This is a genomic window from Xanthocytophaga flava, assembly GCF_030068545.1.
In the GTDB taxonomy this organism is placed as follows: Bacteria; Bacteroidota; Bacteroidia; order Cytophagales; family 172606-1; genus Xanthocytophaga; species Xanthocytophaga flava.
In genome coordinates this window covers 57,672-115,342 of sequence record NZ_JASJOR010000014.1, presented here as the reverse complement: position 1 = coordinate 115,342, position 57,671 = coordinate 57,672, and the positions used below count along the sequence as shown (strand labels likewise).

Annotated in this window: 59 protein-coding genes (1 of these 59 only partly in view); 37 read left to right on the top strand and 22 right to left on the bottom strand. The window is 35.4% G+C overall.

Translation table 11 applies throughout. The annotated features are described in order from the left end of the window. The 3 genes from QNI15_RS20640 to QNI15_RS20630 all read left to right on the top strand — a co-directional run. Positions 1-555 carry the 3' portion of a DNA topoisomerase gene (locus tag QNI15_RS20640; protein ID WP_314033288.1) on the top strand. 1,518 nt of this gene lie to the left of the window's left edge, so 555 of the gene's 2,073 nt are visible here — the last part of the coding sequence; its start codon lies off the left edge, out of view; the stop codon is at positions 553-555. 199 nt (positions 556-754) lie between these two features. Beyond that, the gene (locus QNI15_RS20635; RefSeq protein ID WP_314033287.1) at positions 755-1,273 is read left to right on the top strand and encodes a hypothetical protein; all 519 of its coding nucleotides are present in this window, start codon (positions 755-757) and stop codon (positions 1,271-1,273) included. Between the two features lie 4 nt (positions 1,274-1,277). Next, positions 1,278-1,691: a hypothetical protein gene (locus QNI15_RS20630; RefSeq protein ID WP_314033286.1), complete on the top strand. Its 414-nt coding sequence runs from the start codon at positions 1,278-1,280 to the stop codon at positions 1,689-1,691. A gap of 385 nt (positions 1,692-2,076) precedes the next feature. Here the strand turns inward: QNI15_RS20630 and QNI15_RS20625 are convergent, their stop codons facing one another. Beyond that, a complete protein-coding gene (locus QNI15_RS20625) occupies positions 2,077-2,784 on the bottom strand; it encodes a M23 family metallopeptidase (RefSeq protein WP_314033285.1) in 708 nt (235 codons plus the stop codon). Positions 2,785-2,919: 135 nt separating this feature from the next. Between QNI15_RS20625 and QNI15_RS20620 the strand changes: the two genes are divergently transcribed. The 3 genes from QNI15_RS20620 to QNI15_RS20610 all read left to right on the top strand — a co-directional run bounded on the left by QNI15_RS20620 (position 2,920) and on the right by QNI15_RS20610 (position 7,104). Continuing rightward, positions 2,920-3,780: a hypothetical protein gene (locus QNI15_RS20620; RefSeq protein ID WP_314033284.1), complete on the top strand. Its 861-nt coding sequence runs from the start codon at positions 2,920-2,922 to the stop codon at positions 3,778-3,780. A 108-nt stretch (positions 3,781-3,888) separates the two neighbouring features. Further along, positions 3,889-4,194, top strand: coding sequence for a hypothetical protein (locus QNI15_RS20615; RefSeq protein WP_314033283.1), 306 nt, complete (start codon positions 3,889-3,891; stop codon positions 4,192-4,194). Positions 4,195-4,485: 291 nt separating this feature from the next. Continuing rightward, on the top strand, positions 4,486-7,104 hold the full coding sequence (locus QNI15_RS20610) for a toprim domain-containing protein (RefSeq protein ID WP_314033282.1): 2,619 nt from the start codon (positions 4,486-4,488) through the stop codon (positions 7,102-7,104). Positions 7,105-7,179: 75 nt separating this feature from the next. Here the strand turns inward: QNI15_RS20610 and QNI15_RS20605 are convergent, their stop codons facing one another. Then, positions 7,180-7,584, bottom strand: a complete 405-nt coding sequence (locus tag QNI15_RS20605; RefSeq protein WP_314033281.1) for a hypothetical protein — start codon at positions 7,582-7,584, stop codon at positions 7,180-7,182. Between the two features lie 878 nt (positions 7,585-8,462). Between QNI15_RS20605 and QNI15_RS20600 the strand changes: the two genes are divergently transcribed. The 4 genes from QNI15_RS20600 (at position 8,463) to QNI15_RS20585 (ending at position 10,647) form a co-directional block, all read left to right on the top strand. Next, positions 8,463-9,017: a tyrosine-type recombinase/integrase gene (locus QNI15_RS20600; RefSeq protein ID WP_314033280.1), complete on the top strand. Its 555-nt coding sequence runs from the start codon at positions 8,463-8,465 to the stop codon at positions 9,015-9,017. Between the two features lie 88 nt (positions 9,018-9,105). Beyond that, entirely contained in the window at positions 9,106-9,387 is a 282-nt protein-coding gene (locus QNI15_RS20595; RefSeq protein WP_314033279.1) for a hypothetical protein, read from the top strand. Then, positions 9,380-9,955 carry a hypothetical protein gene (locus QNI15_RS20590; RefSeq protein WP_314033278.1) on the top strand — a complete coding sequence of 192 codons (576 nt, stop codon included), beginning with the start codon at positions 9,380-9,382 and terminating at the stop codon, positions 9,953-9,955. The genes QNI15_RS20595 and QNI15_RS20590 overlap by 8 nt, the downstream gene beginning before the upstream one ends. 386 nt (positions 9,956-10,341) lie before the next feature. After that, positions 10,342-10,647 carry a hypothetical protein gene (locus QNI15_RS20585; RefSeq protein ID WP_314033277.1) on the top strand — a complete coding sequence of 102 codons (306 nt, stop codon included), beginning with the start codon at positions 10,342-10,344 and terminating at the stop codon, positions 10,645-10,647. A gap of 102 nt (positions 10,648-10,749) precedes the next feature. On the opposite strand, the gene QNI15_RS20580 is transcribed toward QNI15_RS20585, so the two are convergent. The 5 genes from QNI15_RS20580 to QNI15_RS20560 all read right to left on the bottom strand — a co-directional run bounded on the left by QNI15_RS20580 (position 10,750) and on the right by QNI15_RS20560 (position 15,359). Further along, the gene (locus QNI15_RS20580) at positions 10,750-13,659 is read right to left on the bottom strand and encodes a DEAD/DEAH box helicase (protein WP_314033276.1); all 2,910 of its coding nucleotides are present in this window, start codon (positions 13,657-13,659) and stop codon (positions 10,750-10,752) included. A gap of 108 nt (positions 13,660-13,767) precedes the next feature. Further along, on the bottom strand, positions 13,768-14,268 hold the full coding sequence (locus QNI15_RS20575) for a hypothetical protein (protein WP_314033275.1): 501 nt from the start codon (positions 14,266-14,268) through the stop codon (positions 13,768-13,770). Between the two features lie 62 nt (positions 14,269-14,330). Then, entirely contained in the window at positions 14,331-14,564 is a 234-nt protein-coding gene (locus tag QNI15_RS20570) for an integrase core domain-containing protein (RefSeq protein WP_314033370.1), read from the bottom strand. Positions 14,565-14,625: 61 nt separating this feature from the next. After that, positions 14,626-15,174 (bottom strand): DDE-type integrase/transposase/recombinase, encoded by a 549-nt coding sequence (locus tag QNI15_RS20565; RefSeq protein ID WP_314033274.1) that lies wholly within the window; start codon positions 15,172-15,174, stop codon positions 14,626-14,628. Positions 15,175-15,188: 14 nt separating this feature from the next. After that, positions 15,189-15,359, bottom strand: coding sequence for a hypothetical protein (locus QNI15_RS20560; protein ID WP_314033273.1), 171 nt, complete (start codon positions 15,357-15,359; stop codon positions 15,189-15,191). Positions 15,360-15,578: 219 nt separating this feature from the next. Here QNI15_RS20560 and QNI15_RS20555 point away from each other — a divergent pair, with 219 nt between their 5' ends. Then, entirely contained in the window at positions 15,579-15,740 is a 162-nt protein-coding gene (locus QNI15_RS20555) for a hypothetical protein (RefSeq protein WP_314033272.1), read from the top strand. Between the two features lie 159 nt (positions 15,741-15,899). Next, positions 15,900-16,262: a hypothetical protein gene (locus tag QNI15_RS20550; protein WP_314033271.1), complete on the top strand. Its 363-nt coding sequence runs from the start codon at positions 15,900-15,902 to the stop codon at positions 16,260-16,262. Positions 16,263-16,437: 175 nt separating this feature from the next. Here QNI15_RS20550 and QNI15_RS20545 read toward each other — a convergent pair whose 3' ends face one another. The 7 genes from QNI15_RS20545 to QNI15_RS20515 form a co-directional block, all read right to left on the bottom strand. Further along, positions 16,438-17,112 carry an HNH endonuclease gene (locus QNI15_RS20545; protein ID WP_314033270.1) on the bottom strand — a complete coding sequence of 225 codons (675 nt, stop codon included), beginning with the start codon at positions 17,110-17,112 and terminating at the stop codon, positions 16,438-16,440. A gap of 4 nt (positions 17,113-17,116) precedes the next feature. Further along, positions 17,117-18,442: an AAA family ATPase gene (locus QNI15_RS20540; protein ID WP_314033269.1), complete on the bottom strand. Its 1,326-nt coding sequence runs from the start codon at positions 18,440-18,442 to the stop codon at positions 17,117-17,119. A gap of 1,150 nt (positions 18,443-19,592) precedes the next feature. Beyond that, positions 19,593-19,826 (bottom strand): hypothetical protein, encoded by a 234-nt coding sequence (locus QNI15_RS20535; RefSeq protein WP_314033268.1) that lies wholly within the window; start codon positions 19,824-19,826, stop codon positions 19,593-19,595. A gap of 149 nt (positions 19,827-19,975) precedes the next feature. Then, complete coding sequence (locus QNI15_RS20530) at positions 19,976-20,797, bottom strand: replication initiation protein (protein ID WP_314033267.1); 822 nt, start codon at positions 20,795-20,797, stop codon at positions 19,976-19,978. A 1,247-nt stretch (positions 20,798-22,044) separates the two neighbouring features. Beyond that, positions 22,045-22,977 carry a replication protein RepA gene (locus QNI15_RS20525; protein WP_314033266.1) on the bottom strand — a complete coding sequence of 311 codons (933 nt, stop codon included), beginning with the start codon at positions 22,975-22,977 and terminating at the stop codon, positions 22,045-22,047. A gap of 357 nt (positions 22,978-23,334) precedes the next feature. Then, positions 23,335-24,648, bottom strand: a complete 1,314-nt coding sequence (locus QNI15_RS20520) for a relaxase/mobilization nuclease domain-containing protein (RefSeq protein WP_314033265.1) — start codon at positions 24,646-24,648, stop codon at positions 23,335-23,337. Continuing rightward, complete coding sequence (locus tag QNI15_RS20515) at positions 24,645-25,241, bottom strand: hypothetical protein (protein ID WP_314033264.1); 597 nt, start codon at positions 25,239-25,241, stop codon at positions 24,645-24,647. The genes QNI15_RS20520 and QNI15_RS20515 overlap by 4 nt, the downstream gene beginning before the upstream one ends. Positions 25,242-25,596: 355 nt before the next feature. On the opposite strand from QNI15_RS20515, the gene QNI15_RS20510 reads away from it, so the two are divergent. The 6 genes from QNI15_RS20510 (at position 25,597) to QNI15_RS20485 (ending at position 32,213) form a co-directional block, all read left to right on the top strand. Further along, positions 25,597-25,995 (top strand): hypothetical protein, encoded by a 399-nt coding sequence (locus QNI15_RS20510; RefSeq protein WP_314033263.1) that lies wholly within the window; start codon positions 25,597-25,599, stop codon positions 25,993-25,995. Between the two features lie 116 nt (positions 25,996-26,111). Next, positions 26,112-26,807, top strand: a complete 696-nt coding sequence (locus tag QNI15_RS20505; protein WP_314033262.1) for a hypothetical protein — start codon at positions 26,112-26,114, stop codon at positions 26,805-26,807. A 7-nt stretch (positions 26,808-26,814) separates the two neighbouring features. Further along, on the top strand, positions 26,815-27,381 hold the full coding sequence (locus QNI15_RS20500; RefSeq protein WP_314033261.1) for a hypothetical protein: 567 nt from the start codon (positions 26,815-26,817) through the stop codon (positions 27,379-27,381). An 881-nt stretch (positions 27,382-28,262) separates the two neighbouring features. Beyond that, the gene (locus QNI15_RS20495; RefSeq protein WP_314033260.1) at positions 28,263-28,625 is read left to right on the top strand and encodes a DUF6876 family protein; all 363 of its coding nucleotides are present in this window, start codon (positions 28,263-28,265) and stop codon (positions 28,623-28,625) included. Between the two features lie 275 nt (positions 28,626-28,900). Further along, entirely contained in the window at positions 28,901-31,951 is a 3,051-nt protein-coding gene (locus tag QNI15_RS20490) for a lantibiotic dehydratase (RefSeq protein WP_314033259.1), read from the top strand. A gap of 100 nt (positions 31,952-32,051) precedes the next feature. Then, positions 32,052-32,213, top strand: coding sequence for a hypothetical protein (locus QNI15_RS20485; RefSeq protein WP_314033258.1), 162 nt, complete (start codon positions 32,052-32,054; stop codon positions 32,211-32,213). Positions 32,214-32,285: 72 nt separating this feature from the next. On the opposite strand, the gene QNI15_RS20480 is transcribed toward QNI15_RS20485, so the two are convergent. Both QNI15_RS20480 and QNI15_RS20475 read right to left on the bottom strand, forming a co-directional pair. Continuing rightward, the gene (locus tag QNI15_RS20480; protein WP_314033257.1) at positions 32,286-33,032 is read right to left on the bottom strand and encodes a LytR/AlgR family response regulator transcription factor; all 747 of its coding nucleotides are present in this window, start codon (positions 33,030-33,032) and stop codon (positions 32,286-32,288) included. A gap of 14 nt (positions 33,033-33,046) precedes the next feature. Further along, positions 33,047-34,051, bottom strand: a complete 1,005-nt coding sequence (locus tag QNI15_RS20475) for a sensor histidine kinase (RefSeq protein WP_314033256.1) — start codon at positions 34,049-34,051, stop codon at positions 33,047-33,049. Positions 34,052-34,548: 497 nt separating this feature from the next. Between QNI15_RS20475 and QNI15_RS20470 the strand changes: the two genes are divergently transcribed. Further along, positions 34,549-34,707 carry a class I lanthipeptide gene (locus QNI15_RS20470; RefSeq protein ID WP_314033255.1) on the top strand — a complete coding sequence of 53 codons (159 nt, stop codon included), beginning with the start codon at positions 34,549-34,551 and terminating at the stop codon, positions 34,705-34,707. Between the two features lie 165 nt (positions 34,708-34,872). After that, positions 34,873-36,342, top strand: a complete 1,470-nt coding sequence (locus tag QNI15_RS20465) for a S41 family peptidase (protein ID WP_314033254.1) — start codon at positions 34,873-34,875, stop codon at positions 36,340-36,342. A gap of 130 nt (positions 36,343-36,472) precedes the next feature. Here QNI15_RS20465 and QNI15_RS20460 read toward each other — a convergent pair whose 3' ends face one another. From QNI15_RS20460 to QNI15_RS20435, 6 genes are all read right to left on the bottom strand, one after another. Further along, positions 36,473-37,756 carry an HlyD family secretion protein gene (locus QNI15_RS20460; RefSeq protein ID WP_314033253.1) on the bottom strand — a complete coding sequence of 428 codons (1,284 nt, stop codon included), beginning with the start codon at positions 37,754-37,756 and terminating at the stop codon, positions 36,473-36,475. Positions 37,757-37,861: 105 nt separating this feature from the next. Next, positions 37,862-40,060, bottom strand: coding sequence for a peptidase domain-containing ABC transporter (locus QNI15_RS20455; RefSeq protein WP_314033252.1), 2,199 nt, complete (start codon positions 40,058-40,060; stop codon positions 37,862-37,864). A gap of 385 nt (positions 40,061-40,445) precedes the next feature. Further along, positions 40,446-41,357 (bottom strand): IS3 family transposase, encoded by a 912-nt coding sequence (locus QNI15_RS20450; RefSeq protein WP_314033251.1) that lies wholly within the window; start codon positions 41,355-41,357, stop codon positions 40,446-40,448. A 5-nt stretch (positions 41,358-41,362) separates the two neighbouring features. After that, positions 41,363-41,671, bottom strand: a complete 309-nt coding sequence (locus QNI15_RS20445) for a transposase (RefSeq protein ID WP_314033250.1) — start codon at positions 41,669-41,671, stop codon at positions 41,363-41,365. 36 nt (positions 41,672-41,707) lie between these two features. Continuing rightward, entirely contained in the window at positions 41,708-42,820 is a 1,113-nt protein-coding gene (locus QNI15_RS20440) for a lanthionine synthetase C family protein (protein ID WP_314033249.1), read from the bottom strand. A 39-nt stretch (positions 42,821-42,859) separates the two neighbouring features. Then, the gene (locus tag QNI15_RS20435) at positions 42,860-43,291 is read right to left on the bottom strand and encodes a hypothetical protein (RefSeq protein ID WP_314033248.1); all 432 of its coding nucleotides are present in this window, start codon (positions 43,289-43,291) and stop codon (positions 42,860-42,862) included. A 296-nt stretch (positions 43,292-43,587) separates the two neighbouring features. Between QNI15_RS20435 and QNI15_RS20430 the strand changes: the two genes are divergently transcribed. The 17 genes from QNI15_RS20430 to QNI15_RS20350 all read left to right on the top strand — a co-directional run bounded on the left by QNI15_RS20430 (position 43,588) and on the right by QNI15_RS20350 (position 57,364). After that, positions 43,588-44,532: a hypothetical protein gene (locus tag QNI15_RS20430; RefSeq protein WP_314033247.1), complete on the top strand. Its 945-nt coding sequence runs from the start codon at positions 43,588-43,590 to the stop codon at positions 44,530-44,532. A gap of 70 nt (positions 44,533-44,602) precedes the next feature. Continuing rightward, positions 44,603-44,917, top strand: a complete 315-nt coding sequence (locus QNI15_RS20425; RefSeq protein ID WP_314033246.1) for a DUF4134 family protein — start codon at positions 44,603-44,605, stop codon at positions 44,915-44,917. Further along, positions 44,917-45,507: a DUF4134 family protein gene (locus QNI15_RS20420; RefSeq protein WP_314033245.1), complete on the top strand. Its 591-nt coding sequence runs from the start codon at positions 44,917-44,919 to the stop codon at positions 45,505-45,507. Before QNI15_RS20425 ends, QNI15_RS20420 begins: the two co-directional genes overlap by 1 nt. Positions 45,508-45,518: 11 nt before the next feature. After that, the gene (locus QNI15_RS20415; RefSeq protein WP_314033244.1) at positions 45,519-46,028 is read left to right on the top strand and encodes a hypothetical protein; all 510 of its coding nucleotides are present in this window, start codon (positions 45,519-45,521) and stop codon (positions 46,026-46,028) included. Positions 46,029-46,097: 69 nt separating this feature from the next. Further along, entirely contained in the window at positions 46,098-46,298 is a 201-nt protein-coding gene (locus QNI15_RS20410) for a hypothetical protein (protein WP_314033243.1), read from the top strand. 26 nt (positions 46,299-46,324) lie between these two features. Further along, on the top strand, positions 46,325-46,705 hold the full coding sequence (locus QNI15_RS20405; protein ID WP_314033242.1) for a DUF4133 domain-containing protein: 381 nt from the start codon (positions 46,325-46,327) through the stop codon (positions 46,703-46,705). Between the two features lie 56 nt (positions 46,706-46,761). Further along, positions 46,762-49,341: a TraG family conjugative transposon ATPase gene (locus QNI15_RS20400; protein ID WP_314033241.1), complete on the top strand. Its 2,580-nt coding sequence runs from the start codon at positions 46,762-46,764 to the stop codon at positions 49,339-49,341. Between the two features lie 37 nt (positions 49,342-49,378). Then, positions 49,379-49,876, top strand: coding sequence for a hypothetical protein (locus tag QNI15_RS20395; RefSeq protein WP_314033240.1), 498 nt, complete (start codon positions 49,379-49,381; stop codon positions 49,874-49,876). Between the two features lie 57 nt (positions 49,877-49,933). After that, positions 49,934-50,977: a hypothetical protein gene (locus tag QNI15_RS20390; RefSeq protein WP_314033239.1), complete on the top strand. Its 1,044-nt coding sequence runs from the start codon at positions 49,934-49,936 to the stop codon at positions 50,975-50,977. A gap of 53 nt (positions 50,978-51,030) precedes the next feature. Further along, positions 51,031-51,678 carry a conjugative transposon protein TraK gene (gene traK, locus QNI15_RS20385; RefSeq protein WP_314033238.1) on the top strand — a complete coding sequence of 216 codons (648 nt, stop codon included), beginning with the start codon at positions 51,031-51,033 and terminating at the stop codon, positions 51,676-51,678. A 132-nt stretch (positions 51,679-51,810) separates the two neighbouring features. Then, positions 51,811-52,941 (top strand): hypothetical protein, encoded by a 1,131-nt coding sequence (locus QNI15_RS20380; protein ID WP_314033237.1) that lies wholly within the window; start codon positions 51,811-51,813, stop codon positions 52,939-52,941. Between the two features lie 34 nt (positions 52,942-52,975). Next, positions 52,976-53,257 carry a hypothetical protein gene (locus QNI15_RS20375; protein WP_314033236.1) on the top strand — a complete coding sequence of 94 codons (282 nt, stop codon included), beginning with the start codon at positions 52,976-52,978 and terminating at the stop codon, positions 53,255-53,257. A gap of 18 nt (positions 53,258-53,275) precedes the next feature. Next, a complete protein-coding gene (gene traM / locus QNI15_RS20370) occupies positions 53,276-54,640 on the top strand; it encodes a conjugative transposon protein TraM (protein ID WP_314033235.1) in 1,365 nt (454 codons plus the stop codon). Between the two features lie 17 nt (positions 54,641-54,657). Further along, positions 54,658-55,923 (top strand): conjugative transposon protein TraN, encoded by a 1,266-nt coding sequence (gene traN / locus QNI15_RS20365; protein ID WP_314033234.1) that lies wholly within the window; start codon positions 54,658-54,660, stop codon positions 55,921-55,923. A gap of 24 nt (positions 55,924-55,947) precedes the next feature. Further along, positions 55,948-56,541 (top strand): conjugal transfer protein TraO, encoded by a 594-nt coding sequence (locus tag QNI15_RS20360; protein ID WP_314033233.1) that lies wholly within the window; start codon positions 55,948-55,950, stop codon positions 56,539-56,541. After that, positions 56,538-57,011, top strand: a complete 474-nt coding sequence (locus QNI15_RS20355) for a hypothetical protein (RefSeq protein WP_314033232.1) — start codon at positions 56,538-56,540, stop codon at positions 57,009-57,011. The genes QNI15_RS20360 and QNI15_RS20355 overlap by 4 nt, the downstream gene beginning before the upstream one ends. Positions 57,012-57,019: 8 nt before the next feature. Next, complete coding sequence (locus tag QNI15_RS20350; protein WP_314033231.1) at positions 57,020-57,364, top strand: hypothetical protein; 345 nt, start codon at positions 57,020-57,022, stop codon at positions 57,362-57,364. Positions 57,365-57,671 lie beyond the last annotated feature (307 nt).

Here is a 57,671-nt window from a genome sequence, read left to right as displayed (position 1 = left end):
AATGGAAAGTTCAGTTATTATCTTAAACACAACGGTATATCGTATTCCATTCAGACAACAAATCCTGACCAAGTTTCACTTGAGCAGGCAATACAGGCAATTCATTTGAAAAGAGAAAATAAGCAACTCACTTTGGGCTCCTATGAAGGAAAGCCAATCGTAGCCGGTATAGGGAAAAGTGGTATTTACATTTTACATAAAGATAAGTTTTACAATTTATCAACTGCTGAAGCAGCGGCTAGTAATAACAAAGTCAATAGTAGCCAAACATTAAAAAATGCTATCAGTCACTTAACAATTGCTGATGCTATATTGGTTATAGAAAAACCGAGGCAGGAAGCAAAGGACAAAGCTTCCTTAAAAGGAAAAAATCAGATAGCAGTGATTGGAAAGAAATATAAGATAATAAAAAGTGTGTATGGACTTTATGTTACAGATGGAAAGTTGTCAGCATCTTTACCTAAAACAGTAAGCGAAGAAACTGCCAAGGAATGGACAGAAGAGCAATGCAAGAAAGCGATATGCTGGAAAAAGAAGAATAAGGGTTCCAATTAGAGGTACTCTGAAAACTGTAAACTTTGGGTGAGATTGTTAAAAATTGTCAAAAGCAGAACAGGTACATCTTTCCCAAATTATCTAACGGAATAACCATATTGTAACTTTATCTACCGATTTGGAATTGTTTGGCATATTTTTAGTGTTTATATTGCAAGTAGAATCCGTTTTTAGGATTACGCTTCTTTTAGAAAAGAAAATGGCAACATTAGATAGACATAGAACATTAAGACTACATATTGATGCTTTGAAGCATCAGGATTCTCATGTTGTGTATAATTCATTGATGCTTGCTATACCCAATGCACATCTTCATTTCCAGAATTATGAGCATTTTCTTTCTAGTCAACAGCCATTTATGACTAGTCCACAACAATCTTCTTATTATGCATCCGCTTACACACCATTTCAGGGAGAGCTTATTTTTTTTCCTAAGTTATCTGTAGATGATGTAGAAATGGAAATTCTCCAATATTTTAAAATTTACAGTGATCAGATAATAAGAATAGCACGCTTAGAAAAAAAAGACACACAAATTTCATATCTTATTGGACTTCAGCAACGCAACAGTGATATTGAAGAGTCTTTGTCTTTTTTTGCTGATGATCTTCAGTATAAGTTTAATGATCGGATTACAATCCACTTAGAGTATGTAAGAATAGAACTTTTTGAAGATTTCCTTTCTAATAGTTCTCAAGAATTATCCTTAACAGACTAGGATAATGCAGGATGATTATTTGCGTCAAGCACAAGAAAACCAGCGATTTCTTGTGTCTCTAGAAAAACAATTCCCAAATGATTTTTTTGATTGGAAGACAACTGTCATCTTCTATATAGCCCTTCATTGGATGAAGGCATTTTTATTTGTAAACTATAATGGTCTTACTGTTGAATCACACGAAGAAATTCGTAGCTTTTATAAAGATAACCAACGTAAAAGGAGAGATATTATGCCTCAACATATATGGGCAAAGTATAACTCGCTAAATACTAGTTGTAACAACGCCAGATATAAAGGTCTCCCAATAAATTATGAATCTTGGAAAATAACAAGGCAAGAGGATTATAACCTCTCATTACAACGATTAGAAGCATTAAAAATATACTTTCAAAGCCGTAGAGTAAACATACAATAGTTTAAAATCCAACCTTTTGGATCTATCTATCATAGTGTGAAAGAGCTATCCCATTCCATTCTTCTTCTTCCATTGTAGAAAAAACGTATAGGTGCCTATGTAGTGTTGGGCTAAAATTAGATGTTTATTTTTCTACTATTGTGCTTGCACATATTGCTCCGTTGGAACTAATAATTTATCTATCCCACAAGTGTATTAATAATGCGAGTAATATTTTATCAGACTTCAAACATCTTCGACCAATGACTCAATATACAAGATTAATAACCCTTGCTTAAAGTTCGTCTCATGTCTTTGAGTTGCCAGATTTGCGATAAGACTTGTCTTGCATATCATTGTATTGCATTACAAGCTTTCTATCTAACTTTCTATACCATCTCATTTATTAATAGCCTACTCCATATCTTAAAAAAAGGTATGGATCAGCATTTACTGCAATATTATTTTTCTTTACAATATAATGAAGATGATATCCGGTAGATCTGCCAGTATTTCCAACAAGACCTATTAACTGATCCCTGTCTACCCATTTTCCAGCCTTAACTAAAGTAGCAGAAAGATGACCATAAATCGTCTTAAAAAGACCAGTATGATTTAGTGTTATGTAGTTTCCAATAATTGGGTCATAACCAACCTTTTCAATTATTCCCTGAGCAGTAGAATACACTGCCTGGCCTGGGGCTGCTGCCAGATCAATACCATTGTGGAACTTTTCTTTACCTAATATTGGATGCTTTCTCCATCCAAAAGAAGAGGTTAACTTTGCTTTACCCTCTTCTGGCCTGATGGGTGGTATGGAAGGAACATGTTTTCTTAACCAATTATCAGATGTAATTTTATACTCCTTAAAAAAAACGCTGTCAGTGACCGATGCCCATCTTTTCCAGATAATTAGTCTTAATTTCTCAATCTGATCCGATCTAACACTAGCTGCGTTTTCATTTGATTCAATTGACTTTTGAGCTAGTGATTCCTGAGCTAGTGATTCCTGAGCTAGTGATTCCTGAGCTAATACAGGTAATACTAATACTAAGATATTTATAGCGGCCAACAGGATGGCCGCTTTTATCTGAATATACTGACTTGTAGACATATATACATTAAAATTAATTTTCCTTGACAAAGTAGTCGTAAAACGACTATCTTTACTTAGTTAAAGTAGTTGAACAACAACTACAATTATAAACTAAAAGTAGTCTAAACACAACTACTTTTCAATCGCTTATCTATGGAAAAAACAGAAAACAATCAATTTGCAGAATTTAAGGCTGCTCTACCCTCTGATACTGCTCTACCCTTAGATACTGCTCTGTCTAATGAAAATGAGTTTGACATCCATTTTCTAAATGAAGAAGAGGGAGTAACCTTAACTAATGGTGAGGATCTTTTCGACATTGGAAGTGATCCAGGAGCAGAAATAAACGAGTACACAGAAATTGATCAGATTGATGTCTTATTTGATGATCAACAAATAAGGCAAATGATTCTTTTATTCGAGGCAGGTGGATTAATGACACTGCAATCATTAGGACTATCAATCAGTGAATTGGTCGAAAATGGTAAAATAAACATGCTTTCCAAGTTAGTTCCAGTAAAAGCTGAGATAGAGCTAGCAGGGACAGATATTAAAATGATAACAATCATCCAACCAACAATCGATCATAATCAGTTAATCAGTCTGGAAGTAGTACCATTTCTACCAAGAAAAGTATCCTACCCTTTAAGTGACAAACAGAAAGATGCACTTGATGCCTGTGATGTTTTTATGATGAAAAAGAGGGTGACACACTCTATCACATCAAACTGGTTTGAGGATAAGCAAGATCAACTCTGGAAAGAACTAACATCTGAATTGTCGCTCCATCGTACTTTATTTGATAAGATAATGGAGCTGATTGCCTTTCATCCATCAAAAATAGAAGAGATTGAAACAGTAGCCGATTGGAATGAGCAGCAGAAACAGACTTTCAGACAATTAATGGATAGATACTTTCCTGTGCAGCTAGCCATTTATACACCTGTATATACCTGTTTCATTCCTGAATATGCCATGAAAAACTATCCTCATCTTATTTCTGAACTAGATTAAAAGTAGAACCCAGATAAGGTAAAACCTTCAGAGTAATCTCTAGAGATGATCTTATTCTTCAATCTCATTATCCATTAGCAAAACAGTTACTTAACTTTTCTAAAAGATATGGACTTACCAACAACTGATTCTCAAGTATCAGATTTAAGAGAAATAGATATTCTGTATTTAGAAGATGCAACCCCTATTGTAGAACAAGTAATTACTGATTTTCCCTCCTGGCAAAGTATGCCTGTACACGAGCGGGAGTGTATAATTCGACTAACCCATGATCATGAAATAGGGGAGGATTGGGAAAATACAGATACATGGCAAGATGTCAATTTTACGAAGGAAGAAATAAATGCCATTTCAAAACATATTCTAGTTGAAGGAGATAACGGTCAGCCGGAATGGCATAGCACAATCGCATAGCACAGTTGCATAGCACAGTTGCATAGCGCATAGCAGAATCGCATAAAGCCAATCCAGCTATCTAATAGGCATATCTAATAGGCATATCTAATAGGTATATCTAATAGGTATATCTAATAGGTATATACAGCATAAGAGGGGAGTGATAGGAAACTATGCAACTAGGAAACCATGTAACATAGATTGTGCTGTTATATCAGCACACTGTATACCAACACGATTATACCAGGATTAACATTTCCCTCTCATGGTTTTTAGACACTTTATCTAACATGTTTTTAAAGCAAAGGTATGATACAAAAACTGAGTAGTCCCGAGCAAGAAAAGGTCACAGCATTGTTCAATAAATTTGGAGTTGAATACATGGCTGTTGGCGATTATGCTCTTCGCAAATATGTAGATGGACGATATTTCAATAATATACAGCTCTGGGTTAAACCTACCCCTGAAAACTTCAAAAAAGTGGAAGATGCCTTCGCAAGTGTCAGAAGAAAATTGAATGTAGATGAAAAGGCATTTACCACTGAAAACTCTGATGTCCCTTTGACAAAAATTGGGAGAGGACATAAAAGTGTTGAGCTTTTAACAGGTGTCGCAGGACTTAGTGCGGATAACTTTAATCAGATTTTCTCAAACAGAAAAGTTCTTAATGCAGGTGAGGTTCCAGTACCTGTTTTAAATGAAAAAGACCTTCATAAAAGCATTCAGAAATCAAACCATACTAACCAAAAGACAGATCTGCTGATGTTGGAAAGAGCATATCCTGGCCTGAATACAACAAATGAGAAGCAAGTTTCAACTGTTCAGGCTGTTGATTGGAAACAAGCAGCAAAGACAATGGATCCACACAGGCTTTTACAGGATCTTGGATACAAACACATTCCTGCAAAAGGCCTTTTCGGGTCTTCCAAAAGCCAAACCTATGAGCGAGGTGATGAAAAAATAACAGTTTATCCTAATCCAACTACAAAGTCTTTTTTTATTGATCATACCAATGGTAAGAAAGGGGATGCTATTGATGTTCTAAACTGGCATCATGAATATGATCGAAAGAAAGTCAATGCTTACATAAAAGATCATTTCAATGGTCTGGCCCCTGTACAGTCATTTGGTCAAGTGCAGGGTAATCAATTGCGTAAAACGGTCGAAACTGCTACTCCACCTATTGATGAAAAAAAAGCAACACAAATGCAGGGGGAACTATTAAAGGAAAATTATGGATTAAAAAATTCTCTCAATAAACCTGAATACCTGCAATCACGATCATTATCTCTGAGTACGATTTTCAGACCTGAATTTTTTAAACAGGTCTTAAATTCATTGGGCTGGAGCTCCAAAGATCAAAAACAGGTTAACATCGACAATACAGCATTTCCTATGAGAAATGATCATGGAATTAATTCGATGATCATTCGAAATCAAAATTTTAAAGGACAGTCCGAAGGCGAAAGAAAAGATGCGATCTGGTTATCTAATCCACCATTAACACTGGGGAGGGATATTAAGATTCCGGTAGGGGACAAAAGTATAGTTCTGCCAAAAGGAACTGAAGGATCACTGATTGCGGTAGCGGATAAGCCTGGACATTTTCAGTTTTACTTTAATGATCTGTCTAAAGCAGGTAAAGATCTACCCTATAATAAGGTAGAAGTTTCAGGTAAGGCCCTTACTCAGTTAACGGCAGCTTTAAACCCACTAAAGGTGGATCGCTTAATGATTACTGAGAATCCAATTGATGCAATGTCTTTTCATCAGATTTCACCGCCAAAACAAGGAGAATCAAGAATGTATATAAGCACAGGTGGACAACCATCTGATAAACAGCTTGCTTACATTAATCAGATTGTGCAGCGGGTCGAGCCATCACAGGTAATACTAGGCAACGACAATGAAAAAGCAGGAACTAAGTTTAATATCAATTTAATGGGGGCGATTCATCATCCTTCTTCACAAAACCAGTTCATCGCAAGGATTCATGAAACTTCACCTAAATCTATTGATAATAAAGTTCAGGATGGCAATAATACAGCTGCAGGGGAATACAATCTAAAGCTCTTTGGAGCCAAAGATCCGAAAGAAATGGAGAAGATTGCCTTATCTATTACCGACTCAATAAACCGTCATACACCAAAGGGGCAACAACCACCCGCGCGCGTTACATTTTTAAATGGATCACCAGAAGCGGGTACTGAAGTAACTATTGCATTTCCTAAGAATGACCGTTTTTTGCAGGCTGCTCAGAAATCAATGGAGAAAATAATAAATGAAGGAGCTGGAGAGCAGCAGGTAATGAAGGTAGTTAAGCCACAAGCGAAGGACTTTAATGAAGATTTACAAGTGTCCAAAAAAGAAGGCAGAAAAATCAGCTACGATTTGGGAGAATTACCCTCTACGGTAAAAATTCAGTCTAAAAACCTTTTACAACAGGTATCAGGCTATTTTAACAATGCATTCGATGCTCTATTTGGCGGTGTCCCAGGCAGTCTGCCACGGGTAGAGGAAACTCGGATTGAAAAATCTCGTTCGGTTGAACAATCTACTTCCCAGCGATCTGTAGTAGAAAGCTCTAAAGTGGATGTTTCTAAACAAACTTCTGATCTTACAAAAGATGTGTCTAAGAAAGAAACATCAACAATTGCAGAAACGACAAAAGTGGACCTTACTAAAAAGGGAATTATGTCCTCGGCTGATATTACAAAATCGGATACAATGAAAAAGGCTGCGCAAGTCAATCAGCCTCCCTCATCTGAAAAAAGTCAAGTCCTTACTGGTAAGCAAAGTTCCATTCCGGCAACGCAGGAAAAGAAAAAGCAGGAAGAGACAATTAAGTCTGAAGAGAAGGTTGAAAAGGTAATAAATCAAAATCAACCTCTAAAACAACCTAAGTCTGGGCAAAGAATGAGGATGTAAACTCAGAAAATCAAATAAAGTTTGTTGTAATGGTTAGTGGTATATGAAAAGGGTCAATTAATGATTGATCCTTTTTTATTTGATTTCTTGTCCTGCTTCATATTGAGTTTTAATTGACTCAAAAACCATAACGGATGTAAATGTTCTGGGATTAGTAGTTAATTGTGAAAGTTGATTCAGAGCGTTAGCTACAAGTTCAATTTCCTCCATGGTAAATTTCTTTGGATCACTCATTCTTCGATGCCATGTGACTTTATTGATAGTACAGATAGCAAGGAAGCGATTTAAGGTTATTTCTTCATTCACTGCCTGGGAAGCATCACTGAGTAGAGTTTTAAGTAAAATATCAAGCGTTTGGGGAGGTTGTGTAGCATCCCATTGTTTTAAAAACTTATTGTGTTTATTGATTTTAGTATTGGACATACTACCTTGAATTGCTGGCCTGGTAACAGATTGATTTAATCTTAAGATTTGAGCCATAAAAATAGATAATTAAATGTGCTAAGTAAACAGAAGATAAAATAAGATTTACCTCTAGTTATCTTTTTTAAACGTCTTGTAATAAAACCTGCCTTTTCTGTCTCATTAATTATACCATAAGAAGAAAACCCAGTTATAGGTATTATTTGATAATAATTATTGTAAAAAGTAACTCATTCGAAGAGAATGTATGTGTCATATTCCCATAATTTATGGCGTAAAAAAGCTATATATTTAGATAATCTACATACCTATTCTTTGAAATAGATAGGGTCAATGGTTGATAATCGGTCTGAGAGCGAGCTTCTTCTCACCGTTTCGGAGGGGTCCAGATTGAAAATAGCTTTAAAGCCTGAGTAATTGAAGGTATCTTCTAAGCTTCGTTGACTAAGCCTGTCATTGTCTAAAATCGAGTACAGCAGAAGATAAAACATTTTCTTGCCATGCAAGACTTTGGCATAATGATCTTGGCATAATGATCAACTTTGGTCGTGGTGGAAAGGTGAGATAATAACGCTTCGGGGATAAAACTTATTAACTCACTGACTGATACTTTGTGGTCTTTAAAGGTTGACATACAGATACAAAATAAAGCCTTACATTGATTAGACTGCTGTAAATAAACAAGTTAATACCATTTAGCTACTATTGTAGCTAGTAACCAAAAAATAAAAAAGTCGGAAGAAATATCTTCCGACCAACGCTGGGAGGGGGAGCATCCACTAGCAGCTACCTCCATCAACCGTATTTTAGCGACACTGCGTCACTTTGCCAAATGGGTTGATAGCCAACACCCTTTCAAAATAGAAAATCCTTTCAAAGGGGTAAAAGACATTGCAACCGAGGAACCAACCTAGAATGGACTTACTCTCCGTGAAATGAACCGGTTGCAGATTGCCTGTGAACAACGCATGGCTATCTGCAACCGTGCCGATCAGAACGCGCTAATGGAAACCGCCGTCTTTTATTACTTGCTATATACCGGTCTGCGTGAAAGCGAATTGGCAGCGCTTAATATGGATCAGTATCACAGCCGAGGATTCCATAATATCAAACGGAAAGGCAATAAGATCACCAAAAAAGTATCCTTGTCTTCAGAAGCCAAAGATTGGTTGGACAAGTATCTAGAAGAAAGAGAAGGAGAGGTTAAAAACAATGATCCATTATTCATAACTCGATACGGAAACCGGATTCACCGTACAGACATTTACCGCCTTACCCAGCGGATCTGTAACCAGGCCAACAGCAATGGAGATGAAATTTGGTTGTCTCCACATATGCTGCGCCATTCCTTTCTGAAAAAAGTAGCCGATAAGCATGGCATTCATACCGCTCAGGAGATGAGTAGAAATATTTTTATTAAGGAGATTTTTCGTTATACCAAACCTTCTCAGGAAGAAAAGATCAGATTACGGAGGAAATTTTCTGAATAATACCTCAAATGAGGTATTGCAGCTTACATAGTTAAATACCTATATTACAATGAGTAAACAACACACTACTATTTAACCACATAATCATATGACTGATCATGCATCTATCAAGGATACAATAGAGTTTATGCTGAAGCAGTTTAAACCAGAAAGATATGCCTATCTTGTAGTGTCTACCGTATCATTCTTGCTATTACTTATTTGTATAGTTTTATTCATCATTGAAAATTCAATGTCTGCGAAAAACTTAGGATATGTTGCTGGAATGGTTGGTTCAGGGGGAGCAATAAGTTATACAACATCCCAACTGTTAAGAATGTGGCGAGATTGCATTGACATTCTTCTACAACATATCAAAGAACATGCCTAGAAAAATACCTAACGAATCCGAAGTATTAGACAAATTGGCAAGCAGCTCGTCTAAGTTAAGAATCACTGGAATTACTTTGGTTCTATGCTCTCTTTCTCTTTTTTTGTGTATAATATTATTTCAAAGCAAAAAGATTGAAATCCAACATAATGTAATTACAAAAAAAGATTCGATTATCACTAATATTCAGGACTCTACAGCAAGCATTGCATCCAGAAAAGATACTATAATTTCAATCATTAATAATATCTTATATTTCAGATCTAAGCATCAAGCCGACTCTATAGAAAGTTTTCTGTCTGATACAGTCAAAAGTTACTTTAAAAACTTAAAAAATGTCCCCAAAGAAAAGATAACCGATAGTGATAAAAGATACTGGTCTCACTTTCCTGACGATAAATTTATTATTACCGAGCCTATTCAAGTATTGACTAATCTTTCGTCTGAAAAAGCAATTATAAAAGGGCGTCAATGTTACAATAGCCAAAATTGCAAGGATGAAATAGTAGAAATACATTTTGATGAGCAAAAGAAAATAAATTATGTAAGAGCATTTTATGCTAAATAGGCTCCTTATATATTAATCATATTTATATTGTTCTTGGGTTCAGTATTCTAGGAAACAAATTAATCCAGTGCTGATTCAACTGTTTAAAATCTTCAAATGCATCAACCTTAGCTGTGTCAGTTGCATGATCATGTAAAATTGCTTTATCAATATTTGTGATCAGTGTACGAATATCCGGCTTTATTGCATCTGATATCTCTTGTTCTAATTTTATGGATGATCGCACTTAAAACCTTATCTTGAAACTGTGTAGCATTCAATATAGGCAGATCTGAATTACCAGAATAATTATAGGCTCCCCTATAAAGGGTTCACAAGAAAACAGTCTAGATCCTAATCAAGATACAGTTCTAACGTTTTCTGATGACTTCTTATAAAAATCTGTTATGATTATCTTTATTAAATTGGTAGGGAGACAATTAATGCCACATATTTTCGAGTTAAGGGAACATGCTTTGGATTATATAGTTGGTGAATATTTAGAAAGAAAATCAGATTATGGCACAGATGAAAAGAATGGAGAATTTTATCCAGGCTCTATTTATTATGAAACACCCTATAAAAAAATCAATGATTCAGATTTAAAGGAAGACTTACTAAAAATGGGCGTACTACAATTCAGATCAAAGAAGTTATCAACTTTATCAGTAAAGACACACAATGGAAAGATATCACAGATTTACGCAAAATGAATAAAGAGGAATGGCTACAACATATACCTAATGAAAGTTCGCGATTGCCTGGATTTTAAGTATATATGACATACTTTTTTAGATCTTAAATCTTCAAGCAAATTAGGCTACACAAATGACTTTTAATTTCCTGCATCCATTAGCAACCAACCCTTGACTGGTAGTTGCCAAAAGATTGGAAGATTTAGCGGATAGCATACTAATTGACAGACCTGGTTGAACAATATAGATTTGCAGGGGAATCTCGTAATGAGGTACAGATTCCATCAGATCAATAAACGTTTTTGTATCCCCTTTCAGAAAAATCGATCCCGTTTTATACCTGTCTTTTACCTGTTTAAGTAGTGATTTTTTATTTCGCCATCGAGCCGATTTGGCAACTTGCCCGCAGACATCAAAAAGATCTTCATCGCGTTCACCGGAAGGATCACCTCCTGCTTTTTTGCAATGATACAAACTCACCAATATAGAGCCTTGGGCATCTAGTTCCACGATAAGATAATCAGCACATTCTCCAGGACGGTGATCATAAAAAATAATTTCAGGGTTTTGGTTCTCCAATCTTTCGGCTAACCAATCATGAACCGAACGCAAAGGTGGAGCGCAGGCACCAAACTCTTTTCTAGGATCAACTTGGCTCAATTGCCAATCTACCGCCTCCATTAATTCAGCACTATCAAAGGCAGAAAGAGTCTCTTCAGGTGCTTTAAATAACTGACAGCCTTCCAAGAGTGATCCATCTGCTAAATAAAACCGAAAAGGATACTCAGATAGATACTTGATTAAATCATACTGACGACCTCCTTTCTCTACTAGCCACCGGGGCTGGCTGTCATCAACATAGTTGACAGATGGAAAAGGCGTTAATTCGAATCTAAGTTGAGTTTGTTGATCAGCAGTCTTCAGAAGTATTTGATAAGTTGTAGCTGTTTGACTTGTTACTAAATCAACTTCCAAAATACTTATGGGTTCGTCCATTCCAGGCAAAAGTAAAGTAGGCGTTTTAACATAAAACGAATCTTGCCATCCAGCTCCCAGCAATGCAGTTTCAGGAAGTTCTGTTATTTCAATACCTGCATCCAAGTGATCAATGGGAATACCCGTTGTAAATGGAGCGGAATTTTCAATATCACGGGATAGGTTTCGGCACCATTCTATTAACTGAGGCAGTTTGCAGGACTCCAACCGCCACACTTTTGAAAGGCTACTCAATCCAATCGTTGTTTGACCACGCAATGTGTGACCTCGACCAAATACATGCCCTCTGTGATAAAGCGTGCCATCACTTTTATCAATAGCATAATGGGCTGCAGAGCCAGCTATTTGCCGATATGAAGCAGCTACTGTTCCACTAGCCCGATTTCGCATGCCTACATTGAATAACTCTAAGGAGCTAAAACTACGTAGGATTCGATTCACACGACTTAGTGATAAGCCTGAAACATGTCCATCCACAAAAGTATCTGCCAGTTGTTTATAGATCATATCTTCCCGACAAGTAGCGCACATAAAAAGAAGGCCAGCCTGGGCATCATGATAAATAACAAACATATGATGTTCCACACTACTCAAAACACCAGCGTTAGCCCATTTGGGTAATATTTCCTGACGAGCAATGAAAGCGACTGTTGCTTGTGCATTGTTAACCCAAATTCTTTCAACAATAAACCCCTTGAGCTCAGGCACTTTATGCAGATCTATTGTACCATGAAGGTGGTATATTTTAACGTGATTGAATAGGTTAAATCCATACAATGATAAATCTTCCAGAGTGGATTCATCATTGATGGAAGTATTAACCTCGAAATCATCCAGAAATTCCCGTGTATCCATTTCACGGCTGATTCGATCCTGACCCATAGTACGTACCATGCGACTCCAAGCATCATTTGCCTGGAAAACAGTTTCCAGATCTGCTTCAATTTCTCTCTGAACAGCAATAATTTTTGCATCGCCTAGTCTATCCTCGTTAACCCGTGCAAACCGTCCTAAGAATTGTAAAGTAACTGACAAAGATCGGTGGGGAGCATGAAGAGCAGCTATTTTCAATCTTGGTAAATCAAATCCTTCACCAAGCATATTGACACATATAACCCCATCTAGATCTCCCTTTCTTAACTTAGCAACCACCTTTCCAGTAAATCGTTGCCCCATACCACTATGAACTACTTCAAGACGTAATTGGGTATTTTGTTGGTAAATCTCGGCCAATTTATTGGCTTGTTTACGTGTACTGGCACGTACCATGACAATATGCGAGAACCCATCCTCACAATCTTTCTTAAACACTTGATCGGTTTTTTTCGCCAGAGCTACATCCGGACTTTCATTTTCTTCTACATCAACTGGAACATATTGCATTTCTCCATAGATCCCATCTTCAAAAGCACGTTGTATGGGGTAGGTATAGATGTATTTTCCTTTAATCTCTCTTCCATCCCGACGAAAAGGAGTAGCTGTAAATAAAACAATTTTAGCTTTAGGAAATGCTTCGATCAACGCATTCCAGGTAGGAGCTGGACTGTGATGTGCCTCATCAATCAATATCAGGTCAAATAAATCATCAGGAGGTTCTGGTATATCTCGTTGGGCGGGACTGGCACTATTTGGAGTAGATACCACTACATCATACTGTCTCAGTGCTTCCCAAGTCTCTGGAGCAAGGATCATCCCTGTATTTTCATATACGGAGGGCGTCTCAAAGTCTTGGGGTAAAGTCTGTGCAAGTTTGAGCGTTTTTAAGAAGGCATAATCGAGTTTTATTTGCTCACGCACGAAGCGGCTGGGTGTGATTACGAGTGCCCGCTCCGCTTCCAGTATGTAAGGCGTCAGCATAAGTACCGCTGTTTTACCTGCACCGGTTGGTAAAACAACAACGGCTGGCCGTTGATGTAACGAAAAATGAGCCCCAATTGCATTTAAAGCACCTAACTGGCTTTTTCTCAGCCCCTCTTGACCTTCAGCTGATTTTGGATATCTTAAATGGGGATAGGAGTCGGAGAAGTAACTCATTTAAAATTTAGAGTATTACACTAAAATCGTCTTAATCAAAGACAAGAACCTTTCGTAAATTTTTGTGGGTAGAAAAATAATACAAAGTGTAACTTTCTTTCATTGCAATTATTCATCTTGCCTTGTTGCCACATATTCAATTCCTAATGTTGGCAGTTTTCCAAATGTTCGGTTCAACTTTGTAAACTGAATAGTGATAACGTCTTTATTTACCCTAATTTGTTTCGTATCTAGTAATTTTATTGTAATAATAGGTGTAAGTGCAGCACCTATTGAGTCCCTAATAAGTATTTTGGCTGTCTCATTTTTCTTATCAATATCAGCACAAGCAATTCTATAAGTCCCAAAGTCGCGGTAATAACCTGATTTAACCCAATTAGTATCGATTTCCTCGTTAGGATGCTCCGGATCTCCTTCGCCTTCTCGGCCATATGTTTGATCTCTTAAAATCTTATCATCAAAAGAACATACAAGCGCATCATAAACTACTGTATTATCACTCATAAGATCATAATCTATCCAGATGAAACCTTCATCTCCCCAACGTTCTCCTCTAGAGTCTAAAACTTTAAATGCATGTTTTTCATCCTCATATCCTACAATACACATTGCATGTTGACCTTTATTTATCTGAGGTACTCCCTAATGTTAGGACCAACAAGTGGTAATTCTTAGTTGAAAACAGATTCTATCTTAATTGAATAAAATCGTGAAGCAGGTGTACTTCGCTCAATTCCTTGATGGTATTTGTGATAATTGTATCTTTCAAAGAATTGTTCTAGTCCTTGATACAATTGCCAGCCATCGTCTGGAGGATTCAGGTAAAGATACTCGTATTTTACCGTTCTCCATAGCCTTTCAATATATACATTATCAATGGCTCTTCCTTTCCCATCCATTGAAATTTGAATGGTTTCATTTTTTAGATACTCAACCCATTTTTTGCAGGTAAATTGACTCCCCTGGTCATCGGAGCGTCATGCTCCATTTGATAATTTGACATTTTCCATAGGAGAGAATGGCTAATTGTAATGTTTGGATAACCCATTCAGCCTGCATACTATTGGAAATATCCCAACCTACAACAAAGCGAGAGTATACATCTAGAATTGCTACCAGATACATAAATACCTTACTCATAGGCAGATAGGTTATGTCTATTTGCCAAACCTGGTTCTTTTCTGTAATCGACAGATTTTTAAGTAAATACGGATAAATATATTCTGCTTTTCCTATTTTACTTAGGTTGGGTTTAGGATAAATAGCCAAAATCCCCATTTTTCGTAAAAGTCTTCTGATTCGTTTATGATTCACTACATATCCTTCAGATCGCAAATAATCCTGCATTTGCAAAACGCCTTCGGTTGGAAAGTTTAAATACCGCTCATCTAATAATCGCATTAAAGCTAAATTTTCGCTTGTTTCGGTCGCCGCTTGGTAATAGAGTCCACTTCGATGAAGCTTCAAGAGTGCACATTGAGCCCGTATGCTGAGTTGATTTTCTCTTTCTATCATAGCTCTGCGCTCAATTAGTGAAGCTTTTTCAAGCTTTTTTTTAGAAACTCATTTTCTAATTCAAGCCTTCCTATTCGGGCATATAAGGGATCTGGATCAATCTTTTCTTCTGATTCTTGCTCAGAATCTTTCTCAAAAATAGAGGTGGCTTTTTCCAAAAATTCTTGTTTCCATTTGCTGATCATATTGGCATGGACTTCAAACTTTTTGGATAATTCCGCTAAGGTGTGTTTGTCTTTTATGGCTTCTAGAGCTACTTTGCCTTAAAACTGGCGGTGTATCTTTTGCGTTTTCCTTTCATTTGATCACTAGTTTAGTCTTTATTTTTCATCTTAACTAGTGGTCCCAATTTTGGGGAGTAGCACATTCCATTACCTAAAAACAAACTAACATCATCACAATCCATGTCTTTCTTAGCTGATTCGAACAATGCCTTTCTGATTACCTCTACCTTTTGCCATCCTTCTGGTAAGGCATCTATTCTTCACGATACATTTGATAATAAAGGGCAGAAGCTGAAGCAACTTGACGAGTTGCGGAAGAAGTACCTGCCCCTGAAGGACTAACTTAGTCATTACAACCAAATTTAGCCCATGGTATATTAGGAGTAAATGCAGCTATGGCTGTACGCATGTATTTTCTTGGTTCATAGTTTCCCTGCATAATTTTAAGCCGTAGCAAGTTCTCATAATTAAGGTATGGGGTATAATTGTATGTAACCCCATATGCAGCTACTCTCAGGGCATGGTGAAACAACAGGAATTGTTCTAGAAGACACTAATGGACAGAGTTATTTATTACCTCCAAAATCACTTGCAGATCTCCTTTCTTTATTCACACATTCTATGGAATATGTAATACTAAATTCTTGTTATTCTCAAAAACAAGCAGAAGCTATTGTTCAATACACTCCATATGTTATTGGAATGAATGCAGCTATACCAGACAAAACAGCTATTCGTTTCGCTATTGGCTTTTATAGTGGCATTAGCAGTGGCAGAAATGTGCCTGATTCTTTTAAACTTGGTAAAGTATCTATATCTGCGGATGGATTAAAAGATGATATGATCCTCTTGCTAAGGAAATAGGAAAATAACCCAATTCATCAGATTAAAGATAGAACTAAATTACAAAGAAGCATATGTCAGATATAGCAAGGAAAAGGTTTCAATACTTTGATAATCAAAACATTGAAACCTTTAAAGAAAAAATAACTTTTGTTCAAACTTTTAATGAATGCCTATAAGCCTCAACTAAATTTATTTAGAATGAACCGTTTTGCCTAATTACTTTTATACCATTATTATATTGAGGTTCATATGTTCCTAAGAACGCTCTATTGATTTCATTAATTACAATTTGAACATTATTAAATTTCATAATCCAAAATGAATAAAATCCATGTCCAGTCGCAGTTCTTGCAATTTGTCTGGCAAATTGCTGAGTTGGACAAGTTAACCAATCATTGTATGACTCGTTAATTATTCCAATTGCATTTATTCTTGCGATCCATCTTGAGTCAGCATCAGTAGGTTCATTTCCTGAATGAGGAGTTCGATTGAGTCCCATAAGATTTATGGATGAAAGTGCTGAAGATCTTTCATTTGGCTGCAATCCAGTAGCAGGTTCAATAATGTTACTTTCAGAATATTCAAATGCAAGAGGAGTATTGTCTACATCTGGCCAAAAAAAGCCAACTCTGTTCATATTATTATTCTTTTTTACGCTATTGCAATAGCGACAAGATAATAGAAAGTTATCCCAATCAAGTTCATTTCCGCCATTTGCAACAGGATGAATATGTTCAACTTCAATCATGTTCCTTACAGGCATTTCACAATAAGAACAAAACCAACCAATTCTTTCTGCAAGATCATTTCTAGCATCCTTATAATGCGTATATGAATTTGGAACATTTCCCCTAATTATTGATCTCATTTTGCTATTTTAATTTTTCTTCAGCTAAGAATCGCTTTTGTTCTAAAAATGCTGTATAAGCTACATTATCTGAGTATGGTTTACCAAGAATGTTAAGTTTTTCTCTAATTTGATTTAGTTCTGGATCAGAAGTATTACGATCAAGCTTATTTAACAGATTAAAATATTCTTTAGCCGCTTCATACATCTCCCTTTTACGAATACTCCATGCTGGATCTTCTACATGTTGCAGATATTCTGCTACATCCTCTAAACTATATTCATTGGCACCGCTTATACTAACTGTTTTATTATTTTGAAGTTTAAATAATTCCCCATCGTTTGTTTCTTGAATAATGAAGGGAGAGTGTGTTGTAGCAACAAACTGAATTTTAGGAAAAGTAGATTTAAGTTGATTAACTATATTTTTTTGCCATGCTGGATGCAAATGTAAATCCAACTCATCAATCAATATGATTCCTTCCGATTTCAAGTTAGCTTCTTTGCCAAAATGTGGGTTAAGCGTAACACACCGATAAGCGAGATCTGCAAATATTGCTAACATATTTCTGTAGCCATCACTAAGATAATTAAAGGGCACTTCATTTTCATCTTCAAAAACTATATATAAAGTTTGTAATTTATCCTTATCAAAAACCCACTTTACATTTTTTGCCCTAGGGATATTTTTAACAATTACATTTTTAACACATTCAAGTTGAAAAGATGTATCTTCATTTACAGCTTTGTCTCTGAACTTGCTTTTAAACCAATCAAGGATAATAGTAAATGTCGACTTTATTTCTAAAGCATCCTTATACCCTCTGTACCTTGATGGAAGATTTTTTATACTATTTCCTTTTTCTTCATCCTTATTATTTTCCCTTCCCTCTTTCCAAAGCCTTGCAGTTGAATAATAGGCCAATACAGATAGGTCAATAGTGGTGCTTCGTTTAGGATCGCGCAGTGCTTTGTCAATATTTTCAGAGATTGCTTTAATTGAACTTTTATTACCCATTTTATTCGATCCAGTTATTCCATCTCTTTCTTTGTACCAGCTAACTATTTGATTATTCACAAAACCTTTAATTATTTTCACACATGTATTAGCTGTATATTCATAAGAACCTTCAATAGTTTTAAAATAGCGTAAATCAGAATTTCGAATATGACGACTATTAACACCAGCCATCCCTGAAAAATAAGAGCCTATACCAACTGCCAATGCTTCAAGAATGGCTGTTTTACCTGAACCATTTTCACCTATCAGCAAGTTGAATTGTGGATGTAATTCCATTTTAAGCTCTTCTATTCCTCTAAAATTTTGTATGTGGATATGATCTATTCTCATAAACTAAATTTAAAATCCAAGTTTCCAACTATTAGAACTAATTATTTTCTTTTTCATATTATTATTTATTAGAATTATTTTTCTTAAAGTGATGAAAGTTTTTGAACATATCACTTTTCAATTGTTTCCAAGATTGGGGATAAGTTCTATTGTTATCTCTTAAAGTTTTCGGTTATAGTATACATATAATAAAACTTTAAAATAGAAATGGTTTTGCATTTAATAGCATATCTTTTTTGTTTTTCTCAAACCCTAATGCTAGATATAAATCACCAATTTACTTGCTTTTATAGACAGTAACTATTGATAGGGGCTAAAATCTGATAAATGGCTTTTTGTGTCATAGCTTTCACTTTTATCTACAATCAGCAAAAATATTTAAGTTAAATTGAATACTAGCTTTAATGAAGGACATTAATAGTGTAGAATAATAAAGATAAATTTAACTATTTACTCAAATCGTTCATCTCTAAATCGGCTCCTTTCTTTCTCCATTTCGCTATGTCTTTCTATTCTGTCTTTAAATGGGTGAAATAGTTCTTTTACAGCTTCTGAAATAAGTTGACATGTTTTGTTAATTCATAAAGAAGTATTAAATGGCTTTCAAGAATGGTTGTGATTGAGCCGCTTCAACTTCTAGGATGAAAACTGTCAATAAATATTGATAGAACTTTGTGAGCTTCAGGTGTATGGTTTAGAATACCCAGACCATTGATCTGTACTTTCTGGCCTCTCCGCCTCCAAACTTTTGGGCTTCCAGAGTTTAATCCAATGTGCCAACTTATAAAAGTGTGTACTTACTGAATGTGATCAGGTGTAACTTCAAAAATCATAGCTTAGATATATTTGATTCTAAAAGACTAACTCATGACTATGAACTGTTAAAATTCAAACTTTGAACCAATTTTTAAACATCATTTCTATTTAAGTTTAAGCTGTTCAATAATTGTCAAGTTTAAAGATTTATGAATACCATTTATCAAACTAAGAATAAGCTTAAAGCGAATATTTTAGTTTTTATTTAAAACCTCTATCTTTGTAGTCCATACTTAAGAATGTTTAAATGTAAGAATTTAAGCGTTTGTCAACAGGGATGATGTGAGAGTCATCCCTATTTTTTATATAGCTAATAACTTTATTGGTTAATTATCTATCCAGCATAATATTTTGAAGAAGGACGATTTTTTTTTGTAAAGCTGGTGAGCTGCTTACCAGATCCATCTTTAGTATATTCAAACACATTAAAAAATCGCCAGTCTGGAAAGTCTTTATCTAAAAAATCGGCGAAGGCTATCAGGTTATTAACGTTATACTTGACAAACCCTTTATTCCCTATCTGTTCATTTCCAACCTTCGCTACCACTTTATATTTTTTAGCCTCCATGATGTGAATTGAAACTATTATTAGATTAATGAAGTAAAGAAAGACAAACAAAAAAAGCTAATATAAGTTATTGACCATCAAACTATTAATTTATTAAATATTGAATCTTTCACTAAACTTTGAATAAAGGTTTTAAATTTGGGTCAAGTTCAAATAGGTACCCTATACAGACTCGTTAACTGAAACTCAACACCTAAGACTCTGTTTTTAAGGTCTCTTTTCTCCTGGAAAGTAAATGCAACCGGCGTATGGGCCAGATCATTCTGAACCCGAGACAGAACATATCGTCTTAAATCGTTATACCGTTCATATTCATTCTCCTCAATCAAAAGTTTACGCTTCAGCTCAGCGAGTGGATAGTAGAATTTACGGTCTTTTGTATGATCCCGTGTAAACAAATCATAAATACATTTAGAGTAAAAACTCTTAAACTGAATCAGCTTCTCAAGTTGACTAATATCAAAATGTGTTTTGAGCTGTTGATAGTAAGGATAAAGTACAGGATCAATATGAATCCGGACCAATCCTTTAGTAATATTATAACTACCACTACTAATTAAGCTTACTAACAATGGCCCATCTGCAGATGCAATCCAACACACCTGGCGAATTAAATTAGCTATTGTCTTCTCAAGCTCAGCAATTGCATCAGACTCAGTTAAATTACCAACTCGCAATAAATCACGTGCGTCTAGATAAATCGGTTCTATAACAGACTTTGCCTTCATCGGCAACTTTTCCAGCATCCTTACAAATAGTTTCTTTCCCATCTCAGGCATATCATACTGAGCTGTGATTAATGCATTCAATTCCTGAATGGCCACAGACTCTTTCGGTGCCTTTTCAGACACCAAAACTTGCTCAGGTGATGATTCTGCTTCATCGCCAAATAGAGAGGGTTGGAAGACAGCTACACGAGAGTTAAACGTCTTTCTCTGGCCTTTAGCCAACTTCATTCCAGATACGGGCATAATCTCAATAATTTACTAGCCCTAATATCATTAAAAAAAGAGAAACATAATAGCAAAAAGTTATCCCCCTAGATAAAACTTTCTCGCTCTCTTGCCTGCTCGTGGTTGAGTGCGTAGATTATTTATCTAAGTATATTAGCAAATTTGTATCTTATACGGAGGTACCAACCGAAGGACATGCCTTATTTGCGATTTAAAGGTGGGAAGAAGCTTTTTAAAAATCAATAGGGTATGCCAATTTGCACCTTTCATCAAAACTTGTTTTTTTCTAAAAAAGGTCTTGAGCTTCTTGAGTTATCCACAAAAAAATTATTAGTAACGGTAAAAAATTATAGGTTTTTTTATCTTCTATAGGTTTGTCCACCAAAACTGTCTCTAATCTCCACTAAAACTGTCTCGCTATTTCCACCAAAATTGTCTCGATTGTCCACCAAAATATTCGTGGATAACTTTTTTATCCACATACTTAGACACGCGATTTTGTATGCAAACGACTACGGTAATAAGCTGAAAAATAATCCACCAAAACTGTCTCACTCTCTTAAATTTCTCCACCAAAACTGTCTCACATAATCCGACTTTATGAATTTCATATGTTAGAATGCTAATTAAGAGTTATAAATATGGTCGATTCAGCTTTATTTAATGACTCCACCAAAACTGTCTCTGATTTAGTGGGGTCATTAAATAATTTTTATAGTCTTAATTTTAACTACAGATAAGTGAATCTATATATTTTTATTTCTTAGTGACTATAAACTTTTGTTTTAGCCAGATATCTAGTTTCTGATTATCCTCTTTTTCTATTTATTCCACCAAAACTGTCTCACTTTACATCTTGATTCCACCAAAAGTGTCTCTATTAAAAATACCGGAAACCACCTATTCAAGGTTAGAAAAAGTCAGTTTATGTTTAGAATGCCTCATTTTAGAGTTTATGACTTAGTCTAACTTTTCTTAATATGTCTACTCCACCAAAACTGTCTCTATTTATCTCCCTTATTAGCCAGTTCACACCTGCTAAAGGGTAATTCACTATTGCATAAAAATTACGAGATAATGATTAGCTGATAAAATTTATCAATCAGCTAAATCTCCACCAAAACTGTCTCGTTTTTTCAGTCTTTCGCTGGGAAAAGTGTGTTCACACCTGGAATCTGCTCATTCAGGGGGAGAATCCACCAAAACTGTCTCTAATAAAAAAGCTAACTCAATGTTAGAGTTAGCTTTTAAGCTGATTCAAGTTTTTATTTAGTGATTGACTTAATAATCTCCCCAGCTTTAGGGATAGAAATTAATTTAGGAGGAACGGGAGGTTGACTATTATATAGATAAAATCCTTTATTGAGATCTTCTTCAATCTTTGCAGTTGTATATTGAGACAATACTAACTTTAAAGTATGACGAAACACGTGTTTAAACTTATCAATTCTGCTATATCCTTCACCAAATTGGTCTTTTAACCCTTGCCAGTGAACAAACTCAGGCCTTGATACTTCAATTCGATGCAGCCTTTGAGCCAACCAGGTATAAACATCTAACGCCATAGCATTGTTGGCTAATGCGCCTAAATGCCTTTTATCTAAAGGGACTGCATGATTCATCAATGAATTAAAGTAATCGTCAGATAATATGATATTACTGTCCCACATAACTCGTTGATTGGGTTCTTTAGGAAACCATAAATCAAATCCTTTTATAATCTTACTATCAACCTGATAACTTCTATTTTCAGATTGAGCAAATGCAATAGAAATAGTGGATGCGGCTAATCTGGCCAACTGATTTTTAATTGCACTTATCTGATGTCCATTATGGGAAAGACCTAATGACTTTACAAATGAAGTAATACTTCCTTCTACTTCAATTGTAGCACTTTTTTGCTGAAGGGCAAGTGTATTAATATATGTCAGTATTAATCTTGCTTTTGGACCAAAGGGGAGACCTAACCTATGATCAAATGCTTCAGTTTTAGGGTTGAAAATTTCCGTTGACCGAATAGCAAAATAGGCTTTCCCTTGTTGTCTAACCCAGTCTTTGACCTCATCGCCCGGATCCCGGTATGGAAAATACACCTGACAAAGGACTGCATGATTAAATAAGATTTGATTTTGCTCAACAGGTGAAACATAGTTATCATAAGCAAGTTTGGCTATTTTATCAGTATGTTCACTTTTCATAGGTATGTTAAAGCTGTAAGTGCTATAAGCTTGTTCTTTTTAAGAAGGTAAATTACTAAATTTTAATTAACTGCCATTTATAGGCACAATTAAAAGTTGGACACAAACTTGCTTTCAATTAGACTAACAATCTGAAAAACTGTCCATTACATACTATTTATTTTAGCTCTATATCCAACAAATCTTTTAATACATCTAGATAGGGTTTACAAAATTTTATTTCAACTAAGAATCAGTCAAATAGGGAGTACAGTAATAGTAATTACTAAACTTGCTTTGTTTACTATATAATCACTCAATATATTACTTAACATAACCATATTTATAAAACAAAGGCTTAGTTTAATACTAGTGTCCTCATAACTTCCGACTTCTTTTACGCTTAGGCCTTTGCTGTCTAAGAGCATCTGCAATTTTAGCCAGATCTTTTTCAGTTTCATTAGCGGCATTCTGAACAGTAGTAATCATCTTAGTTGAAACTTCTGGCTCGGCAGTTAAATATGGAATAAATTGACCTGTTTCTTTCGATGGGTTTTGTTCTAAACGAGTTATTTCTTTAAAGACTTTCTCAAATTTCTCCTGGCTTCTGCCAAAATGTAAAGATAAAGCTTTCGCTGTATAATACTCACCTAATTCTCTCCCATTTACAAAGCGTCTGCTTCCCATTTGAAATGCTGCCCCAATTACATTTTGAGTCTTCTCATCTTTTACTAATCGCAACTTTACTCCTTCGCTCTCCAAGCGTTTTTCAAAATCTTTCCAGCTAGCGGATAAAGAAGCTGTTCGTGCTTCTTTGGATAAATTTGTTTGCCATGGAAGGGTTTGTGCTGCTATCCGATCAATGATCGTTCGCATTTGCTCTCTTTTTGTCCCATCAAATTTAGGATCATCTGCTACCAGGTACTCTCCAGCTTCTCTACCTAGATTCTTTTCAATATGCTGCCGGCTGTATACCCTGCCTAGATCTGAACCTTTAAATGTAATTCCGAACCGCTGATCAGTAAAGCTGATTCCTCTTCCCAGGTTTACCACTACACCTTGCTTTTTCAAGGCAATGCTTAGCTCTGAGAGTGTTTTACATTTTGGCATCTGACTATCCAGTATCTTTTTCATCCGTTCGAGCTGATCGTTCTTCCGGTTGTGTCGCGCATCTACTTTTTGACGGTGATTATCAACAGTTTGCAACTTATATTTCTGTTCCATTTTCCGGCAGAACTGTTGAATCCGTTCATAGTTATGTTTATCACTAGCTGTGTTTTTACCTTTTTCATTCACCCGGTTGGCCACTATATGAAAGTGCTCATGTGCCTTATCCTTATGACGAAACACCATATATTGATTATCCTCAAACCCAAAATCGGTAGCAAAGTCACGGGCAATTTTGACCATTGTCTCATTACTTATCTTCTCCCCTATAGGAAAATTAAAGGTTTGATGCCAGAGAAATTTACTCACCTTCCCATTTAAAGCGGCAACCTGATGATATTGATAGCCTAAGTCTTTCACATTTAAATGTCCATTAGGTAGCATACTCTCAAAGACTTCATTTGAGTATAATAACTCACCTCGGATAACCTTTTCTCCAGAAGCATCTGTTTCACCTCTCTCACCATAGTAACAGTAGCTGATAGCACCAACAGCACCTTGGCCTAGTGTTAATTTTCCAATCATGACAGGGTCAGATATTGATGATGTTTCTTAAACCATGTTTCCAGCTTTTCTACAATTTTATCTAACTTTTTGTAATCAGTAAGTTGTGGTTTTTCTCTTTCCTTCACATCTTCTCTAATCTCTTTAAGTTGCTCTAGCATTTCATTTAACACAACAAAGTCTTCTGCTTTATCAAGGCTTGCAAATACATACCGTTGCAACCGCTCTACTGTTATCCGCATGGAAGAACTGCTTCCTAACAGCACCTCTTTTTCCTGGGTAGTGAAGTCTCTTTCTCGTTGAGCCAAAAGCTTGATCAGACTTGACTTCTTCTTGAAATCAGTCAATAATTCCATTAACTCACCCGATGCTGCTCGTGCTTTGCCTATCCGAATAGCTTTACCAAATAAGCCAGACCGAAACAACTCAGCAATACTCACACCTGTACTCTCAACCATTTTCTGTAAGAACGCCTCCTCATTTTTAGAAACGTAAACCTCATGTTTAATCTCCCTTTTTTCAGCATCCGACTTTTTAGGACGCCCGCCTTTATTACGGGTTTTCGTACTATTTTCAGCACTGCTGTTTGCATCAGAGGGATGATTTTTTGCCATAGGGAAAAGGATGATTAGTGAATAAAACTCTCTAACTATAAATAAGGTTTCTGGTAAAAAGCTATGAGCCGTAGGCGAATAAAACCCGACAAAAGTCAGAAAACTGATAGTTTCAGTTTAGTTTTGACCATGGCAAAACATAGCTTGCTTCTTAAGCGAGAAGCTGCCCAAATCTACTTAACCCTAGCGATTTATCCAAATTTTATGCCTATTCTATTGGCAAAATCATGAATTACAACTATGTTATGGTTTTATTACAACTCTATTACAAGTTTACTACAACAAAAATGCGAATTACAAGTATGCTACAAGATTATTACAAGTCTGTTACAACTTTATTATAACTACTACCTATATGGCACAAATAACAAAAGACATGGTTAAAAAAGCATTCGAGGGTAATAAAATGAGACGTAGAAACCTCTTATATGAGTATTACAAAGAAGAGTACTTTACAGGTGACTATACGTGTGAATTTATTGCAGAACAAATTTCAAAAGACCTGGATTTTAAGATAAGTAAAGAAATAATTAATCAAATCAGATTCAAATTCTCAAAGGCTTCTTCTAAAAAGATAACTGCTTCTAGTAATAATCTTTCAAAGGAATCAAGTCAGAATATAGTATTACCTAAGGGAGGTAAAAATGGAAAGAAAGATGAAGAAGAAGAGTACAATTTTATGAATGCAGATGAACTTCCTAAAAAGAGTCCATTTGGAAACGCATTTGCGCATTTAAAGAAGAAAACAAATTAATAATTGCTTATTTACTTGCAAAAGTAGTCGTAAAACAACTACTTTTACGAAGTCAAGTTGAGTATCTCAAAATTCAACCAAAAATTCATTTTAAAACTTAAATTCTCTCACGTAAAATGAAAAAACTGATCTTCGTAACTCAAAGCAAGGGTGGAGCTGGCAAATCGATATTAACATTTCTATTAGCGGAAAAATACAAGGAGGCAATAATCTTGGATTTAGATGATGCTACTAAAACAACAAGCATTCAATTAAAGTATAGAAAACCTATAGAAATCACTTTCCTCAATAGTCAGAATGTCATTGATCGGGGAATGTTTAATATGTTTTTAGAAGAAATAACCTCAATAGACAATGATTTATTTATATGTGATCTAGGAGCTTCTATATCTGAGCAACTCCCTTATTATCTGGAAGATGTAGCAGACATTATACCAGAGGTACTCTCAGAACTTAAGATAGACCTTGAAATTTATAATGTAGTGGGTGGAGCAAACATCTTCAAACAAACAATGTCTTATTTAAAATTATTGCACAAAGCAGCTAAAAAATCATATAACATTAAGGTTTATCAAAATGAATATTATGATTTCCAAGAACCTCAGGAGGAAGAACTTAAATCATTTGTGAAGAAAAACGGTTTGGAATTAATTCCTTTCACAATAAGCAGAGATAAAAACGAATCGACTCAAGAAAGAATTAAGCAAGTGTTGACATCTGGCAAGGGAATAGATAGCGCAAATATAATTTCCAAGATGTATTTCAAAAAAGCTATAGAAAATCTCAAAGCAGTTGATAATCAAGTAGCTTAAGATGCTTATGGAGGATAAACATATTTTGACCGAGAAAGAACGGAATGCTTTCTCGGCAGAATTTCTAAGGGTTTACGGTATAAAAATAGATCCGAACAATGAACTGCTCCCCTTACATTATCTGACCTATCACACCGCTAAAAAATCAGAATCCACAATAGATGAGGCAACTTGTAGAATTGAACAAATCTGCATAGAATTTGAGAAGAATGCCAAGTCTCTACTTCCAAATATTGAAACTAAACCAATACATTTTAAGAATAACAAAGAGGCTTTCTGGTTTGGCTTTGGCAAATTAGGTTTGGCAACTTTAAGTATTACGTGCTTTATATTTACAGGTTGGCTTATACAATCGTTCGAGCAAACAAAGCAACAACAAGTAGAAAACATTAGTTATTTAGTTGAAAGAGCACCATCTGCAGAACGTATCGTAAATGATAGTATCTCGACCTCGGTAATAACATTGTTTCCTGCAAAAAGCATAAAAGATGCCATTGCCGGAAAAAATTATGTGTATCGTAAAGAATGCAATTGCATTGATATCCCCCTCCATTTCCAACAGGTCAAAAAGTAGAACGCTATACATAGATCTAAAAACTATACTATTAAGAGCTATACCAGATAATATATTAAGTATAGCTCTTATACTATTAAAACCAGAGGGAGGGATAAAAGGCACTTGATTTAATTTCAAAATACAACCACCATAAACAATAATATGAATTCTATAGGTTTAAAAGTAAACAACCCAAAAAGAACTAAACTTTCTTTGGAAATTGAGGAGCATGTGATACTAAAGTCTCAAAAAAGTTTACAGGTCAAGGCTTCTGCAAGCGAAGAATTAATACTTATATGCCTGGTACTCATTTTTGTTTTATTCAGTACTATTATTTTTAAGCCTGATATTGCTTCACAAAATCCCTGTGCACATTTACTGTAAGCGTCCGAGCCGTACCGTCATTCCGTAAAGTAAGCAAAGTATTATCTTATAAATTTTAATACTTGACTCTTAAAAAATAAGTTAGGCTTCATGCTGCAAACCTAAAAAATGACTGCTCTCCTGGAATATGGCCTGGATGGGACGGATACCATTTACTTACAGTATTTGAAAGTGGCAGTATAATAATTGGTTGGAGAATTTTCAATAAACTCAATCATACTAACCTAAGAGAGTCACAAAGCAAATAAGTGGCCAGGTTGGTGGTTTTATTTATACTTTCATTTCTGAATAGAAGTTTTCATCTGATCATGCCAGTTTTATGCTTCATTTTTAGGGGTAGAAAAGAGCAATATAAGAACACTCTAAAAAAAATATTTACAAAAAAGAGATTTCATGTATAGAAAAAGCTCGTTTGCGAAAGGTGGCTTTTTATTTCTATTTTTTTCATTCAATTTAGATCATACAAACTTGTTGTCCGGCTTCAAAGAACAACTTACTCCTAATATCTGTTTACGATGAAATCTACTAACACGCCAGCACCAGATTATTACTTTTCAAATGAGATTCCTGCCCTTGAATATTCACTTGAATGCATGAGGTTTAAAAAAGATGAGTCTAACATCTGGTTTTTCGAATTGATAGCACTTTACCAAACACTACCTTTTATAGCAAATGAACCCTTCCAATGTTGGCAATTTAAAAAACATGGAAGTGATATTATCATTATGTGCTCAAACGAAAAAGGAGAAATACTTCAAAACCTAAGTATGGATATAGGTAATCATCATAATGTGTTTTTTGATGTTTCGTTTTTACTTCTCAAAAATAAATGCATGCTTGAGCATGAATACTTAACTATTACCAAAATGAGCGCTTGAAGTACTTAATAAAGAAGAGAAATTGATTTGTATTAGTTTTTTATTAAAAAGAACAGATTGTTAAATATTTCCTCTTTTATATGCTAGTTAACAAACTTTCAATTAATAAAGTTACTATAGAGCCTAAAGTATTCTCAAAACTTAGAAATCCGGCAATTGCCTTTTACAAGGTATAAATTCACATAATGGACCATCTTTTTTCCCATAAGGACATTATCATCCTTCGAACGCCCTTACTTCCATATTCTACAATAGTAAATCTTTCACTTGAGTCTTTGATTAAACATGTCAAAGATCCCCTAGTTGCAGAAGCAATTTTTATTTCGTCTCCTGATTTATATAACAAATATCAAGAGTGGCTAAGAAAAGAAATACCGAAAGATAAAGACCAGGAAAAAGTAAAAATTACTCTAGCAAAATATCTTTTAAGAATGTCCTATAGGTGTACTCCATTCGGATTATTTGCAGGAGTTTCAACAGCAATAGTTTCGAATGAAACGCACATCGAGTTAGTTGACATAAGTAAGTATCAGCGTAAATCACGTTTGGATATGGATTATTTGTGTGCTTTTGCATCTATGCTTAACCAAACTGAAGAGTTCTATGATCAGTTAACTTACCGTCCTAATAATACTCTTTATAAAGTTGGTAATCAATTAAGGTATATAGAATACCGCATAAATAAAAGAACAAGAACACATCACCTTTCTACTATAAGCAATTCAGAATATATTGATAAAATCATTCAGATTTCAAAAAATGGTGCAAGCAAACAACAACTTGCTAAATGTATAGTTGATGACGAAATAAGTTTGGAAGAAGCTTTATGCTTTATACAAGAGTTAATTACCAACCAGGTCCTGTTATCTAATTTGGAACCTATCATTACTGGTAAGGAATATTTAATCCATCTTCAACAAGTATTATCCTCAATAAATGCAGACCCTTTGATAAAAAAAAGCCTGCAGAAGGTAAATGACTTATTGAAGGAGGCTGATCAGTTCATCAGTACCTCTGCTATTAATATCTACAAAAAAATAGAACAACACTTACAACATTTAGGTGTTCCATTTGAAGTTGGACAGTTATTTCAGGTGGACATGTATAAGCCTTTATCTAAGAATACTATAAATGAAAGTGTCATCAATAAGTTAATAAGCTTCATTAGTATTTTTTCGAGAATACCAATGAATAACGAAATTTCAAAAATAACAAGATTTATAGATGCATTTCAGGAACGTTTTGATCAGCAAGCCGTCCCTTTATTAGAAGTATTGGATGGAGAATTTGGCATTGGATATCCAGTACTTGCAGTAGGGGAAACAGACTCTAGCCCTCTTTTAGATGGAATTCCTTTTACAGAATCAGAAGAACATTTCTCGACTTTTTCTTGGTCTGCATGGCAACGGTTCATTTTTGACAAATATTCCTTATCAATTCAAAGCAATAAAACCGTTATAAACATTCAGTCAGAGGAAATACAGTCTTTTATGAAAGCGCAGGAGCCTAAGTTAGCCAGTTCATTATATGTAATGGGCTCTATATATGCTTCTACGGCAGAGGACGTTGATAATGGAAATTTTTTGATAGATTATTATACGACAACTGGACCTTCAGCTGCCAATCTATTAGGTCGTTTTTGTCATTTAGATGATACCTTAACTGAGAGTATAAAGAAGATACTCTTAGAGGAGGAAGAAACTAACTCAGAGGCAGTATTTGCAGAAATTGTACATATAAACCAAGCTAGAGTTGGGAATATATCAAAACGTCCTATTCTACGTAAATACGAAATTCCTATCCTGACTCAGCCTGGAGTAGACCAGAATCACACCATAAGCTTAGATGACTTACTTATAATGGTTCGAAACAATCGAGTAATTCTATGGTCAAGGAGTTTAAATAAACAGGTAATTCCTAGATTAAGTACAGCCCATAACTATACTATACTAGCACTTCCTATATATCACTTTTTATGTGATCTGCAATACCAAGATACTATAAAGAATCTTGAATGGAACTGGGGAGTACTTAGTCAAGTACCTTTTCTTCCAAGAGTACAATTTGGGACAATAGTCTTGTCCAAAGCACGTTGGCACTTTAGTGAAGCATCATTAAACCAGTTTGCTCAAACTCTAGAATCAGGTGATCTTGTAGCCTTCCAACAACAATATAATTTACCTAGATGGATTACAGTAATAGAAGGAGACAATCAGATTCCCATTGACTTACATAATCAATTAAGTTGCCAAGTATTAGAAGGATTTATCAAGCTAGAGAAAACATTGACAGTAGAGGAGTGTTTAACAAATCAGGAAAATGTTTGGATCAAAGGAGCTAAGGGATCTTTTACTAATGAATTTATCATTCCTCTTTCTTATAAGAAGCCAGCAACTTATCCTGTTGACTCTTCGATTTATACTCAAAATAATAATACATTAAAAATTCAACGCAGGTTTGACATAGGATCTGAATGGCTTTATCTCAAAATATTTTGTGGAGTAAAAACAGCAGATGATATTTTAACTCAGCTCATCAAACCATTAGCTCAGGATTGGTTAGATAGAGCAGTTATTGATAAGTGGTTTTTTATCCGTTATACAGAACACGGCCATCATCTTCGTATCCGGTTTCATGGAACTGGCTTATTCTATAGTATTCTTTTGCAGGAATTCGCACAGGCAATTGCATCTTATTCTCAATCTGGTTTAATAAGATCAATCCAAACAGATACCTATCAAAGAGAATTAGAAAGGTATAGGGCTGAAAATATAACTGAAAGTGAGTCTATATTTTTTTATGATAGTAGAGCTGTTGTGAATATTTTGGATATGTTGGATGAGGAAAATAGTAATATGATTAGATGGCAATTAGCTATCTATGGAGTTGACAGACTCTTGAATGACTTTCAACTTAATGTCAATCAGAAGAAAGAACTTATGGACCACTTACAGCTTGTTTACAAAAAAGAATTCAAAATAGAAACGTCTGAAAAAAGAAAACAGTTAGCGAGAAAGTACAGAGCAGAAAAAAAACCAATCGAAAATATACTAGAATCTGATCATTTAAAACATACAGAACTAGCTAAAGCAATTGCAGAATTTAATAATCGGACTATGCTATTACAGCCAGTTATCACACAACTCAGAGCTAATAATCAATCTCATCAATTAATAGATCTAATTGCCAGTTATGTTCATATGTTTTTAATTCGTTTTATACGCTCTAAGCAAAGAGCACATGAATTAGTGATCTATGACTTTTTATTTCAATACTATTCTTCTCTTACCGCAAAGATCAAACTTATTCAGAATAGAACCCCATAAAACCGAATAACAGAAAAAACTTTATGTTAAAAAGAGTATTTTTTATATTAATCTTTTACCTTGTTAAGTAGTAACATTTTTTATATAAATTCATCATCCTATGAAAAAAACACAGCTAAAGAAGTTAATTTTAAACAAGCAAACAATTGAAAATTTGGATGCGCAAAGACTTACAGAAGATCATGCCTTCAAAATAAAAGGAGGAAGTATAGCAAGAACTTGTAAAACTAATGGTCCTCCACTAAAAGATGTTCAACCATAATTCCAACTATTAGTAAATAAATAGGTAGTTAAGTTAATAACTTGACTACTTATCTGGAGTAGAGAACACAGATTAAAGAATTTTTTTCGTAAAAATCGCGCTTTCAATTTGTTTATAAAATCTTTCTTTAAAGGTAATTCCAATATTAATAGGTATATGTTTATCTTTCCTTTGTATAATTACTTTTTCATTTTCAATAGAGGATATTTTATCAATTGATATTATATATGAACGGTTAATACGTGCAAAAAGATGTTTAGGTAATTGATCCTCAAGATCTTTTAAGTTGCGACTCAATACAATCCTATCATTCTCAGTATAAATTGATATATTGTTCTTTTCCCCTTCTACATAATTAATATCCTTAAAATTAACTCTCAGTAATTTTCCTTTGTTTTCTGTTTGTACAAAAATATAATCACTCCCAACTTCTTTATTTAAGGGAAGAGAATAGGTGGATTTTAACTGAGCGACTTTTTGTACAGCCTTAATAAATTTTTCTTTTGGAATTGGTTTCAATAAATAGCTGGTTACATTAAACTCATAACCATCTAGAGAATATTGTGGTTGACCAGTAGTAAGAATAAAAAAAGGAAGTAACTTAACTTTACCTTCCACAAGTTGCATAAAATCAAATCCATCTATATCAGGCATATCAATATCGAGAAAGATTAGATCAACCTCATTGTTATAAATATATTGTAATGCTTTAAAAGGGTCTGTAAATGAATCAAGTAAGTTTAAATCAGGTATCAAGCCGACATATTTAGCCAATAAATCAACGGCAAGAGCTTCGTCATCTACAATTATACACTTCATACATTAAATAGTTATTAGCTAGGAATTGATAAACTACAGGAAAAATCAAATTCTTCATCTCGAATTTCTAGGTTATATTTCCCTGGATAAGTTAAATCCAACCTTTGTTTTACATTTTCTAGGCCTAAACCTGTTGAGATGATGCGTCTCTTCCGGCCTTTCTTGTTTTTTATAAAAAAATGAATAGTGCCGTTAGGAGCGGACAGATTTATAATCAATGGATTTATGGGATCTGTGAGCTTTCCATGCTTAAATGCATTTTCAACAAAGTTTATTAGAATGAGAGGCAAGATAACTTTATGATCCATCTCATCTTCATTTTCAATATTCAGATGTATATAAAGTTGATCTTTAAAACGCATTTGCTGCAAATCAATAACATTTCGCATATTATGTACTTCATCTGATAAAGAGATCTTTTTCACATTTTCAGAATTCCCTTGCAAAAAAAACCTCATCATTTCAGATAACTTCATTATTCCCTCTGCTAATCTTTCATTTGTATCATAAGCCATACTATAGAAGGAATTAAGGGTGTTGTAAAGAAAATGTGGATTAAACTGAGAATTGTAAAAAGCAAGTTTAACACGTAATGCTTCCTGCTCAGCTTTCGAGCGTTGCTGTTCTGCAAGTAATTTCTGTTGTTCTGCAAGTACTTTTGCTTTTTCACGCTGAACAGATTCAATGGCGAACCAGTATCCAAAACCATAGAAGTAAAATTGTGCGAATGTGTAGATTGACTTTACAAGGAAAAATTTTAAATCAAAAGGAGGCGTTTCTGATCCTGGATCTAACCATTTGTACAAATGCCAATCCTGAAACCAACTTAAGAATGCATATACTAGATACAAACCCAAGCTATAGGCAATCAAGGACACATAGCGTTTGTTTCTCAAAAATCTAGGAAGGATAAAATAGGAACTTGTATAGAAAACTCCAGCCAGGATAGAATAAAAATAAGCTTTATCCCATATGTGAATAGGAGCACCTGGTTTATAATACAAATGATTTAAATACATGGAGTATCCAAAGTATATACCCCATATTAATACATGTTTAAAAATCGTTTTTCTCTGTTTGAAAATGTTCTCCAATTTTAACATAGAATGGATTGAACTGAAATAGATAGTATGTTGCTTTATCATATTTCAGAAAGTACGTGTGGTTTGTAATTAAGAAGTATATAGCAGGAATGCCCCATATAACTCATACCAACTAGACTAATTCAGGCTATATGAGATTTAAACGTTTTTTATCAAAAAAGGATATAGATAATAAACTTTTGAGGATCTTAATTAAGGGATTGAATATACGAATGTGTGTTTTCCAAGTATTAACTTAAATCCAAGCTTTTATAATACTATAATCCACAAGTTAATACTTGGAAAACAAGAATCTGTCCGGGTAATCCAATAATTGAGATAAACTAATTTGTATCTCAGATCATGAAAGATTAACTTTTGAAATCATTTTCCTAATTAAGTATATTTTTAGAAATCTGCTAAACCATTTTTTCATGAAAAAACAAACTGCTTCAATCAAAAAGCTTTCTTTAAACAAAGAAACTATAACCCAGTTAGATTCAAAAGATCTCAAATCTGTCAAAGGAGGTAGAGGAGGTAATCCTTCAGACTTCAGAAGCTGTCAAACATTAATTCCTCCTCCCACGGTGTAGAGTTTATAATTTATTCCATTTATGAAAAAGTGATTGAAGATAAAAACTGTCTTTTTCTTCAATCACTTTTTCATAAATTAAGTTTTAAAATAATCTTTCCACCATATGTGAAATAATTTTCAAACATTCAACTAGCGTTGAATTTGACTGCCTAAAGTGCCGATTATGATGAAAAACAGATTCTATCTTATACTTACAATTTTATGTGTATGTAATCTACAGCCCAAAACCTGTTTTGGCCAAGATTGTACATGCAATGATGACTTACAATTTTTAATTGAAAAGGTGGAAAAAAATTATTTTGCCTTTAAAAATCAGAAAGTAGTTAAAGAGAGATATAAGATATTGGTTGACAGCCTGACAGATATAGCAAAAAAAAATGGTTATGCTAATTGTCTTCAGATCCTGCGAAAATATACAGATCAATTTAATGATAAACACCTTGTTGTATATATAAACGAACCAGTAAAAGATAAAACAAAAATTCCATTACTGTTTTCAAAAACGGAGACAATAATAATAAAAGAAAGTGACCTGTTAAAAAAATTAAATTCTAAAGATATTGACCCCATTGAAGGAATCTGGATAATACCAGGTACAAATTATGAGATAGCTATCATTGCTGACAAAACCACAAATCGTGACTTTGTTGGCTTTATTCGTAAGGCTGATAGTTTATATTGGATGCCCCATCAGGTTAAACTAGAAATAAAAAAAGGATATAACACTTATACCACTGATTTTTTTGCAAGAGATCATTCCGTATATCATACTTCGCTTCAAAATTTCACTAATACATCATTCAAGGTACAATATTCCGGCACCATATTTCAAAAAATATATCCTCCCGCTCCACAAAGTACATCTATAAATCAATCAGAATCTAAAGAAACAACAGACTTTGGATTTAAAAAGCTAGATAATCAAACTTGCTTACTCACTATACCAAGCTTTGCAAAAGAGTATAAGCCCATTATTGATAGTATTATTGATAGAAATCGTAAAATAATACTATCCACTGAAAATCTTATAGTTGATCTTAGAAACAATATAGGGGGCACAACACCCAGTTACAAAAAGATTATCCCATTCTTATATACCAACCCTATTGTTAAGGATGGCTATAGTGTTTTAGCTACTGAAGACAATATCGCAGCACATCAGGAGGTACTCGCCTATCCGGAATTAACAGAGGATAACAGAAAAGAATATAGAAAAATAATCACTAGGCTTAAAAACAATAAAGGTGGGCTAGTTTCTTTTCCAGGAGATACTACGAAGATGAGTAATATATATAAATATCCTGAAAAGATAGGTATAATCATTAACGAATTATCAGCAAGTACAACTGAGTTGTTTGTTCTAGAAGCAAAGCAAAGTAAAAAAGTAACTATTTTTGGTTCTCAGACTATGGGTAGTGTTCATTCTTTGGATGTCAATACACTTTCCTTACCATGCGGTTTGCTTGGTCTGAGTTATCCACTGAGTATGAATAACCGAGCATTAAAAATTCCAACCCCTTCTGAGATACTTAAAGCGGATATTCAACTACCCCTTGAAGAGAATAAAAACTGGGTAGAATTGGTTAGAAAGCATATGAAACAAATTAGTGATTCTGCTTCAAAATCCGAATAAAATGTTATATATAGAATCAGTAAGAGCCCTTGACAGGGCTTTTTTTATATACTCCTTAGGTTGGATTTCTTATGGTGAAAGAATAGATTTAAAACCTCTTTAAAATTGCAAATGCCAGTTATAGCTTTTCTTATATATCCGTTATTTTTCGTAACTGATAAAAAATTCGTTCCGATAATCTTAAGTCCTCAGTAATAATTTCACCACTGGCTTTCATTCCATTCCGATATACCAATATTTTTCCAATGTTTGTTTTCAATCCATGATTGAGATTTACTTTAGCCAGATAAAATCCATTTGCAGTTGGGATTTCGGAAATATAGCTAATGGTACCATCCAGAATACCAAATTCTTCATAAGGATATCCTTCCAACTTTACTAATACTCTTTGTCCTTTTGAAACCTTACCTAAATTATATTGGGCTACTTCCATCTGACCATAAACCTTTGATTGCTCAGAAGAGATATAAAATACTTCTTGTCCTATTTTTACAGAACTATTTTCCTCTAAAAAGGATGAAAATCGAACATATCCATTAGCAGGTGCAATTAATAAATAGTTCTTTTTCCATTCTGCCACTTTACTTTGCAACGTATTGAGTGATTGCAGGAAAAGGTTTTGATGCTGGCCAATAAGTCTTTCCAGATCCAACAATTCTTTTACCTTTAAATTTAGCTCTGACCGGCTATTAATTAATGCATTCTCTGCCTGCTTAAGAGCCTTCCGCTTTGCTAAAAGCTTTGCTTCCTCTCTGTGTAGTTCCATTGGTGCGATTACCTTCTCTTTAAAAAGCTTCTCCTGGACATCATACTCTTTTTTGACAAGCACATACTCTTTATTTTCTATGTCTAATTGCTCCATTAGGTTATGCTCACTTTGGTTTAAATCGAGCAATTCTTTTTGGAGAACATCTCTTTTAGAGTAGTAAAATCCGTTCGATAGGAAAGAAAGAAATTCCAGATAAGCACTTTCAAAAGTTTGGTAGGAAGCCTGCACTTCACCTAACTGATAAAAGGAAACAGGTGGTAAATCAGTTAAACTTTCACTTTTCCCTTTCTTTACTAATGCTAATACAGAATCAAGTCTATTACTTAATTGCAGTACCTGATCATGATCAGCTGTACTTTCAATAAAGGCCAGTATCGAGTTTTCATCTACCCTTCTGTTATCAGAAACAAATAATTTTACAAGTTTTCCATCTGTGCGTGCAATAATTGGTTTTGGAGCATTGACAGATGTTAAACGGAATTCTCCTTTGACCACAACCGGATATTTGACAAGCCAGCTTATATATGCCAGTATAAGCAAAACAATAAAGCAGACAGTTGTTCCCCACCTGACAATCCATTTAGGGACATAACTGATAATATCTTTTACTTCTTCGCTTCTGATTTCAATTGGTTGTTTCTCCATACACTCACTCCTGTTATTGTTAACACTCACTCGGGATATTCTTAGAATATTTCTAACTTGCTCTTAAACTTTAGTATAAAGTACAGAGATAAAGGTTGGGCAAAACTAATTCCCTAATTCCAACTGATTCTTAACTAATTGGTAATAATTTCCTCCTAACTCGGTAAGCTGCTGATGAGTACCAACCTCTGAAATTTCTCCTTTGTCTAGAACTACTATCTGATCAGCATGTTGAACTGTACTTAATCGATGTGCTACAACAATAACTGTCTTTCCTTTAAATACCTGTGTCAAATTATTGATAATTATGCTCTCATTATTAGCATCCAGTGCATTAGTTGCCTCATCGAGAAAGATGAATGATGGATCTTTATAAATAGCTCTTGCTATCAAAAACCGTTGTTTCTGTCCCTGGCTTAATCCATTACCTTCCTCTCCTATTATAGTATTGTACCCTAATGGTAATGAGTCAATAAAACTGTTTATGTTTGCCATTTTCACTGCATACAACAAGCGGCTTATATTCGGGTATTGATCTGACAGGGCAATGTTTTTAGCGATAGTATCTGAGAATATATATCCATCCTGCATGACAACGCCACAATGTGACCTCCATAAAGAGTGTGATAGATACTTTAAATTGGCATCACCTAATCTTATCTCACCTGTAGTAGGGAGATAGAATTTTAATAATAATTTTAAAAGTGTCGTTTTTCCACTCCCACTCATGCCCACTATTGCTGTAACTTTCCCTTGTGGAATATGTAGATTGATATTAGTAAGAATGGGCTGTATACTGCCAGGATAAGAAAAACTAAGATTTTTAATATGCAAACTTTTCTGATCTGGTAGATAAGACAAAACAGGTGCTCCTTGAATCTGTTCATCCTCAAGGGTATGGATTTCATTTAATCTCTCTATACTGATAGATGCATTTTGAAGCGTTTGCATAAATCCAAGTAATTGTTCGATTGGGCTATTAAGTTGGCCAATAATATATTGTACTGCAAGCATGGCACCTAGTGTCATCTGGCCTTCAATAACTGCTTTTGCAGCAAGAAATGTTATTAGAATATTTTTACCTTCATTTAAAAAAAAAGCGCCGGCCTGCTGATATTGATTTAAGGCAAGTACTTTCACTTTCAGTTTAAATAAACTTGCCTGTATTATCTCCCATTCCCATCGTCTTATTGTTTCTGAATTTGAAAGTTTGATTTCCTGCATTCCGGAGATGAGCTGTACAATCTTACTTTGATTTTTAGCATCGAGATTAAACTGCTTGTAATCCAGTTTTCTTCGTTTCTTTAAAAGCAAAAAAATCCAAAGTGAATATAGTACTGTACCTGTTAAAAATACCAAAAACAGTGGAAGATGATAAAAACTCAAAACCAGGCCAAATACAATCACATTTACTAAAGAAAATACTACCTGTAAGGTTGTAGATGTCAAAAGTTGCTCAATCCGTTCATGATCCTGAATTCGCTGCATAATGTCACCAAACATCTTTGTATCAAAAAAAGAGAGAGGCAGCTTCATCAGCTTAAAAAGGAAGTCTGACAAGAGTGATATATTTACACGTGACCCAATATGAAGTAGTATCCAGCTACGAATGAACTCAATAGATGTACGCCCTGCAAAAAGCATCAATTGTGCAGCAAGAACAACATAAATAAAATTCAGGTTTTGAGTATTTACTCCAAAATCTACAATAGATTGAGTAAGAAAAGGAAACACCAGTTGAAGTAGAGTACTTACGAACAGTCCTAATCCTAACTGCCAGAGAAGCTTTCTATAGGGAATCAAATAGGAAAACAACTTGCTCAGGTCAAGACCTGTATTAGTAAACTCTTCCTGATCATAAAAAGCGGGAGTTGGCTCAAGTGCCAGAATTATTCCTTCCAGCTGTCCATTCGAAGAAGAACTAGCCCAGCTCTCAAGGAATTCATCCTTACTTATAGTTAGCAGCTCCGAGGCTGGATCTGCCAGATGTACTTGAGTAGTTTTTCCTTTTTTTGAAATATTGTAAACTACTACAAAATGACTTTGATCCCAATGAGCAATACAGGGTAAGGGTACCTGATCCTGTAGCACATCAAAGGACAACTTAGCACCAAAAGTTCTGAACCCTATATTTTCTGCTGCACTACTGATGCCTTGTAATGAAACTCCTTCTCTGGACAGACCACTCTTATCCCTGAGTTGTTGGAGTGTATAGGACTTCCCAAAATATTTTGAAATCATTCTCAAACAAGTTGGGCCACAATCCATGGTATCAAGCTGCTTAAAGAAAGGAAAAGAAGCCATGTGCAATTAGGTTGATGTTCTTATAATGATATATAAATAGATAGGTAACTAAGATGATGATTTGTAACTGAGAGAAGAGTAACACGATTGAATCTTAGGAAACTTGATGATGAATATCGGTCATAAAAGGAGAATCCCAGCAGGAAAGTTCAGGATTTCGAAATGTTAAAAGAGTCAAAGCAATACCGACAGCACCCTCCAGTAAGGTTGAGCAGCTTTTCCATTCAAAATCAGTAGTAATGACCTTGCCTAAAGAAGGTATTGGATCAAATGGAAAAACAGGTTCGAATCTTGCTATCCTTAAAGGAGATTGTTTAGTATCTGATATTTGTAAAGTAGAGATTTGTGAATGTGTTAGTTGTTGGACTGTCTGAGGTGGTCTAATTTAGTGAGACAAATCACTTGCAAGTGAAACAATAGTTGAATTGTACTTTTCTTCAAATTCTACTGGACTCAAGTAGTTTAAAGCGGAGTGTTTCCTGTTTCGATTGTAATAAATTTCAATGTATTCAAAACACTCCGTTTTGGCATCTTCTAGTGAGAGAAAAACTCCACCTTCCAGTAATTCAGTTTTCAATCGTGAAAATAATGATTCAGCAATAGCATTGTCATAACAATTATCTTTTCGGCTCATGCTTTGTCTACATTTATGCTTGGTAAGTAGTTTACGAAAGTTATTGGATGCATATTGACTTCCACGATCTGAATGAACAATTAATCCCGGTTCAGGTCTACGATTCAATATTGCTTTTTTTAATGAGTCAATTACTAAACTTTCTTCCATACTTTCTTGTAATTGCCAGCCAACAATGTTTCTGGAGAATAAGTCGATCCAAATATTTAAATACAAAAATGAACCATCACAAACAGGTAAATAGGTTAAATCTCCTACCCAAACCTTATTAATTGCCTGTACCTGGAAAATTCGATTGCCATCTAAGTCCAATAATAAATTAGGCGAATTACGTTTTCCATGAGCCGAATCCGTCGTTTTAGGCACAAAGCTTTTGGGTTGAATCGCTTGTAATCCTTCTTTTTTGAGGTACTTACGTATTTTCCATCGACCAATGTGGATTCCTTGTGCCTTTAATTCGGCCTGTATCCTTCGTGTTCCATATCGCCTTTTATGATCAACAAAAACTTGCTTTACTTGTTGTTCCACTGGTGTCTGTTCAACTTGCTCTGTCTGAAAGGTAAGCCGTTTCCGATGTCTATAATAGGCTGCACGACTCACTTGTAACAACTCACACAGCATATCAACAGGAAATTCTGCTTCCAACAACTTAATCAAGTGCAAACATTCTATTCGGTCTGGCTGAAAATACTGACAACTTTTTTTAAAATATCTCGCTCCATTTCTACTCGTTTAAGTTGTTTTCGTAGCGCTTCATTTTCCTCCATCACTTGTAACAACTTTGCTGCCCCCTCCATTTCTGGTAAAGGCAATGGCGGCTTAGACTCCTTTTTCCAGCGATAAATTAAATTTTCTCCAATCCCCAAAGAACGGGAGATATGAGATGCACTTTGGCCAGAATCGAGCATTTTCAATACTTCTACTTTGAAATCCTGGTCATATTTACGACGAAGCCTTTTGTGTTTTTTTGTGTTCATACTTGCTAAATTAAGCAAGTTTTCTGTCTCACTTTTCTAGACCATCTCAGTATGATCTAACCAATATAAAGCACATTTGCTAAACTCATCAAGGCCTGTACTTTGATAAAAACGATGGAAGATATGAGCGACGCCAGAAGTTCCATGACAAAATCCTGTGTCGTATACTGACATATTTGGATGCATGATAATGCCTGAATTATTTATAGTCCTCTTTGATGCTAATAAAGCAATTTCAATACCGGAATCTGTCCAGCTTTGATTATTAAATGCTAAACCAGCATGAAACAGTGATAATGCAGGCCCTAAATCACCATGGCACCAGGCAAGCCTGCTTTCTGCTGTAGAGTTACTATTTATTGGGAATAAAGAAATACCCCTTGGACTTTGATTTGCTAAAAGGGCTTGTATTTCTGAATCAACTAAATTTCTACACAATGATGTAGCAATCCCTTTTTGATGAACTTTACTAAGAAAAGAGATAATTGAAGGAACGCCATGAGCCATCCCCAGATTAACAGAAAAATGTTCTGGCTTAGCTGCCTGTCCCTTAGCTGTATGTGGCTTAGCTGTATATTCTGATTGATTTTTGAGGTAAGCTATAGATGTATTTTTACTGGCAACATAGGGAATAGAAGATGCCAATTGGCTCAGGTAATAAACAGTCTGCTCTAATGCATTTTTATTTTCAGTTAAATAATATCCTTCCATAAAATAAACTCCCTTCCCAATCAGACCAACTAAAAGATCAAAATTTCCAGTTTCATAATCTGACTTACAGGATTGTATAACCGTTTCCAGCAGAGGCTCTAACATCTGTTGAGTCTCTTGCTGCAGGATACCATTATTGATCAGATGTTGAATAACCCAGAAAAGACCGGTAAAGCCATAAGCCAGAGAAGAGTCTGTAGGATACTGTTCTAAAAAATCAATAGAACTTTCTAATAAGGCCGAGAACTTTTCAAAATATTCACCTTGCTGATAGGTTTGGTATAAATAGGCATAGAATAACAGTACTCCTGCACTACCATCAACAAGAGATACAGAATTTAAACTAATGTGGTTGTAATGAGTTGCAATATAAATTTCTACTTGTTTGATAAACTCATCCAACTCTTCTTTATCAATTGGGATAGTAGCTTTTTTCAACTATTTTAAATTGGTAACAAATAAAAAATCAAATACTATTTATTCTTTCCCTTTCGGCTCCTTTTTTTTAGTACCTTTTTCTTTAGGATTTTTGTCTTTTTTAACTTTGTCTTCTTTACTAGCTACACTCGAAGGAATCTCAGGCGTAGAAGGAATCTCAGGCGTGGAGGGAAGCTTTTCAATCATATATAAATCTTCTACTTTTTGATCAGATTTAAATTGTCGGCTAATGGTAACACGATACCCAATTTCAACTAATATTTTCTGAAGCAAAATAGGCCCATAGTATGATAATGACCCATTTTTAATCTTTACAGTGGACTTATAATCAATTGCCTTTTCTATACACCATTGCTTAAGTTGCCCATGCACCATTGCGATCTCTCTTAAGTGAGCCTGTGCAATGGCTACACATTGGGTGTATGAACGGACGCTAGGTACATTATTAACTAATTGCACGATCTTTTCCATAAATGTTATCTCAGGTTCTCATTATCCAAGCAAAGCAGCATAATGCACATATACTACCGCCTTTCATATTTACTTTTCCAGCTGTAATAATATCATTTTTTTATTCACACTCCTAAAGAGCCTGTTTTCACCGTACAAAAAAATAAACATTTTTTTTCTTGCAAAAGTAGTCGTAATTAAACTACTTTTGAAAAGTAGTCGTAACAAAACTACTTTCAATCTATCTACTCCCTCTCCTCAGCTAGTAAAGCAATTGAGAGTTTAAGCAGGATTGTTTCACCTAATCTAAAATACCAATGATGACAACATGTTTATTAGCATTCCCTTTATTATCAGCATGCTACTTTGCATCACATCTATTAGCAACTTCTCTATTAGCAGCACATTTAGTAATGATTCCATTAGTGCCTAACTTTCTCATTTTTGCTGCTATTGTCATTATAGCACATTGGGTATGGCTATTTGGATTCAAAAAAGGAGGAAACAACAATAGCTATGCATCGGTGTCTAAAAAAGGCTATCAGACAGGAGGTTATCAGACAGGAGGTTCAAAATCATTTAAAGAATTAGATAAAGATGATAGTAGTATTATCGCCAGACCTAGTATTTCTCTAGTTGAGTTTGGACAAAATCATCAGTCAGATAACTCTTCTACTTCTTTGCATCAATCTTTTCAAAGTGAAACATATCAGAGTGGAGCATCTAAAATCGAATCCTCTCCAAGTGAAACATTTCCGAATGAATGGGGGGAAAGTAAAGAATCTCAGAGTGAGCATTTTCAAAACAATGCCTATCACCACGAAGCTCCTCAAGCTAAAGCACTTAAATTATCGGATCAATCTTCAGAGAACGGAGCACAAACCACAGTAGATAAATATATAGAAGAAGAGGAAAAAAAGTCATTTTCAATAATGACTACTTCATTTAACACTAAAAACAGCTCAAAAAAGATTGATGCTTTTGAAAATGAAGTGGTCACAAATCAATTCTTGTTACTAGCAGATTCTTTGCTAATAGAGAAATATAGCTCTTTCACTGTTGGTGATTTAGCTGAAAAACTGCAAAAGCATAGCGACTTATCACTAAGCAATATGCCACTAGAAGAAGATAGCCAAAGGGAAGAAATAAAACGACTGGCAATTCTTACTCAGAAAACGGATCAGCAGTACTGCTCTGCATTAGAAAGTATCGAAGCTATCCTTAGCGGCGTGGCGGAGTCCAACCCAATAATCATCGATTAACCACTATTCACAATTTCTATACATACCAAACTTTCACTTAAATAATTCTCACTTAAACAATCAGATTACAATGAAAAAGCCTGTTCTAATTCTTGCTGCCCTTTTCCTATTTTGTATTATCACAGCTCATGCTCAGGATGAAATTGAGGTAATTAAAGGTCAGCTTCAGACAACAAACAATAGTATGAGGAGCATGTACATACCCATTAGAAATCTCATCTATGTAGTATGTGGAGTTATTGGCTTGTCAGTCTTACCAGGTAAGTATCAAAAAATGCAATCAGGAGATCCGGACGCAGGAAAAAGTATGTTAAACTGGGGAGGCTCATTAGTATTTGCAGCGGTAGCGGCATATGTTCTTCAACTAATCTTTTTTGGAAATTAATGAAACAAAAAGCAAGGTTAGTCACAGGCTTTACCCTCCCCTACTCTATTCGTCCCTTTTTTATCCTGACAGGCTTTATTCTGTTAAGTTCTTCTGCAAAAGCAGAAAGCTTAGCAGGATATTATTTACGTTTTGTCAGAAATCAAGGAGTTTTTGATACGCTTGTTCTTCTGATCTACGTCGTTTGTGGCATTCTTAGCCTCTATAACCTTGCCTTGGTGTTCCAGAAAATGAATGAAGGAGATGCGCACGGAGAACGTAATGCCAGAACATGGTGTCTGTCCCTTTTAATGATTGCCTGTTGTACCTATTTTCTATCCTTACTGGTTAGGGACTCATACTCAATGTCTCAGATTAATTTTGGAGAGCACCTTCAGAAGACGACAAATAAGGTTAACAGCTCCTATTCAATTATAAGTAAAATGGTATATCTGGTTTGTGGTATAGTAGGGTTAATGGTACTTCCTGGAAAATTCAAAGCTATGCAACAAGGAGATCGCTATGCAGGTAAATCAATTACCAACTGGGGATTGTCACTTGTCGCAGTATGCGTATGTGTTTATATTCTTCATATTGTCTTTTTCAAATAATGTATTCTCAGATGCTGTATACTCAGCCTTTATATACTCAGATTCTATATACTATATACCTGCAAACAGTAGTAGGCCAAACAGTAGTAGGAGAGTTTACCTCCCGCTTTCTACAGCAGGAACGTGCTAATATTGTCCCGTTAATTACGCTGACTTGTTACCTGGCGGCTTTACTAATGCTTGTTAAGCTTGTCCGTATGTTCCAACGAGGTGAAGCGCAGTTCAACTCCCACTTTTATAGATGGGGTATGGGAATTGTTTTTATTACCATCTTCCCTAATATCCTAAGCACAATCCTACTTAGAAAAGGAGTAAATGATGTAGTTATGTCAGCCCCGATTGAACCTGTCAAAACTGAGGGTTCAGGTTATGTAGATGACGCCAAAATTGAAGATCTGATCAATAAAGGGGAAAATGAAAAGAACACACCTAAGCTGCCATCAACAGGTTCAGAGCTGGACGGTACTGTAAACAATCCGAATGCAGATCCCGAGGATTTCGGAATGGATATAGAACCTTAAACTAGGATATAGAACCCTAGATTTGGATATAGAACCCTAAACCAATTGTAACATCATGAATATACCACTATGGGTGAATTACTCAAAATTCAAAACGAGCTTTTGTTTGCATGCAAACTTATTTCATTTATCGCACTCATGATTGCAGGTGGAAAGATTGCCATCAAAATGTATATGGGTGAAGAAGTTGAAGAACGTCTGTTTAATATGGCACAAGGATTTGGTGCCGTATTTGGATTCTCTTATTTGTTAAGCGCATTTTTGAACTAAAAAGACTACAACTAAGACCTATAACTATGGCTGAATTTGAAGTAATACGAGGTGCAGAAAATGAAATAGAATTTCAAGGCCTCCGGGGAAAGTATGTATTTGGACTTCTGATTGGATTAGCCTGTTGCCTGATTTTTGGGCTAATACTTTTTGTTATTCTTCCCTCTTCAACACTTGCAGGAATCATTACAATAGCAGCAGCAGCATCTGTCACATACATCAGCTTTACTTGTAATAAAAAATATGGCAGATGGGGTTTAGAAAGGGAAACAGTCAGAAAGAAACTACCTCACTATGTGATAATGAAAAGACCTGAATCCTTGATTCGAAATAAGAGTAACAATGGTCTTGGAAGCATGAAGGATGTTGTAAGCATCAATGGTTTGGGTAGAAATAAAGTTCAATGATTTCAATCTCATAATCTGACTTTAAAATAGTTATCTCACCTTTTTCTAAAGATAAAATGGCAACTAAAAAACGTAAAATAGAGGAAGTATTTCCCATTATGGCAATAGAAAATGGACTCATTATCAGCAAAAACGGAGATCTGACAGTCCCATTTGAACTGACCATGCCCGAAATCTTTACTCTCTCAAGTAGCGACTACGACAGAATGCATCAGGTATTTTCTTCTGCCTTAAGAGGCTTTGAAGAAAACATGATTATACACAAACAGGATTGGTATTTAGTTGAAAAATACAAGGGAGAAATCAACAAGTATCCTGAGAGTCCAACACTGTTAAGCAAAGGAGATGAGCGCAATTTTCACAACAGGGAGTATGTAACTCATCGATGCTTCCTTTTTATAACACGACCTTTAGAACAGATTCTGAAAAAGAAAAGCAGTCACTCTTTTCTTCTTTCCCCACGTTTAGTGCCTAATCAGTTACTGGATCCTACGTATGTACATAGAATAAAAGAGGTGGCATCACAGTTTGCATACAACCTCGAATCCTCCAAACTTTTTAACCTAAGAAGGCTAACAGATGAAGAGTTAGATTATCAGCTTACTGAAAAAAGTCTTTATCAAAAATACTTTACCCTTGCACCAAGTGAGATGGCCATAAGCGATATAGATCTAGTAGGTGAGCTTAAAGTAAATGGCCAGTATTGCAGCGTCTGTAGCATTGGAGAGTTAGAAGAATTTCCCTCTTCTATTTCAAACTATACCACACTTGAAAAATACCGACTGGGAAATCATACTATCTGGGGAAGTCTGGGTTATCAGGTTGGAATGAGCTTACCATTTAATCATATATACAATCAGATATTTTATATAGACAATTCCCAAAAGATCATTAAAAAATTGGAAGCAGAAGCTAATCGAATGAATAGCTTCTCGATAAATAGTCGTCAAAACGAAAAAAATCTGGAATTTAAACTGTCTTTTATTCAAAAAGCAGTTGAATCAAATGAAAGAGTTATTCGTGTTCATGCCAATGTCCTGACCTGGAGTGGCTCGCATGAGAAAATGCTTAAACAACGTTCAGAAGTAACTGCAGGATTCACTCAAATGGGCTTCACACCACGCAATGCTGTACATGACGCTGCTGTATTGTACTGGTCCTGCATTCCTGGAAACGCAGGCGAAATAGGAAAAGATAATCTGGCTATGTGCTTTTCCAGTGAAGCCGCCTGTATACTAGCCCTGGAAAGTAACTATACAGATAAGCCTTACAATAAAAATGGGGTAAAGTTGGTTGATCGTATGGGCAGGCCTGTATCAGTAGACATTTTTCTTGAACCAAAGGAACTTGGTCTTATTGACAATCGAAATGCACTAGTTGTTGGTCCATCCGGATCTGGTAAATCTTTTCTGGTAAATTTGTTGCTCTATCATCTTCTGGAACAGTCAACTGATATTATTATGGTTGACACCGGAAATAGCTACAAACGTTTGTGTTACCAACTCGGTGGGGTATATGTGAACTTCGACAAAGATAATCCACTTTCTTTTAATCCTTTTTACTTTGATACTAAGACAATGAAGTTAGAGGATATAGTCGAAAGCAAACAGAATATAGTTTCATTATTGCTTGCCCTATGGAAACAGGAAGATGAGCCGGTTTCCAAATCAGAAGAAGTAGGTTTAGAGAACATAATCAATGCTTTCTATGAACACATCGAAAATGCTAACTCTACTATATTCCCTTGCTTTGATAGCTTTTTTGACTTTTTCAGAGAAGTATTTATCCCCCAGGCCAAATCCTTTGAAATAAGAGAGAAAGATATAGACCTTTTGAACTTTGAGTTTGTAATGCGTCGCTTTTATAAGGATGGATATTTAGGGTATTTATTAAATGCAGGTCCTGATAATCAAATAAACAAACTACTGGGCGAGCGCTTTGTAGTATTTGAGATGGATAATATTAAAGATAATCCAACCCTGCATACCGTTACAACAATTGCAATTATGAATTTGTATGTTAGAAAGTTAATGCGTGACAAATCAGTCTTTTCTATGCTTGTTATTGAGGAAGCTTGGCGATTGGTAGCAGATCCAAGATTTGCAAAGTTTCTGAAATGGGTCGCTAAAACTGCTCGTAAACATTTTGGTAGCCTTGTTAGTGTAACACAAGAACCAAGCGATCTTACATCACCTTTAGTACAGGAAGCAATCATTAAAAACAGTGATATTCAGATTTTACTTGACTTTTCCAAATACAAGAAACAATCAGATCTGGTACAACAAATCCTTGGACTTACAGATGAAACAACTGCACTTCTCATGTCAGTAAATCAAGGGTTGGATAAAACACGGGGAAAGTACAAAGAAGCTCTTATTTCATGGAAGGGACATGCAAAAGTGTATGGAGTTGAGGTCGGAAAAGGCTCTTTTGCTACTTATACAACTGATAAAGAAAAAGTAAAAGCAATAGAAAATCTAAAGACTCAACTAGGTAACTATTCAGAAGCCATTGAAGCATATATCAATGGTAACAGTATCAAAGGCAGCAATATCAAAGGCAGCAATATCAAAGGCAGCAGTAACGGTGGTAGATCTATGATCAACTCAGAAGTAGACACAACAATTGACAGATAAGGACAAATCAACTGTTCACATTCTTTAGAAACTGTATATGAAAAATGAAATCTTGCATTTTTACATCTCTAGATCATTGCTTATTCATGCTCTGATTCTACTAACCCTTACCTTCAGCATAGGTCTATATTCATGCTCAGATGAAAAATCGACAAAAAATGATTCCATACTTATAAATCCAGTGGCAAACCCTGCTATTGATATTGATGAAAGACAAAAAAAGCCACTACTGGAGGGTGGGGAAAAATTCAAGGGAGAGTTTATTGCTGGATTCGATCCGGATTTGAAAACTGTCATCCGGACTGATCCTGATAAACCAGGATTACTTGCTGTAAGTTTATTTGCTAACACAAATACTGACGGCGCTGTCTATTATTGGTATGATCCATCGAAAGATGTTTTATCAAGTAAGAAAGTAGATGGTCAAAAAAAGTTTTCTATCCTCAGCCTCGATCAGACAGGAAGCACTTTAACAGAAATTTATTACGATTGGGAAAAAAACACATCTGACACAACTGTTTACAACCGAAAATAAATAGGAAAACTTAACAGGGAAAACCTACTACGGGAAATTCTACTTTGGGAAAGACACATGGAAACAACAATTTATGACTCGATTAATAATTCTTTCAAAGCGGCTTATGAAGCTTCAGAAAGTTTTCTTCAGTTAGGCGCATTTCAGACTGCTGCCAAGGCAATAGGAATGATTGGAGCAACAGTTTATATTTTTACAAGAATCTGGGGGCCGCTAATGAATGGAGAACCTATAAACTTTTTTCCTTTGATGCGTCCATTTGTTCTTTTGATTGCAATTATTTTTAGCTCTCAGATTGGAAGTACTTTAGATAAAATTGCAAGAGAAATTAATAGTAAATCAATGCTCGATGGACAAATGGCTGCCTCACGGGCAAGCATTGATAATGCTCTGATAGTACGTGAAAAACGATATTTACTGCTCGTTCAGGCAAGAGAGAAAGTACAGGCAGATCGATATCTGAATGCTTTCAAAAATGAAGATGGTTCAGTTAATAATGGAGCGGTATTGAATCCTATTGGAGCCCTCGGCGGTGTTTTTATGAGTAATATGTGGGAAGACGCTATTGATGCTATCCAGGAGGCGGCCGTAAAATTTATGGTAACTATTTTTGATGGTGCTGGGCTGATAGGATATTTTCTGATCACTTTGCTCTCTTTATTTTTGACAAATACCTTAAAGTTTGTTGCACCTTTGGCATTTGCGTTTGCTATTTATGATGGATATTCCAACAATGCAGCAGAATGGTTTGGCAAATACATCAATGCAATGCTGATGTTATTGATTTGTAAAGCCTATACCATCTTTACCTATCATTTACAATTACCCTTTATCAAAAATTCTCTTGAATGGGAAACAGGTCAGACGGGTATGTATATAGTTGTAATCTTTGTTTCCATTGTAGGCTATTTTTATGTTCCAACTATGGCCAATATGGCTTTATCTGTTGGTGGTGTAGGACCAACTGCATCAACTGCCGGTCAAAGAGTTATTGCACTTAAAAACCTTGGAGCAAACACATTACAAGGCGGACTGAGGGGCTTACAGGGAGCGGGTCGAATAATAACGTCTCCTTTTAGAAAAAGCAAAAAATCAGCTTAACCAATTTATGTTCAGTAGTTAATATGTTCAGTAGTTAATCAAATTCAATTTATATGGAGTCACTACAATCACTTCGAAATCTTGAAACGGCTTTCCAAAAGACGAAGTACAATTCGATAATCTTTGTTATTGCCTGTACCCTTATTGTTCTTGTTGTGGTATATTATTCATTCACATATGTACAATCCAATGCTACGAAGGTGTATGCTGTTGCAGCCAAGAATGGAGCCGTTGTAGAATTGCACGCAAGTTCGGTTTCTGATCATAGAGAAGCAGAAGCAAAACACCACATCCGTTTTTATCATGATCTAATGTTCAATGTAGTTCCTGATCCAAAATCAATTCAATACAATAAAAGAAGAGCAGAATATCTGGGAGACAAAAGCATTCTTCTTCCTTTTGAACTTTATACTGAGAAAAACTTTTACAACCAACTGATTGGTAATAACATGCTGCAAAGCTTTAAAGAAGACAGCCTTGTTATCAATATGAATTCTTCTCCTTACAAAGCTATCATGTATGGAAAGGTCAAGATTACACGTGCCTCCTCTGTTTTAACAAATATTCTAGTTACATCCTGTGATTTGGTAGATCTGGTCTCAGGTCAGCAAACTGGTCGTACAGAGGAAAATCCTAATGGTTTCTTTATGCAAAACTTTAGCATTCTGGAAAGTAAGAAGTTCTCAAGTGAGGTTAAATAAATGTTTTTTTGCTTAGAAAGTAGTTGTAAAGAAACTACTTTCACAATCTAAAAGTAGTCGTAAAACGACTACCCCAATGTGTCTATCTGTCTTCCGACTTTTAGAAATAGTACTCACTAAATCCTAAAATTTATGTACAAACACATTTCAACTACCTTAACAGATCACAGAAGATCTAAACATGCAAGAGCACAGCGTGTAAGAGAACAGCGAACAAGGTCAGAGCAGGCAAAAGCTTCGCCTAAAATGCGTGGAACAAAAGCACAAGGAATAATGGGGCATAGAAAGCACTGGCGTAAAGTCATGTTAATCTTTCTTTTTTCCTGGATCAGCAGTGCCGGGTTTTCACAAATGGTTGTAGCTGATTTTTACAATTCAATTATCAACACCATTAGTCAAACCATCCAGGCTGCTTCAAAGATTATCAATAGTGAAGCATTTAAACAAGCAACCAAAGTTGTTGAAAAGCTGAAAGAAGTACATAATGGTGTACAGCAATTCAGACGTATTCAGGAAACGGCAGAGTTTATTCAGACCTCTGTTGACATTTACAAAAAATCCTTGAATGTCATAGCAGAAGATAAACATTTTAGTCCTTCTGAAGTGGCAAGCTTCTATTCTACTCTTAATAAACTTGCTCAACAGGACTCAAAGCTACTTAAAGACTTAAGTTCTGGTATTAAAGCAAATTTGGTTGAAATGAATAGTTCGGAAAGGATGCAGTTCATCATGAAAATTCATTCTGATGCAGCTGCATCTTCGGCTCGGCTGAAAGCTTTTGTATCCGGAATTGAATATATGTCCTTAAAAAGATGTCGTACAACCAATGATCGGCTTAAGACCATGAGTTTGTATGCGGTGTCCCGAAATACAAACGGGTCCGGATCTGCAGCACAAATTGATTTTGGTGAATATAGCTCCCAAGGACCTGACTTATCAAAATTAGATGAACAGGCACGTAATGAAGCGGATGCATTAACTGAAAAAGAACAGGCCTGGCTTACTGATCCAAACAATCCGAAGGCAAAACAAACTGCAATACAGAATCTGGTTAATGATCCAATGCCTCAAAAGCCAAATCCCAAAGATCCCAAAATAATGTTTTATCAAGATCTGCTAGAGGCATGGACTAAAGAACATGAACAGGATCTAAAAATTCTGGGAACTCAGAAAGCATACTTTGTAATGGAGACTCCCCCTGGCCTGTCAGAACAGGAATGGATGACTGTACTTCTCAATAAACTGGATAACGGTCAATTGTAAGCAAGTTTATTATCAGTATTAAACAACGTATTGTATGCCAGACGAAAAAAGTTTTATTCATCAACAGTCATCCCAACACCAGTCACCTCCATCTGAGATAGCATCTGTATCTGAAATGGCATCGGTATCTGAGAGGACAACTCCATTTTCCAGAAAGATTAATGACTGCATTACCTATCTAACCAGGAAAATGGCTACAGCATTGGAAGAATGGCAGAATAGAGTAAGCATACGAACACGGAATATCTGGGTACTATCTCTGTTGGGGATAGTACTTCTTTACGCCTTAATCACATTAGTTTCATTATTTGTATAATCACTTTGTATAATTACTATGCAAGAAAGCAAAGGACTCTCAACTCTAGTCACAAAGGCCCTGAATCTTCCTCAGTCAAGTGTTATTGCAATGGTTGCCATTGCCGCAATAGGAATTTCAACTGGATTTATTTCCTATAATTCTGAAGCTGAACAACTCCAGGCCAGCAACACTTTAGATGCACAGCTTCCGGAGATCCCTAAAGATCAGATTAAAGCAAATAAGTATGATAACGCAAATCTGAGTACGGATAAAGCAACTGATTCTACCTTTTTCTCTCAAACTTATGGGTCTCTGGAAGAAAAGCAAAAAAAAGAAAATGCAGCTAAACAATTTGGTATTGCATCAAATGAAGATCTGTCAATAGAAGAGATTGCCAGAAAAAACGGTGTGAGAGAACCTGTCTGGCAAAACCGGGAAGATGTACGCAAATATTACAGCCAGCAGTTAGACCAAACCAATAATCAAAACAAACACACCATCAGCCAGATTACAAAACCTGCTGCTTTATCTGCTCATGATATCGCCGAACGCAGGTCACGAGATGAAGCACTGGAAAGAGCTGCCAGAATGGAACAGATGGCAGTAAGTCAAATGGAAAACCTTAACCGTGAGCAGCAAAGATCAGAACCATATTCGCTCGATGCATATTCGCTAGATCCAGATTCAGATATGTCAGCAAATACATCAGAAAGTGAGCGTTCCACTTATGCTCACAAATCTGGTACTGCTCATGGATCTATAGCAATCACTCCTGTTACCGTGGCAAATCTGGATAAATATGTTGAGGTTCCAAAAGAAACCGCTCATCAAAACTCATTTTATGGTCTGAAAGGTGAACGCAAAAAACCTGAAATGGTCGCAGCTCAACCTGTCCCTAATTCAATTGAGGCTGTTATTCATGGAGATGCAGATAATGTAACAGTAACAAATGGGTCTACAATAAAATTAAGGTTACTTCAAGACATACAGGTAGGAAAATTCATCCTGCCAAAAAATTCAATTTTAAGTGGAGAGTGTGGTATTAGTGGAGAACGTGTTCATGTAATGATTTCTTCTATCCGAATTCAAAGCAGTATTATTCCTGTCAAATTAATGGCATATGATATAGACGGTCATGCGGGTATTTATGTACCTAATATGGCAGTCAAACAACAGATTGCACAAACAGGATCACAAACTGTAAGTGGAGGATCGATAAATATGCCCTACATGGTTCCCACTGGTGCCAATGTTGGAGAAATGGTGGTTGGACAAACAGCCTCTCAGGGAGTGAATTTGGCCATAAATGGAGCAAGGTCACTTGCTTCCCGCAAAATCAGCCAGCAAAAAGCAATTATACGGCCTAACTACCGCATTTATCTCAAACAAGAACAAAATTAACCCCTATGGAACAGCACATGATTTTTTTCCAAATGATGACTCAGGATCAGAGTAATGCAGCTCAAAGTATTGAAAATCAGGATTTCCAATTGCAACAAAGCTTAACAAAGCTTTCTTCAAAGCTAGCCTATACAAAGTTTGTTTACTCAAAGTTGATTTACTCGGGACTGCTATATTCAGCACTTTCACTTGGTGTTTTGACATTACCCCTATCAGCTCAGATTCACTCAGCTCAGATAAGTCAAGCTCAAATTCACTCAGTTCAAATAAGTCAGGGTCATAACCCACAGGCCTCCTCTAAGGGATCAAAGTCTAATGGTACTAAGGACTTAGGTAACAAAGATGTACTTAGTAAAGACAAAACAAATGTAGGAAAAGTATCGGCTTCAACAGTTAGTACAACAGCAGAGAAGTATGGCACAGCAGAAAAGCTTTTTGAGCAGAAGGCTCCCAAGTCTCCCTATATTTTACCCATTGCTGATAAGGCAATCCGGGCATCCTATCCGTTGGAAACTTGTTATGATAAAACTACTCATATCATTTTTCCTTCCAAGATTTTATATGTAGACATTGGTTCCTCAGCTGTGGTAGCAGATAAAGCAGAACCTTCTGAAAATGTACTTCGTGTTAAAGCAAATACTAAAGGATTTGAGCAAACTACACTTGTTGTTATTACCGAAGAAGGAAAATACTACCCCTTTCTTGTGGATTATAATCCATCTCCATTGCAACTCAATATAAGCATTGCCGGAAACGTAGAGAAGGACGCTCAATATGCACAGGAAACAGGAATCATACGCTCAATAACGCCAGAAGGAGTTACGCTTGCAGATAATATTCTTTCATCTGAAGAGCTCAAAGACTTGTCCAAGAAGGTGATCTATAATAGGCGTTTTGTACATAATGTAGGAGTAATGAAGATGCGTATGTCTTTTCTACTCACTGGAGTTTATGTACATGAAAAGACGATGTTTTTACAGGTATTCTTTGAGAACCGATCAGATATTGATTACGAAATTGACTTCTTCAAATTCTTTCTTAAAGATCGTGATGTTACCAAACGAATGGCTTATCAGGAATTCGAACTACCAACATTTCATCAGTATCCCACTGTACCAACTACTATTCCTCACCAGGGAAAGCGATCACTTGTGTTTGCTTTACCTATGGTAACCTATGGAGAAGAAAAGATATTGGAAATTCAGGTGTATGAAAACAAGGGAGGTCGGCATCTCAGATTTGAAATTGATTCAGATGTCATCATCAGGGCAAAAGGTTTATAAACCACACTATAACACTGTACTAAGATGATTATAAAATATATAGGGACACTTATGCTTATTAGCGGGATGACATTCTTAGCTAAGGCTCAAATTCACCAGCCACGACAACGCTTTGTAGAGATAGCCACAGGACTATTAGATGGCACACAACTCCGGAAGACGGATAATACAGGGTATTGGGCAAAAATTAGTTTTGGAAAATATGGGCGAAAAGAAGGGATCTGGCAGGCAGGAGTATCTACACAAATGAAATTTTATGCCTTCAACAGCGATGGCTTGGAGAATGAGCTGATTCGGGTTGATCAATACCTTCTGGAAGGCACATTTGCTCCAAAAGGATTTAAAACGCTGGATCGAATTCTTTATATAAATCCTGCCTTCACTGTTTTGGGAGGATATGAGAGGGCGAATGCCGGCAGTAAAGGAAATATAGAAATCAAGGAGAATCTGAATAAAATGATTATAGGTATTGCAGGTGGTTTAATGGGTGAAATTAACCTTTCTTACCGGGTGGCTTTGGTACTTTATGGAAAGGCAAATTATCTGCCTTCCAGCAAAGTTCAGAACTTTCATTTTGTGTATGGTCTTGGTTTTCGCTTTAACTACTTCAAACAATGAAAATACAACATCTGAGTACCCCTCAAATATGTGTACTGCAAACCATTTTTAGGTATCTAATAGTTGTGATACTAGTGGCAAGTTGTCAGAAAAAACTAGAAGTCAATCCGGTAGATCAGAACACAGCTGTTCCTGAATTTAATTTTCTGGCCAGAGTAGTTGAATCCTCCACTAAAGACACATTATATGCAGAAATTTATGTTAAGCAACTTGACTTTCAGGCTCCAAAAGAAAATTACAAGCTTATTGTCACTTTTCCCCAAGGCCTGGATGGATCGGTTTTCTATGGTAATGAGGAGTTTCGTTCTGGAGACTGGATTGAAATTTCGTATCAGCAATTGAATGAATATACGACCTTATTAAAGGTAGTACCATTTAAACCAAAGGCAGGAACATATACTGTGAACATGGTATGCTCTGATCGTCTGAATAAGTATAAGTCAACATCTATTTCCATCACTATACCCTGAACGATCATATGCACAGCCCGATAAATCTGATACAAACCTTTTCCCGACCGAATTTACAATCGGATAAACCTGTTCACTTTAGCATAAAGTCCTATACACAGTGTATATCAATTATCAGACAGGAATTAATAAACATTGTTAATGCGAATCAGACGCTACAAAAATGGGCGATGGTAAATGGACTTACATACTCGAGAGTTATCTGTGTTATGGATGGTACTATTCAGAATCACTATAATGCAGACTTAATTAGACAACTATTGGTAAAGATTGGATATGAGGTGATTGCTCAACACAGGTTGCTTAAAAATACAGAAGCCTTATATCTTTTAAAAAAGCAATCAACACACTAAAAATCCATGGGAAGATTACTATCTCACTTGAAAAGAAATTAAAGATCAGATCAGGGCGCAAACATATGTAGTATGATCTAAAAATAAACAAATGCGACCTGATTGGTTAAAAGCCTGGATTTCTGATCCAGGCCTTTTTTATAACAGGCCTGGATCAGAAAGCTGATTTATAGAACTATGTTTGATCTATAATATTCGTAATCACATTTCTGATTTATCAACAATTTTGTCCATATTGATCTTATAAATACCAGGGATTTGTACTTCATAATGATGAATTTTAAAATAATAAAGGTTCTATAACTGA

What these genes read in the sequence shown, in the direction of transcription:
- QNI15_RS20575 (WP_314033275.1), bottom strand. Translation starts at nt 14,268, where the DNA reads ATGTGTATTGTAGGATATGAGGATGAAAAACATGCATTTAAAGTTTTA.
- QNI15_RS20510 (WP_314033263.1), top strand. Translation starts at nt 25,597, where the DNA reads ATGGCACAAATAACAAAAGACATGGTTAAAAAAGCATTCGAGGGTAAT.
- traN (WP_314033234.1), top strand. Translation starts at nt 54,658, where the DNA reads ATGATTTTTTTCCAAATGATGACTCAGGATCAGAGTAATGCAGCTCAA.
- QNI15_RS20540 (WP_314033269.1), bottom strand. Translation starts at nt 18,442, where the DNA reads ATGAGAATAGATCATATCCACATACAAAATTTTAGAGGAATAGAAGAG.
- QNI15_RS20460 (WP_314033253.1), bottom strand. Translation starts at nt 37,756, where the DNA reads ATGGAGAAACAACCAATTGAAATCAGAAGCGAAGAAGTAAAAGATATT.
- QNI15_RS20435 (WP_314033248.1), bottom strand. Translation starts at nt 43,291, where the DNA reads ATGGAAAAGATCGTGCAATTAGTTAATAATGTACCTAGCGTCCGTTCA.
- QNI15_RS20625 (WP_314033285.1), bottom strand. Translation starts at nt 2,784, where the DNA reads ATGTCTACAAGTCAGTATATTCAGATAAAAGCGGCCATCCTGTTGGCC.
- QNI15_RS20585 (WP_314033277.1), top strand. Translation starts at nt 10,342, where the DNA reads ATGATTATCTTTATTAAATTGGTAGGGAGACAATTAATGCCACATATT.
- QNI15_RS20600 (WP_314033280.1), top strand. Translation starts at nt 8,463, where the DNA reads ATGAACCGGTTGCAGATTGCCTGTGAACAACGCATGGCTATCTGCAAC.
- QNI15_RS20495 (WP_314033260.1), top strand. Translation starts at nt 28,263, where the DNA reads ATGAAATCTACTAACACGCCAGCACCAGATTATTACTTTTCAAATGAG.
- QNI15_RS20505 (WP_314033262.1), top strand. Translation starts at nt 26,112, where the DNA reads ATGAAAAAACTGATCTTCGTAACTCAAAGCAAGGGTGGAGCTGGCAAA.
- QNI15_RS20400 (WP_314033241.1), top strand. Translation starts at nt 46,762, where the DNA reads ATGGCAACTAAAAAACGTAAAATAGAGGAAGTATTTCCCATTATGGCA.
- QNI15_RS20360 (WP_314033233.1), top strand. Translation starts at nt 55,948, where the DNA reads ATGATTATAAAATATATAGGGACACTTATGCTTATTAGCGGGATGACA.
- QNI15_RS20515 (WP_314033264.1), bottom strand. Translation starts at nt 25,241, where the DNA reads ATGGCAAAAAATCATCCCTCTGATGCAAACAGCAGTGCTGAAAATAGT.
- QNI15_RS20405 (WP_314033242.1), top strand. Translation starts at nt 46,325, where the DNA reads ATGGCTGAATTTGAAGTAATACGAGGTGCAGAAAATGAAATAGAATTT.
- QNI15_RS20355 (WP_314033232.1), top strand. Translation starts at nt 56,538, where the DNA reads ATGAAAATACAACATCTGAGTACCCCTCAAATATGTGTACTGCAAACC.
- QNI15_RS20525 (WP_314033266.1), bottom strand. Translation starts at nt 22,977, where the DNA reads ATGAAAAGTGAACATACTGATAAAATAGCCAAACTTGCTTATGATAAC.
- QNI15_RS20610 (WP_314033282.1), top strand. Translation starts at nt 4,486, where the DNA reads ATGATACAAAAACTGAGTAGTCCCGAGCAAGAAAAGGTCACAGCATTG.
- QNI15_RS20635 (WP_314033287.1), top strand. Translation starts at nt 755, where the DNA reads ATGGCAACATTAGATAGACATAGAACATTAAGACTACATATTGATGCT.
- QNI15_RS20595 (WP_314033279.1), top strand. Translation starts at nt 9,106, where the DNA reads ATGACTGATCATGCATCTATCAAGGATACAATAGAGTTTATGCTGAAG.
- QNI15_RS20470 (WP_314033255.1), top strand. Translation starts at nt 34,549, where the DNA reads ATGAAAAAACAAACTGCTTCAATCAAAAAGCTTTCTTTAAACAAAGAA.
- QNI15_RS20560 (WP_314033273.1), bottom strand. Translation starts at nt 15,359, where the DNA reads ATGATCAGCAAATGGAAACAAGAATTTTTGGAAAAAGCCACCTCTATT.
- traM (WP_314033235.1), top strand. Translation starts at nt 53,276, where the DNA reads ATGCAAGAAAGCAAAGGACTCTCAACTCTAGTCACAAAGGCCCTGAAT.
- QNI15_RS20545 (WP_314033270.1), bottom strand. Translation starts at nt 17,112, where the DNA reads ATGAGATCAATAATTAGGGGAAATGTTCCAAATTCATATACGCATTAT.
- QNI15_RS20605 (WP_314033281.1), bottom strand. Translation starts at nt 7,584, where the DNA reads ATGGCTCAAATCTTAAGATTAAATCAATCTGTTACCAGGCCAGCAATT.
- QNI15_RS20620 (WP_314033284.1), top strand. Translation starts at nt 2,920, where the DNA reads ATGGAAAAAACAGAAAACAATCAATTTGCAGAATTTAAGGCTGCTCTA.
- QNI15_RS20485 (WP_314033258.1), top strand. Translation starts at nt 32,052, where the DNA reads ATGAAAAAAACACAGCTAAAGAAGTTAATTTTAAACAAGCAAACAATT.
- QNI15_RS20415 (WP_314033244.1), top strand. Translation starts at nt 45,519, where the DNA reads ATGCTGTATACTCAGCCTTTATATACTCAGATTCTATATACTATATAC.
- QNI15_RS20390 (WP_314033239.1), top strand. Translation starts at nt 49,934, where the DNA reads ATGGAAACAACAATTTATGACTCGATTAATAATTCTTTCAAAGCGGCT.
- QNI15_RS20410 (WP_314033243.1), top strand. Translation starts at nt 46,098, where the DNA reads ATGGGTGAATTACTCAAAATTCAAAACGAGCTTTTGTTTGCATGCAAA.
- QNI15_RS20580 (WP_314033276.1), bottom strand. Translation starts at nt 13,659, where the DNA reads ATGAGTTACTTCTCCGACTCCTATCCCCATTTAAGATATCCAAAATCA.
- QNI15_RS20430 (WP_314033247.1), top strand. Translation starts at nt 43,588, where the DNA reads ATGATGACAACATGTTTATTAGCATTCCCTTTATTATCAGCATGCTAC.
- QNI15_RS20520 (WP_314033265.1), bottom strand. Translation starts at nt 24,648, where the DNA reads ATGATTGGAAAATTAACACTAGGCCAAGGTGCTGTTGGTGCTATCAGC.
- QNI15_RS20615 (WP_314033283.1), top strand. Translation starts at nt 3,889, where the DNA reads ATGGACTTACCAACAACTGATTCTCAAGTATCAGATTTAAGAGAAATA.
- QNI15_RS20590 (WP_314033278.1), top strand. Translation starts at nt 9,380, where the DNA reads ATGCCTAGAAAAATACCTAACGAATCCGAAGTATTAGACAAATTGGCA.
- QNI15_RS20480 (WP_314033257.1), bottom strand. Translation starts at nt 33,032, where the DNA reads ATGAAGTGTATAATTGTAGATGACGAAGCTCTTGCCGTTGATTTATTG.
- QNI15_RS20465 (WP_314033254.1), top strand. Translation starts at nt 34,873, where the DNA reads ATGATGAAAAACAGATTCTATCTTATACTTACAATTTTATGTGTATGT.
- QNI15_RS20445 (WP_314033250.1), bottom strand. Translation starts at nt 41,671, where the DNA reads ATGAACACAAAAAAACACAAAAGGCTTCGTCGTAAATATGACCAGGAT.
- QNI15_RS20630 (WP_314033286.1), top strand. Translation starts at nt 1,278, where the DNA reads ATGCAGGATGATTATTTGCGTCAAGCACAAGAAAACCAGCGATTTCTT.
- QNI15_RS20395 (WP_314033240.1), top strand. Translation starts at nt 49,379, where the DNA reads ATGAAAAATGAAATCTTGCATTTTTACATCTCTAGATCATTGCTTATT.
- QNI15_RS20555 (WP_314033272.1), top strand. Translation starts at nt 15,579, where the DNA reads ATGTCTTTCTTAGCTGATTCGAACAATGCCTTTCTGATTACCTCTACC.
- QNI15_RS20375 (WP_314033236.1), top strand. Translation starts at nt 52,976, where the DNA reads ATGCCAGACGAAAAAAGTTTTATTCATCAACAGTCATCCCAACACCAG.
- QNI15_RS20530 (WP_314033267.1), bottom strand. Translation starts at nt 20,797, where the DNA reads ATGCCCGTATCTGGAATGAAGTTGGCTAAAGGCCAGAGAAAGACGTTT.
- QNI15_RS20350 (WP_314033231.1), top strand. Translation starts at nt 57,020, where the DNA reads ATGCACAGCCCGATAAATCTGATACAAACCTTTTCCCGACCGAATTTA.
- QNI15_RS20565 (WP_314033274.1), bottom strand. Translation starts at nt 15,174, where the DNA reads ATGATAGAAAGAGAAAATCAACTCAGCATACGGGCTCAATGTGCACTC.
- QNI15_RS20500 (WP_314033261.1), top strand. Translation starts at nt 26,815, where the DNA reads ATGGAGGATAAACATATTTTGACCGAGAAAGAACGGAATGCTTTCTCG.
- traK (WP_314033238.1), top strand. Translation starts at nt 51,031, where the DNA reads ATGGAGTCACTACAATCACTTCGAAATCTTGAAACGGCTTTCCAAAAG.
- QNI15_RS20475 (WP_314033256.1), bottom strand. Translation starts at nt 34,051, where the DNA reads ATGTATTTAAATCATTTGTATTATAAACCAGGTGCTCCTATTCACATA.
- QNI15_RS20535 (WP_314033268.1), bottom strand. Translation starts at nt 19,826, where the DNA reads ATGGAGGCTAAAAAATATAAAGTGGTAGCGAAGGTTGGAAATGAACAG.
- QNI15_RS20380 (WP_314033237.1), top strand. Translation starts at nt 51,811, where the DNA reads ATGTACAAACACATTTCAACTACCTTAACAGATCACAGAAGATCTAAA.
- QNI15_RS20425 (WP_314033246.1), top strand. Translation starts at nt 44,603, where the DNA reads ATGAAAAAGCCTGTTCTAATTCTTGCTGCCCTTTTCCTATTTTGTATT.
- QNI15_RS20550 (WP_314033271.1), top strand. Translation starts at nt 15,900, where the DNA reads ATGCAGCTACTCTCAGGGCATGGTGAAACAACAGGAATTGTTCTAGAA.
- QNI15_RS20455 (WP_314033252.1), bottom strand. Translation starts at nt 40,060, where the DNA reads ATGGCTTCTTTTCCTTTCTTTAAGCAGCTTGATACCATGGATTGTGGC.
- QNI15_RS20420 (WP_314033245.1), top strand. Translation starts at nt 44,917, where the DNA reads ATGAAACAAAAAGCAAGGTTAGTCACAGGCTTTACCCTCCCCTACTCT.